The organism is Gallintestinimicrobium propionicum (assembly GCF_025567525.1).
Lineage (GTDB): Bacteria > Bacillota > Clostridia > Lachnospirales > Lachnospiraceae > Gallintestinimicrobium > Gallintestinimicrobium propionicum.
In genome coordinates, this window is the sequence record NZ_JAOQJY010000006.1 from 69,191 (window position 1) to 126,861 (window position 57,671).

General features: G+C 49.6%; 54 protein-coding genes, 1 tRNA gene and 1 other RNA gene (2 of these 56 running past the window's edge). 4 read left to right on the forward strand and 52 right to left on the reverse strand.

Going from position 1 to position 57,671, the window contains the following annotated elements; genetic code table 11:
* The 7 genes from OCV62_RS06230 to OCV62_RS06260 form a co-directional block, all read right to left on the reverse strand.
* Positions 1-864, reverse strand: the 5' portion of a protein-coding gene (locus OCV62_RS06230; protein WP_262585626.1) for a cobalt-precorrin 5A hydrolase. The gene continues 150 nt to the left of window position 1, outside the view; only the first 864 of its 1,014 coding nucleotides appear in the window; the start codon lies at positions 862-864; the stop codon falls past the left edge of the window.
* On the reverse strand, positions 857-1,633 hold the full coding sequence (gene cobM / locus OCV62_RS06235) for a precorrin-4 C(11)-methyltransferase (protein ID WP_262585627.1): 777 nt from the start codon (positions 1,631-1,633) through the stop codon (positions 857-859). The genes OCV62_RS06230 and cobM overlap by 8 nt, the downstream gene beginning before the upstream one ends.
* An 18-nt stretch (positions 1,634-1,651) precedes the next feature.
* Positions 1,652-1,885 (reverse strand): SAM-dependent methyltransferase, encoded by a 234-nt coding sequence (locus OCV62_RS06240; RefSeq protein ID WP_262585628.1) that lies wholly within the window; start codon positions 1,883-1,885, stop codon positions 1,652-1,654.
* A complete protein-coding gene (gene cbiD / locus OCV62_RS06245; RefSeq protein WP_262585629.1) occupies positions 1,870-2,982 on the reverse strand; it encodes a cobalt-precorrin-5B (C(1))-methyltransferase CbiD in 1,113 nt (370 codons plus the stop codon). The genes OCV62_RS06240 and cbiD overlap by 16 nt, the downstream gene beginning before the upstream one ends.
* A gap of 131 nt (positions 2,983-3,113) precedes the next feature.
* The gene (locus OCV62_RS06250; protein ID WP_262585630.1) at positions 3,114-3,791 is read right to left on the reverse strand and encodes a lysoplasmalogenase; all 678 of its coding nucleotides are present in this window, start codon (positions 3,789-3,791) and stop codon (positions 3,114-3,116) included.
* 13 nt (positions 3,792-3,804) lie between these two features.
* Positions 3,805-4,950: a glucose-1-phosphate adenylyltransferase subunit GlgD gene (glgD, locus tag OCV62_RS06255; RefSeq protein ID WP_262585631.1), complete on the reverse strand. Its 1,146-nt coding sequence runs from the start codon at positions 4,948-4,950 to the stop codon at positions 3,805-3,807.
* Positions 4,944-6,152: a glucose-1-phosphate adenylyltransferase gene (locus tag OCV62_RS06260; RefSeq protein WP_021916067.1), complete on the reverse strand. Its 1,209-nt coding sequence runs from the start codon at positions 6,150-6,152 to the stop codon at positions 4,944-4,946. Before OCV62_RS06260 ends, glgD begins: the two co-directional genes overlap by 7 nt.
* 219 nt (positions 6,153-6,371) lie before the next feature.
* Between OCV62_RS06260 and OCV62_RS06265 the strand changes: the two genes are divergently transcribed.
* Positions 6,372-6,749, forward strand: a complete 378-nt coding sequence (locus OCV62_RS06265; protein ID WP_021916068.1) for a metal-dependent transcriptional regulator — start codon at positions 6,372-6,374, stop codon at positions 6,747-6,749.
* A gap of 289 nt (positions 6,750-7,038) precedes the next feature.
* Here the strand turns inward: OCV62_RS06265 and OCV62_RS06270 are convergent, their stop codons facing one another.
* From OCV62_RS06270 to OCV62_RS06360, 19 genes are all read right to left on the reverse strand, one after another.
* Positions 7,039-7,473, reverse strand: coding sequence for a flavodoxin (locus OCV62_RS06270; protein ID WP_117959533.1), 435 nt, complete (start codon positions 7,471-7,473; stop codon positions 7,039-7,041).
* A 19-nt stretch (positions 7,474-7,492) separates the two neighbouring features.
* Positions 7,493-8,113: a DUF3793 family protein gene (locus OCV62_RS06275; RefSeq protein ID WP_021916070.1), complete on the reverse strand. Its 621-nt coding sequence runs from the start codon at positions 8,111-8,113 to the stop codon at positions 7,493-7,495.
* Positions 8,114-8,139: 26 nt separating this feature from the next.
* The gene (gene eno / locus OCV62_RS06280; protein ID WP_262585706.1) at positions 8,140-9,429 is read right to left on the reverse strand and encodes a phosphopyruvate hydratase; all 1,290 of its coding nucleotides are present in this window, start codon (positions 9,427-9,429) and stop codon (positions 8,140-8,142) included.
* A gap of 559 nt (positions 9,430-9,988) precedes the next feature.
* A complete protein-coding gene (locus OCV62_RS06285) occupies positions 9,989-10,516 on the reverse strand; it encodes a CarD family transcriptional regulator (RefSeq protein ID WP_021916072.1) in 528 nt (175 codons plus the stop codon).
* Positions 10,517-10,700: 184 nt separating this feature from the next.
* On the reverse strand, positions 10,701-11,963 hold the full coding sequence (locus OCV62_RS06290) for a cysteine desulfurase family protein (RefSeq protein WP_262585632.1): 1,263 nt from the start codon (positions 11,961-11,963) through the stop codon (positions 10,701-10,703).
* Positions 11,950-12,366 (reverse strand): RrF2 family transcriptional regulator, encoded by a 417-nt coding sequence (locus tag OCV62_RS06295; RefSeq protein WP_021916074.1) that lies wholly within the window; start codon positions 12,364-12,366, stop codon positions 11,950-11,952. Before OCV62_RS06295 ends, OCV62_RS06290 begins: the two co-directional genes overlap by 14 nt.
* Before the next feature lie 265 nt (positions 12,367-12,631).
* Positions 12,632-12,991, reverse strand: coding sequence for a heavy-metal-associated domain-containing protein (locus OCV62_RS06300; protein ID WP_262585633.1), 360 nt, complete (start codon positions 12,989-12,991; stop codon positions 12,632-12,634).
* On the reverse strand, positions 12,984-13,136 hold the full coding sequence (locus OCV62_RS06305) for a hypothetical protein (RefSeq protein WP_262585634.1): 153 nt from the start codon (positions 13,134-13,136) through the stop codon (positions 12,984-12,986). Before OCV62_RS06305 ends, OCV62_RS06300 begins: the two co-directional genes overlap by 8 nt.
* Positions 13,137-13,216: 80 nt before the next feature.
* On the reverse strand, positions 13,217-13,393 hold the full coding sequence (locus OCV62_RS06310) for a FeoB-associated Cys-rich membrane protein (protein ID WP_021916077.1): 177 nt from the start codon (positions 13,391-13,393) through the stop codon (positions 13,217-13,219).
* A gap of 81 nt (positions 13,394-13,474) precedes the next feature.
* Positions 13,475-15,661: a ferrous iron transport protein B gene (feoB, locus tag OCV62_RS06315; protein ID WP_262585635.1), complete on the reverse strand. Its 2,187-nt coding sequence runs from the start codon at positions 15,659-15,661 to the stop codon at positions 13,475-13,477.
* Positions 15,662-15,702: 41 nt separating this feature from the next.
* On the reverse strand, positions 15,703-15,921 hold the full coding sequence (locus OCV62_RS06320; RefSeq protein WP_021916079.1) for a FeoA family protein: 219 nt from the start codon (positions 15,919-15,921) through the stop codon (positions 15,703-15,705).
* Between the two features lie 50 nt (positions 15,922-15,971).
* Positions 15,972-16,181: a FeoA family protein gene (locus OCV62_RS06325; protein ID WP_021916080.1), complete on the reverse strand. Its 210-nt coding sequence runs from the start codon at positions 16,179-16,181 to the stop codon at positions 15,972-15,974.
* Positions 16,182-16,675: 494 nt separating this feature from the next.
* Positions 16,676-18,649, reverse strand: a complete 1,974-nt coding sequence (locus tag OCV62_RS06330) for a glutaminase domain-containing protein (protein WP_262585636.1) — start codon at positions 18,647-18,649, stop codon at positions 16,676-16,678.
* Positions 18,650-19,029: 380 nt separating this feature from the next.
* The gene (locus OCV62_RS06335) at positions 19,030-19,398 is read right to left on the reverse strand and encodes a DUF3783 domain-containing protein (RefSeq protein WP_262585637.1); all 369 of its coding nucleotides are present in this window, start codon (positions 19,396-19,398) and stop codon (positions 19,030-19,032) included.
* A gap of 9 nt (positions 19,399-19,407) precedes the next feature.
* Complete coding sequence (locus OCV62_RS06340) at positions 19,408-20,256, reverse strand: sugar phosphate isomerase/epimerase family protein (protein ID WP_262585638.1); 849 nt, start codon at positions 20,254-20,256, stop codon at positions 19,408-19,410.
* A gap of 102 nt (positions 20,257-20,358) precedes the next feature.
* Positions 20,359-21,996 carry a DEAD/DEAH box helicase gene (locus tag OCV62_RS06345; RefSeq protein ID WP_262585639.1) on the reverse strand — a complete coding sequence of 546 codons (1,638 nt, stop codon included), beginning with the start codon at positions 21,994-21,996 and terminating at the stop codon, positions 20,359-20,361.
* Positions 21,997-22,178: 182 nt separating this feature from the next.
* A complete protein-coding gene (locus tag OCV62_RS06350; RefSeq protein ID WP_262585640.1) occupies positions 22,179-22,619 on the reverse strand; it encodes a hypothetical protein in 441 nt (146 codons plus the stop codon).
* Positions 22,620-22,699: 80 nt separating this feature from the next.
* Positions 22,700-23,257 (reverse strand): DUF5662 family protein, encoded by a 558-nt coding sequence (locus tag OCV62_RS06355; RefSeq protein ID WP_117959522.1) that lies wholly within the window; start codon positions 23,255-23,257, stop codon positions 22,700-22,702.
* Positions 23,254-25,149: a hypothetical protein gene (locus OCV62_RS06360; protein ID WP_262585641.1), complete on the reverse strand. Its 1,896-nt coding sequence runs from the start codon at positions 25,147-25,149 to the stop codon at positions 23,254-23,256. The genes OCV62_RS06355 and OCV62_RS06360 overlap by 4 nt, the downstream gene beginning before the upstream one ends.
* A gap of 326 nt (positions 25,150-25,475) precedes the next feature.
* Between OCV62_RS06360 and OCV62_RS06365 the strand changes: the two genes are divergently transcribed.
* Positions 25,476-25,814, forward strand: coding sequence for a DUF1292 domain-containing protein (locus OCV62_RS06365; RefSeq protein ID WP_262585642.1), 339 nt, complete (start codon positions 25,476-25,478; stop codon positions 25,812-25,814).
* Between the two features lie 106 nt (positions 25,815-25,920).
* On the opposite strand, the gene OCV62_RS06370 is transcribed toward OCV62_RS06365, so the two are convergent.
* The 18 genes from OCV62_RS06370 to OCV62_RS06455 form a co-directional block, all read right to left on the reverse strand.
* Entirely contained in the window at positions 25,921-28,023 is a 2,103-nt protein-coding gene (locus tag OCV62_RS06370) for an ATP-dependent helicase (RefSeq protein WP_262585643.1), read from the reverse strand.
* Positions 28,024-28,036: 13 nt separating this feature from the next.
* Positions 28,037-29,491 (reverse strand): glutamate--tRNA ligase, encoded by a 1,455-nt coding sequence (gltX, locus tag OCV62_RS06375; protein ID WP_021916090.1) that lies wholly within the window; start codon positions 29,489-29,491, stop codon positions 28,037-28,039.
* A gap of 106 nt (positions 29,492-29,597) precedes the next feature.
* Positions 29,598-31,097, reverse strand: coding sequence for a 4Fe-4S dicluster domain-containing protein (locus OCV62_RS06380; protein ID WP_021916091.1), 1,500 nt, complete (start codon positions 31,095-31,097; stop codon positions 29,598-29,600).
* Positions 31,098-31,161: 64 nt separating this feature from the next.
* Complete coding sequence (locus OCV62_RS06385) at positions 31,162-32,874, reverse strand: extracellular solute-binding protein (RefSeq protein ID WP_021916092.1); 1,713 nt, start codon at positions 32,872-32,874, stop codon at positions 31,162-31,164.
* A 3-nt stretch (positions 32,875-32,877) separates the two neighbouring features.
* On the reverse strand, positions 32,878-34,467 hold the full coding sequence (locus tag OCV62_RS06390) for an alpha-amylase family glycosyl hydrolase (RefSeq protein WP_262585644.1): 1,590 nt from the start codon (positions 34,465-34,467) through the stop codon (positions 32,878-32,880).
* A 121-nt stretch (positions 34,468-34,588) separates the two neighbouring features.
* On the reverse strand, positions 34,589-35,461 hold the full coding sequence (locus OCV62_RS06395) for a sugar ABC transporter permease (RefSeq protein WP_021916094.1): 873 nt from the start codon (positions 35,459-35,461) through the stop codon (positions 34,589-34,591).
* The gene (locus tag OCV62_RS06400) at positions 35,458-36,846 is read right to left on the reverse strand and encodes a carbohydrate ABC transporter permease (RefSeq protein WP_021916095.1); all 1,389 of its coding nucleotides are present in this window, start codon (positions 36,844-36,846) and stop codon (positions 35,458-35,460) included. The genes OCV62_RS06395 and OCV62_RS06400 overlap by 4 nt, the downstream gene beginning before the upstream one ends.
* A gap of 119 nt (positions 36,847-36,965) precedes the next feature.
* Positions 36,966-38,306 (reverse strand): extracellular solute-binding protein, encoded by a 1,341-nt coding sequence (locus OCV62_RS06405; RefSeq protein WP_021916096.1) that lies wholly within the window; start codon positions 38,304-38,306, stop codon positions 36,966-36,968.
* A gap of 117 nt (positions 38,307-38,423) precedes the next feature.
* Complete coding sequence (locus OCV62_RS06410) at positions 38,424-40,157, reverse strand: cache domain-containing sensor histidine kinase (protein ID WP_021916097.1); 1,734 nt, start codon at positions 40,155-40,157, stop codon at positions 38,424-38,426.
* On the reverse strand, positions 40,132-41,685 hold the full coding sequence (locus tag OCV62_RS06415) for a response regulator (RefSeq protein WP_262585645.1): 1,554 nt from the start codon (positions 41,683-41,685) through the stop codon (positions 40,132-40,134). Before OCV62_RS06415 ends, OCV62_RS06410 begins: the two co-directional genes overlap by 26 nt.
* A gap of 168 nt (positions 41,686-41,853) precedes the next feature.
* The gene (locus OCV62_RS06420; RefSeq protein ID WP_262585646.1) at positions 41,854-42,870 is read right to left on the reverse strand and encodes a DNA/RNA non-specific endonuclease; all 1,017 of its coding nucleotides are present in this window, start codon (positions 42,868-42,870) and stop codon (positions 41,854-41,856) included.
* Positions 42,867-43,445, reverse strand: a complete 579-nt coding sequence (locus OCV62_RS06425; RefSeq protein ID WP_262585647.1) for a hypothetical protein — start codon at positions 43,443-43,445, stop codon at positions 42,867-42,869. Before OCV62_RS06425 ends, OCV62_RS06420 begins: the two co-directional genes overlap by 4 nt.
* Before the next feature lie 317 nt (positions 43,446-43,762).
* Positions 43,763-44,122: RNase P RNA component class A (gene rnpB / locus OCV62_RS06430), an RNA gene on the reverse strand.
* A gap of 107 nt (positions 44,123-44,229) precedes the next feature.
* Positions 44,230-45,852: a uridine kinase family protein gene (locus tag OCV62_RS06435; protein ID WP_262585648.1), complete on the reverse strand. Its 1,623-nt coding sequence runs from the start codon at positions 45,850-45,852 to the stop codon at positions 44,230-44,232.
* A 55-nt stretch (positions 45,853-45,907) separates the two neighbouring features.
* Positions 45,908-46,756, reverse strand: coding sequence for a class I SAM-dependent methyltransferase (locus OCV62_RS06440; RefSeq protein ID WP_262585649.1), 849 nt, complete (start codon positions 46,754-46,756; stop codon positions 45,908-45,910).
* 1 nt (position 46,757) lies between these two features.
* Positions 46,758-47,870, reverse strand: coding sequence for an RNA polymerase sigma factor RpoD (gene rpoD, locus OCV62_RS06445; RefSeq protein WP_117959666.1), 1,113 nt, complete (start codon positions 47,868-47,870; stop codon positions 46,758-46,760).
* A gap of 49 nt (positions 47,871-47,919) precedes the next feature.
* Positions 47,920-49,692 (reverse strand): DNA primase, encoded by a 1,773-nt coding sequence (dnaG, locus tag OCV62_RS06450; RefSeq protein WP_118496257.1) that lies wholly within the window; start codon positions 49,690-49,692, stop codon positions 47,920-47,922.
* A gap of 77 nt (positions 49,693-49,769) precedes the next feature.
* Entirely contained in the window at positions 49,770-50,666 is an 897-nt protein-coding gene (locus tag OCV62_RS06455; protein ID WP_021914120.1) for an alpha/beta hydrolase, read from the reverse strand.
* 399 nt (positions 50,667-51,065) lie between these two features.
* Between OCV62_RS06455 and OCV62_RS06460 the strand changes: the two genes are divergently transcribed.
* Positions 51,066-52,361, forward strand: a complete 1,296-nt coding sequence (locus tag OCV62_RS06460) for a condensation domain-containing protein (protein ID WP_262585650.1) — start codon at positions 51,066-51,068, stop codon at positions 52,359-52,361.
* Positions 52,362-52,411: 50 nt separating this feature from the next.
* Positions 52,412-53,116: a DUF6320 domain-containing protein gene (locus OCV62_RS06465; protein ID WP_262585651.1), complete on the forward strand. Its 705-nt coding sequence runs from the start codon at positions 52,412-52,414 to the stop codon at positions 53,114-53,116.
* A gap of 340 nt (positions 53,117-53,456) precedes the next feature.
* On the opposite strand, the gene OCV62_RS06470 is transcribed toward OCV62_RS06465, so the two are convergent.
* The 8 genes from OCV62_RS06470 to rlmD form a co-directional block, all read right to left on the reverse strand.
* Positions 53,457-54,122, reverse strand: a complete 666-nt coding sequence (locus OCV62_RS06470; RefSeq protein ID WP_262585652.1) for a histidine phosphatase family protein — start codon at positions 54,120-54,122, stop codon at positions 53,457-53,459.
* 93 nt (positions 54,123-54,215) lie between these two features.
* Positions 54,216-54,299 (reverse strand) — tRNA-Leu (locus OCV62_RS06475).
* A 155-nt stretch (positions 54,300-54,454) separates the two neighbouring features.
* Complete coding sequence (locus tag OCV62_RS06480; protein ID WP_262585653.1) at positions 54,455-55,156, reverse strand: 5'-methylthioadenosine/adenosylhomocysteine nucleosidase; 702 nt, start codon at positions 55,154-55,156, stop codon at positions 54,455-54,457.
* A gap of 20 nt (positions 55,157-55,176) precedes the next feature.
* Entirely contained in the window at positions 55,177-55,656 is a 480-nt protein-coding gene (locus OCV62_RS06485) for an S-ribosylhomocysteine lyase (RefSeq protein WP_021914717.1), read from the reverse strand.
* Positions 55,657-55,700: 44 nt separating this feature from the next.
* On the reverse strand, positions 55,701-56,297 hold the full coding sequence (locus OCV62_RS06490; protein ID WP_262585654.1) for an N-acetyltransferase: 597 nt from the start codon (positions 56,295-56,297) through the stop codon (positions 55,701-55,703).
* A 35-nt stretch (positions 56,298-56,332) separates the two neighbouring features.
* A complete protein-coding gene (locus tag OCV62_RS06495) occupies positions 56,333-57,028 on the reverse strand; it encodes a YjjG family noncanonical pyrimidine nucleotidase (protein WP_262585655.1) in 696 nt (231 codons plus the stop codon).
* Positions 57,025-57,426: a C-GCAxxG-C-C family protein gene (locus tag OCV62_RS06500; RefSeq protein WP_262585656.1), complete on the reverse strand. Its 402-nt coding sequence runs from the start codon at positions 57,424-57,426 to the stop codon at positions 57,025-57,027. Before OCV62_RS06500 ends, OCV62_RS06495 begins: the two co-directional genes overlap by 4 nt.
* On the reverse strand, positions 57,423-57,671 hold the 3' portion of the coding sequence (rlmD, locus tag OCV62_RS06505) for a 23S rRNA (uracil(1939)-C(5))-methyltransferase RlmD (protein WP_262585657.1). 1,176 nt of this gene lie beyond the right edge of the window; the window shows 249 of its 1,425 coding nt (coding positions 1,177-1,425); the start codon falls outside the window, past its right edge; it ends in the stop codon at positions 57,423-57,425. Before rlmD ends, OCV62_RS06500 begins: the two co-directional genes overlap by 4 nt.

Consider the following 57,671-nt stretch of genomic DNA (forward strand, 5'->3'; position numbering starts at 1 on the left):
CGATGCGGTAAACTCCCCGTCCAGGTTTCGGAGCGTTTCCGCATCGTAGGTTTCCAGCAAAATACCATGCTCTGCACAAAATAAAAGCAGCCCCGGTTCCTCTTTTTTTAAATCGATGCTGCATATTTTCTGAACCGCCTGCTGCCAGACATTGTTCTGCTCCAGCACTTCCTCAAACAGCGCATCCAGCTGTTCCCGCTGTGCACCTTTCCGGCATCCGATTCCTGCGATCAGCGCTGCAGGAATCAGATAAAGAGGCTCCTGCTTTCGGCCTGTCAGCCTGTGGATTCCGATATAAATATCGCAGGACGCTGCATCGGAAAAAACAAGCCCCTCCGGCAGCTTCCCGGAAATGGGAAATTCGCTGAACAGCTTTTTGGTCTGTCCCTGCAAAAGCCCCGCAGAAATTTCTTTAATTCCGGAAGGATTTACAACCGTCAGCCCTTCCTGTTTCGCCCAGCTGTCCACCGCCCAGACGCCCCGCACATCTGTTGCCGTCGTAATCGCCGCCTGCGCGCCTGTCATTTTCGCAAGTTTATTGGCAAGAAGATTTGCTCCGCCGAGATGCCCGGACAAAATCGGGATGCACCAGTTTGCCTTTTCATCCATCACGACCACAGCCGGATCGCTTTGTTTTTCCCGGACATAAGGCGCGATCGCACGTACGGCGATTCCTGCCGCACCGATAAAAAGCAGATTGTTGCCCGGCTGAAAAACCCGCTTTGTCCAGTCCGACAGACTTTCGTGATCTGCTCCGAAACACTGTGTAAGTTCCCAGTCTGTAGCAAAGACATCCTCTCCCGCCAGAATCCTCTGCCCGAGCGTTGCGCCGCTTGGGCTGAAACAGATGATATGATTACTCATTTGCGTTTCCTTCCGTATCCGTGCCCTGCCGGTACTTTGTCGTAAACGCCGGGTCATACAGACACGATCTGTCATAAACATCCCCGAGGAAATTTCCGACCATTACAAGCGCCGTTTGGGAAATGCCGGCTTCTTTCCCGCACCGGGCAAGATTTCCGAGCGGACAGCGCAGCGTGCGCTCTTCCGGCCAGCTTGCCTTGTATACAATTGCTGCCGGTGTCTGTTCCGTGTAAGCGCCCTTTAACAGCTCGCGCTGTAGTCCCTCTAACATCCCGGCGCTCAGGAAAATGACCATCGCGCAGCCGTGCGCCGCAAAGGAGGCAATCGACTCTGCTTCCGGCACCGGCGTCCGCCCCGCCATCCGGGTAATGATCACGCTCTGCGTAATGCCCGGCAGCGTGTATTCTGCATCCAGCGCTGCTGCCGCACCACAGAAGCTCGAAACGCCAGGCGTCACATCGTAAGCAATCTTCTGCTCTTTCAGGCGGTCGATCTGCTCTCGAATCGCCCCGTACAGGCTCGGGTCGCCCGTATGCAGCCGCACTGTCATCTGCTGTCTGCTTTCCGCCTCTTCCATGACGGCAATCACTTCTTCCAGCGTCATCTGCGCGCTGTTATAAATTCTGCAGTCTTTTTTTGCAAACCCGAGCAGTGCCGGATTGACCAAACTGCCCGCATAAACAATAACATCCGCTTCTTCCAGAAGTCTGCGTCCCCGCAATGTGATCAGATCCGGCGCGCCGCAGCCTGCCCCAACAAAATGAACCACTTCTTTACTCCTTTACAATCACAGTTGTGAAATATCCATAAGCCTCGTTTTCCAAAAGACCGTCCTTGACGACTTCTCCCGGCAGACCGCCTGCTTTGCAATTTCCAGCGCGGTTTCCTGTTTTCCCATCGCACGTGCCGCTACGATGACGTCTGCTTCCTTCAAAATGCGTACCGCCTTGACCGTCATCAGCTCCGGATCTCCCGGACCCGTGCTCACTCCGTAAAAAATCCCCTTTATGTTTCCTGACACTGAGTTTCTCCTAACACTCCAAACCGATTGCTGAACACCAGAACCGTAACTTCCACCGTACCGCCCAGCCGGTGCGCTGCATGCTGTCCGATCTTTTTCATCAGACTCTGCATGACCGCTTCTTTTTTCCCTTCCTCATCCAGAATTTCCAGACAGGCGTCCGTCGTCGCAGCCTCCATCAGTCTGCCGATCACATCCCGGCTTACGCCCGCCAGTGCGGCATGGGCGGCGAACAGCTCACACCGGCAGTCTGCAACCCTGGAATGCGTATTCATAATACCACCCGCCAGCTTGACAAGCTTGCCGATGTGCCCCACCAATATGACCTTTGAAAATCCGCTGCTGACTGCAAAATCGAAGGCTTCCCCGATATAATTGGAACACTGTACCGGCGTCATGGAGACAAATTCCGGTCGATCCTTTAAAAATTCCATGCCGTAATTGCCCGGTGTCAGTAAAAGTGCCTCCTCCCCCAATGCCCTTCGCTGACGTATTTCCAGACCGATGGTATCCACAAGCGCCTGCACGCTTTTCGGCTCAACAATCCCGGTCGTTCCGAGAATCGATATTCCGCCCTGGATGCCAAGCTGCGGATTGAAGGTCTTTTTGGCAAGCGCTTCCCCGTCCGGCACAAATACCGTCAGCAAAAGTCCGCCCTCATAGCCTGCGTCCAGGCACTCTGCCTCCGCCTCCTGCAAAATCATCCGCCGCGGGACAGAATTGATCGCCGCTGCGCCGACCGGCTGTTCCAGACCTGGCTTTGTCACCCTGCCGACGCCGACGCCTCCGTCGATAACGATCTTGGTTCCCGCCGTTTTTTTTGCTTTGACACAGATCAGAGACTGCGCGGTGACATCGATATCGTCTCCTGCGTCCTTGCGCACGCCACAGCTGACCCAGCCGTCGCCGCTTTGAATTTCTTCCACCGCCGTCGTGACCCAAAGCCCCTTCGGCGTCAGGACGGAAATTTCTTCTGTTTTTTGTCCGCCAAGCAGCATCCGGACGGCAGCCTTTCCCGCCAGCGCCGCACACGTTCCTGTGGTGTAGCCGCAGCGCAGCTTCTGCTGTCCCTGCTGGATATAATGTTCAAACTCCATTTTCGATCCTATCTGCTGCCTCTGTTTTTGCCAGCGCCCTTTCCACCATAGATGCCTCCTGCACAGAGGAATTTCTGCTTTCACGCTGTAACCTATCATACAAAAAAATACACGTAAAGTAAACGTTATTTTTATCCAACTACCTGCCCTGCCGCAATCAAAAAGACACCGCCGTAATAAAACAGCAGCAGCACCGCGCCTTGCAGGCGGCTTTCGTAGCCGCTTAGCAGCCGCCAGATCAGAATATTGTCTGAAATGAAAAATCCAACCGCGCCAAAAGCCGTGAGCATGCTGCCAAAACTTTGCTCCTGTAAGCAATAGGTAATCGCGCCCGCCGTCATCGCACTCAGAACCAGCCCATAGGCCACAACAGACAAAATCTCCCTGCCGCTTTTTCCGACGGTCTGTTTTCGGTGTATCAGGTACATCCCCGCCAGCAAAACGACAAGGCTGACCGCTGTAGCGATGCTAAAATGCGCTTCGGAAAAATACGCCGCCAGATAGCAGATATGTCCCAGTGCAAATACGCATGCGCCAAGATTAAAAATCCGTTCCAGCAAGACGTCCGCGACCGCACAGCAAAGCGTCGCTGCCAGCACAAAGCATGCTGCCAGGCTGTTCTGCTGCCATACCGCTGCGCCCGCGACAAGCGCTGCAATCAGCGTCGTCCCGCCTTTTAACATCAATGTCTGTGTTGTTTTATGTTCTCTCTGCCTCTCATAAAGGCTGCCGCTCATAAGCATCAGAGCCGCCGCTGCTCCTAAAAACAGCGCCGGCTCCTCCTGCAGCCATATCCGGAAAGCTTCCATAGGAATCCTCCATTTATACACTGCGATACTTTGCTACGTATACAGGGAAGCTGTCCGCTCCCTTGATTTCCTTTCCTGCTGAAATCGTTACGTTTTTGTCCGTAATGACATATTCTACATTAGCGCCCTCGCCAACGATTGTATCCTGCATCAGGACGCAGTTTTTCACCTTAGCACCTTTCGCAATTCTGACGCCACGGAACAGAATACTGTTCTCCACTTCGCCTTCGATGATGCAACCGTCTGCGGACATGATGTTCTTCGCTTTGGAGCCCTGGATGTAACGGGTCGGGTTGTCGTCACGAATCTTGGTGTAGATCGGGTTGCCGCCAAACAGACCGTCCAGATTTTCATCCTTTAACAGCTTCATATTCTCATTGAAATAGCTCTTGATATCACTGATGCGCGCCAGATAGCCATTAAATTCAAAGCCTCTGACATTCAGACGCTCCAGGTTCGGTGCCAGCAGATCACGGTCAAAATAAACCATGCCCTTACTATAGGCTTCGCTGATCATATGTACCAGAAATTCCCTTTCAATGATGTAAATGTTCATGGAAAGGTTCTGAACTCCCTCGTCCTCCGGATTGATCCGCAGCTGACGGATTCTGCCGTCATCGTCCAGCTCAAACGTGTAGTACAGATCCTTTGTAATATCAAACGGCTTTTTCATTCCGACGGGAATTTCCTGCTTCTTATATGCGATCGTCACATCCGCACCGCTTTCGATATGCTGCTCCAGCATCGCTGTAAAATCGAAGTTTACCGCAAGGTTAGCGTCAGACATCACGACATATTTTTCTCTCGCATCCTTTAACATATCCAGAATGCTCGCCAATGCTTCGATTCTTCCGTTGTATACTTTCACGGTATTGGAAGCAAACGGAGGCACGATATTGAGTCCGCCGTATTTACGGGTTAAATCCCATTCTCTGCCGGAGCCGAGATGATCCATCAGAGAGTGATAATTTTTACGGACGATCAAAGAAACATTGTCGATTCCGCAGTTCACCATGCTTGATAAAATAAAGTCTACCATACGGTAACGGCCTGCAAAGGGAATGGAAGCCATCAGACGCTCCGTGACAAGCTCCGGAACCAGACCATCATAGCTGTTGGGGAAAATAATTCCCAGCGCGTTCGCATTGGAGTTTACCATTGTTCTTCACCATCCTTTACATTTTGATCGATCATAGCTGCCGGGCCGACCTTTGCGCCGTCTCCGATATAAACACCGGAACCGATGGTTGCAACGCTGCCTGCGCCGTCTTTCGGCATCTCACCTACAACCGCGTTTTCGCCGATCACGACATTTTCTGCAACAATACAGTGTTTGACGGATGCGCCCTTTTTGATAACGGTACCTCCCATTACAACTGCATCTTCGATCTCAGCGCCCTCTTCTACCGATACACCGGAGAACAGGATCGAATGCTTGACATGTCCTGCGATCCTGCAGCCGTCCGTCACCATGGAGTTTTCCACAACGCCGGTATCCAAAATTCTGTGACCGGTTTTCCCACTGTTTCGACTGTAGATTTTCCAGTCATCCTCAAATAAGTCAATGCCGCTGTGCTCCGGATCAAGGACCTCCATGTTTGCTTCCCAGAGAGAGCTGATGGTTCCGACGTCTTTCCAGTAGCCGCTGAAATGATAAGCGTACATATCTCTGCCGTCACGCAGCAGGCTCGGAATGACGTTTTTGCCGAAATCGTTTTCAGATTCCGGATCCGCCTCATCCTCAATCAGATATTTCTTTAAAACATCCCAGTTGAAAATGTAGATTCCCATCGACGCAAGATTTGACTTAGGTTCCTTGGGTTTTTCCTGGAATGCGGTGATCTTGTCGTTTTCGTCCGTTACCATCAAACCGAAACGAGATGCCTCTTCCCACGGTACTTCCATAACAGCAACGGAGAATTCTGCGCCCTTTTCTTTATGGAAGCGTAAAAAATCGCTGTAGTCCTGTTTGCAAATCTGGTCGCCGGACAGGATGATGACGTATTTAGGATTATAGCGCTCGATAAACGGGATGTTCTGATAGATTGCGTTCGCTGTTCCCTTATACCAGTCGGATCCGGATGCCTTCTGATAAGGCGGCAGAACATGCACGCCTCCAATTAAGCGGTCCAAATCCCAAGGCTGTCCGTTTCCAATATATTCGTTCAGCACCATAGGCTGATACTGTGTCAGAATGCCTACTGTATCAATCCCGGAATTGACACAATTGGAAAGCGGGAAATCGATAATCCGGTACTTTCCACCAAACGGAACGGCAGGCTTTGCAAGTCTCTGGGTCAATGCATACAGACGCGAGCCCTGTCCGCCTGCAAGCAGCATTGCAATCATTTCTTTTGCCATGAAATCTTCCCCCTGTGTTTATTCTTGTAATATATTCAATATTACCATAAGAGACCATTTTTTCCCAGTCTATTTTTGTACTTTTGCAAAATTTTATTCTTTCCTCACAGATCTTTTTCGTCCTGTTTTCTTTTTTTTCAATTGAATACCGTACAAATCCATGCTATACTATTATAAATGCTGTTGCAGGCGCACAGCATCAGAAAGGAATGTGATCCCATGGCAGTAAATGAATCCGCGGAAAACTATCTGGAAACGATCCTTGTCCTGAGCAAGACCCATCCAGTTGTCCGCTCTGTAGATATCGCAGAAGAACTCGGCTTCAAAAAATCCAGCGTCAGTGTCGCTATGAAGAACCTACGCGAAAAGAACCATATTACCGTAACCAAAGAAGGGTTTATCTATCTGACCGATACCGGCCGCCAGATTGCTGAAATGATTTATGAACGTCATGAACTGATTTCCGGCTGGCTGATTCAGCTCGGCGTCGATCCCGAGACAGCCGTCAGTGATGCCTGCCGCATGGAGCATGTCATCAGCCCGGAAAGCTTCGCCGCAATCAAAAAACACGTTCTGGAAAACCGCGATAAACAATAATCTTTTTCCAAAGTGCATATTCTGTTGTTCGAAGCAGCGAACATCCATCGAAAAAGGCATTCCCGCAGGGTGATGTCTTTTTTTATTCCTGACAATAGGATGTGTACTCGGCGCATAGGCAGATGGTTGCCAAAGCAACCGCGCCTCGGCGCGAGAATCTGCCAAAGCACCTTCTTTATCTGTCATAGTGCAACAAAAGGACAGCTATCCTTCATGGTAACTGTCCTTTTGCTGTGTCAAAAATTATATCAAACAGGAAATTATGGAGAATCTTTTTGTTTTAAAGTTCTCAGGCGTTTGCTGCCAGCGCCTTGCCGAGATTTTTGCACTCCTCAATCATTGCATCGTCCGGTGTCTCCTGGCAGATTAAGCCCTCGCCGTTTACTACGGTTGCGCCTTCACCGGTCACGCGCTCTGCCCACTCGCGCATCCACTGCCCGTCGCCCCAGCCATAGGAACCAAACAGTGCGATGGTCTTGCCGGAGATGGAGCCGTCAATGCTCTCCATGAAAGGCTCGAACTCGCCCTCTTCCAGAACTTCTGCGCCCATTGCGGGGCAGCCCAATGCAAATGCTTTTTCTGCGGTTAAATCTGCAACGTTTACGTCTGAAACATAAACAACCTCTGCCTCTTTTCCTGCTTCTGTGATGCCGGCTGCAACAGCCTCTGCCATCGCCTGTGTGTTGCCGGACTGGGACCAGTATACTACGGATACCTTGCTCATTTTCCTACTCCTCTCGTATTCAGACAGCCAGCTTTTTCTCCCGACTGTCGACTTCAAAAACTTCTTTTAATTTTAAAATATTCTGTCTTTCATACGCCATAGAAAGGGCTAGATCCATCGCTCTGTCGTATTCTGAAAACAGTGCGATCTTTTCCTCCGCCTTCTCGTAGACCTTCCAATAGCCTGTATAAAGACACTTTTTATATCCGATCCCCATAAAGCCCCGGACGTCCTCTGCCGGATATCCCAGCAGCAGCCCCAGCTCATGAGGAAAAGGCATTTCACCGTTTCCGTGCCCGCCGATCCGCTGTTCCAGTTTTCTGAAAATCCGGTGCAGCTCCACGCTGTCGTAGCCGATCTCTTTTAAAAGGGCTTCGACCTGTAGCGTTTTTACCCATTGCTCCAGTTCTTCTCTGCGGTACAGCAACAGAGTAATTTTATCTCTGCAGCGATACAGCTTTCTGGCACACATTTCGGAATTGCGCAGCAGAAAACACAGTTCCTTCCAGTATCTTTCCTCGATGATCAGAAGATTGGAAACCTTGATTCCCGCCAGCACCGGTGCGCACTGAAGCGCCATCTGTACGAACAGATTCCGCTTATCCATTTTCAGAAACAGCCAAAATGCCTGTTGACTCATCGTAGTACCTCTCTGATGTCAGCTTTTTATCTGCCGAAAGCCGCCTTCCCAGGATAGCAGGCAGCCTTGCCAAGCTCTTCTTCGATTCGCAGCAGCTGGTTGTATTTTGCAACACGCTCACTTCTGCTGGGTGCGCCAGTCTTGATTTGGCAGGTATTCAATGCAACCGCCAGGTCTGCGATTGTGGTGTCCTCTGTCTCGCCGGAACGGTGGGAGGTGATTGCACAATAACCCGCCTCGTGTGCCAGCTTGATCGCTTCCAGGGTTTCGGATACGCTGCCGATCTGATTTAACTTGATCAGAATCGCATTGCCACAGCTAAGGTCAATCCCCTTCTGCAGACGCTTTGTATTGGTAACAAACAGGTCGTCACCGACTAACTGTACTTTGTCACCAAGTTCTGCTGTCATATGCTTCCAGCCTTCCCAGTCCTCTTCGTCCAGACCATCTTCAATCGAAGCGATCGGATATTTCTCACACAGCTTTTTCCAGTGTGCAACCAGTTCTTCGGAGGTGAACTTCGTGCCAGCCTTCGGAAGCACATATTCCCCCTTCCTGCTGCCTTTCCATTCGCTGGAAGCTGCATCCATTGCCAGAACGAAATCGGTTCCCGGCTCGTAACCTGCCTTCTTGATTGCTTCCAGAATAACTTCGATTGCTTCTTCGTCGCTGCTAAGGTTCGGTGCGAAACCGCCCTCATCGCCAACGGAGGTTGCAAGGCCTCTGGACTTTAACAGAGCCTGCAGTGCATGGAATACTTCTGTACACCAGCGAAGTCCTTCGGAAAAGCTCTTTGCGCCAACCGGCATAATCATGAACTCCTGTACATCTACGGTGTTTGCTGCATGTGCGCCGCCGTTTAAGATGTTCATCATCGGAACCGGAAGCCGATTTCCGTTTGCGCCGCCCAGGAAACGGTACAGCGGAATATTTAAGGACTGTGCTGCCGCTCTTGCAGCTGCGATGGATACTGCCAGAATCGCATTTGCACCAAGTTTGGATTTATCCTCTGTTCCGTCTGCTTCGATCATCGCAGCATCTACTTTATAAGTGTCAAATGCATCTACTCCACAGAGTACATCGTTGATTACAGTATTGATATTGTTGACGGCTTTTAAAACACCCTTGCCGCCAAATCGGGATTTATCCTGATCACGCAGCTCCAGCGCTTCGAACTCGCCGGTAGAAGCTCCGCTGGGTGCCATGCCTCTTCCTACGGTTCCGTCCGTTAAAACAACTTCTGCCTCAACAGTCGGATTGCCTCTGGAATCAATAATTTCTCTTCCGATTACTTTTTCAATGGTCAGATTTGCCATTTTAACCTCCATTCCGCAGGCGCTTTGCGCCGAAGGAACCGCGAGCAGAACTTCCAGTTCTGCTCTGCGATCCTAGCTACTTTGTGACGCCTGCGGCACAAATAGCTGTGTGAAAAATAAGCGATTACGCTTATTTTTCACACTAGTCTCCTTCCTTACAGTTTCCCAAAAGGGCCACCCGCCGTGTGTCAGCAGCGCACGGCGGATGGAGATAACCATGATTTATTCCTTTTTAGTTAGCCTTTCCTAACTACGCTTAGTCTACCAGAACTCTTTTCGAAAATCAAGTGCTTTTTTATAAAATTTCGAAAGAACCGGAGCGACGAAAAAAGAATGTGCCTTGGCGCATCCTCGTAGAGCTTTTTTATCGTATAGAAGCAATGTTTCCTATACGATAAAAAAAGACGATACCGGTTCTTCTGACCGAAATCGTCCTCTTTTGATTCGTAAGCACTGCTTACTTTCCTGTCCTTATCAGTATTTCCACAGACTGCAGCCGTTATACACTGTCAACCCGTAATTTCTGTTACGTTCCTGCAGCCGCATCTTCTTACATATTTCAAAGCGCCTGCAGCGCTCCGCTTAATTCTCCCATCCGTGCCGCCATATATTCTTTGAGGGCGCTGCGCGGTATCTCCATGGCAATCGACAGTTCTGCATAAAGATTGTCCTCCGCGGCTTTCAAATAGCGGCCGTCCATCGCGGGCATCCTGCGCCCCTCCAGCACCCGCTCCCTGCCGTAATCCGTAATTGTGCGGATCATACAGAGCATTCCTCTTGCATCGCTGTGATTGATAATCCTGCGGTAGGTCTCCTCTCGCCGTCTTTCATCCTTCTCCCAGCACAGTCTGCACTCCGGCAGCTGTCCCAAAAGCTCCTCTGCTTCTTCCTTTGTCAGCACCGCGCGCATCGCATTTTTTTCCTCCTGTCCGACGGGAGAAAAAATCCTGCTGCCGGCGTTGACCATGGACTGCATCTCATAATACAGACGGTCTTTGGGAATTCCCTCCAGGTTCAGCGTAGTAATGTTCTTGACTTCACAGACGCCCTTGCATCCGTAAGTAACCAGATCTCCTTTCTCAAACATAGATACCCTCAACTTTCTTTAAAAAACGACAGCTGCCATGGTTTCAGCCGCCCAAAACACTACACTTTTATTATACCCCCGATTTTTTTAAAAGGAAAATCAAAATCTGACAAAAAATGATTTTCGTCTGTTTTTACCATGAAAAGCGGGCAGATTTTTGTCGAATCTGCCCGTTCGAAAATCTTTATACCATGCTTCGCAGGCGCGCAACCGCGTCCGGGATGACCTCCATCAGGAATTCTGCGTCCGCCTGTGTGTTCGTCTCATCCAGGCTGATGCGGATCGTGCCTTTTGCAAGCTCCGGCGATATGCCCATCGCTGTCAGCACATGGCTCGGCTCCAGTGCGCCCGCCGAGCACGCCGCGCCCGCCGAAACGGAGACGCCCTTCATGTCGAGGTACAGAAGAAGAGCTTCTGCCTCGATGCCGTCGAAGCTGATATTTAAGTTGCCGCACAGCCGGTCGGCACGGGAGACAGCAGTACCTGCATGTCGTGCCGCAGCATCGGTGCCCGCTGCTGCACCTTCACCGTCCTCCATGACCCCACAGCCGTTTAAATGGCTCCCTTCGATGGAAAGCAGGCGCTCTGCGACCTGTCTGCGCAGCTCCAGCACGAAGGTATCTTTTTTGTCGCGGTTTATCAGACTCTCCTCCAGAGCCGCCGCCATGCCAACGATGCCGGGAACATTTTCGGTTCCGGCGCGCTTTCCTTTTTCCTGCGCGCCGCCCTCCAACAGACTCTCGGTCCGGAACCCGTTTTTCACATACAAAAATCCGCAGCCTTTCGGACCGTGGAATTTATGTGCCGAGACAGACAGAAAATCCGCCTGCAGCTTTGTCAGGTCGATTTCCACATGCCCTGCTGCCTGCACTGCATCCGTATGAAACCACACGCCGTGCATCCTGCAGATCTCCGCAAGCTCTTCTACCGGCTGAATCGTGCCGACTTCATTGTTGGCATACATCACGCTCACCAGCGCTGTATCCGGGCAGATCGCAGCTTCCAGCGTTTCGGGCAAAACCAACCCTTCTGATGTTACCGGCAGATAGGTCACCCGAAACCCCTGCCGTTCCAGCGACTTCGCCGGGTTTAACACCGCATGGTGCTCGATTGCCGATACGATAATATGCTTTTTGCCGATTCGTGCCCCGGCTGCTGCCGCCATCTGCAGCGCCCAGTTATCTGCCTCCGTACCGCCGGAGGTAAAATAAATTTCCTTCGCCTTCGCATGCAGCAGATGCGCGATTTTCTCCCGCGCTGTCTCGACTGCGTCCCGCGCTGTTCGCCCCTCTTCATATAGGGCGGACGGGTTGCCGAAGTTTTCTGTCATCCAGGGCAGCATCGCCTCCAGGGCTGTTTTACTCAGGCTGGTGGTTGCAGCCTGATCCGCATATACGCGCATGTCCGTCATCCTTTCCATTTCCGGCGCAGTGTTAACACCTCCCATCCAGCAGATCCTGGATCGATACGCTGGAAAGATATTCGTCTATAATTTCGTCCAGTCGATTCCACATCGGTCTGGTCAGGCAGTTCGCCAGAAGCTCGCACTCCGGGCCGCAGCCTTCCCCGTCCATGCAGGAAACCGGTGCGAGCGTCCCTTCTGTCAGCTTCAAAATCTCGCTGACCGGGTATTCCTCCGGTCTGCGTGCCATCCGGTAGCCTCCGTCTTTCCCTCTTCTGCTCTGCAGAAGTCCCGCCTTGTTGAGCATACCGACAATCGATTCCAGATATTTCATCGAAATCTTCTGCCGCTGTGCAATATCATTCAGGGAAACATACTCCTCCTGCTTCTGCATCGCCAAATCCAGCATGACCCGAAGCGCGTATCTTCCCTTTGTGGAAACCATCATAGGGCATAGCCCTCCTTACTTACCTCTTGTATTTCGAATCGGAGCTTTCCTCCCCTGAAAATCTGCAAATAGAAATCAGCGCTGCCTTCGTTGAAACAGTAGAATGCACGCTCTGCGAGCATTCTATTGTCATGAATGAAAAACAGCGCCGACCGCCAAATTTCTTTGCTGCCGACACTGTTATTATAGCAGATTTTCTCTTGGAATGCTATCAGGAATCCTGTTTCGTTTTTACACACGCTGCAATGCTGCAGCTTAACGTAACTCAGCCCTGAATGCTCTGTACGGTATAGCCTGCCTTTTCGACAGCTTCCCGGATCGCTGCATCTTCTACAACCTTTTCGTAGGAAACGACTGCTTCTTTCTTTTTCAGGTTGATCTTTGCAGAAGCCCCGTCGATTTTGTTGATTGCTTCGGTTACGGCTCTGACGCAGTGATCGCAGTGCATACCAGAAATTTTCACGGTCTTTTTGCCGATGACAGGACCATCCAGCTTTTTATCCTCGATGATAATCGTATCGCCGCCACCGCAGCAGGGGCTTTCCCCTTTCAAATGCTTCAGCGTCCCTTTCAGTGCAAATCCCAAAAGAACAATTACAACTGCTACAACAATTACATTAGCCATTTTCCTGTTCTCCGTCTTTCTTTTTCCTTTTCCATTTCTGAATCCAGAGCACGACCTGATAAATCAGGACACCTGCCAGATAGATCACCAGAAAAGCACCAAAGCCGTAAAGCATGGAGCCTGTGATGTTTCCAACATTTCCCATTTTTTCCTCTTTTCTTTGCGCAAAGGAAGGATCCCCTAGCTTCGGATCGGACAGTCTTTGTCACTGCTGCTTTACGCCTGTCAGTGTTTTTTCTTGTTTCCTTCTGTCCTGCACGCGCTGCAGCCGCTGCAACCGCCGCAGGAACCGCCACAGCCTGTACAGCCGAGATGTTTTCCGGCTTTTCTATTCTGAACCTGTTTGTAAATCAGGAACAGACAATATCCGATCACCAGAATCAGAATTACTGCATTTGCCATCGTGCATTCCTCCACATGTTTGGGAAAAGGCCGGACATCAGAAATGTCCAGCCTCCTCCGTTTCTATTCTTTACCCAGTCCTTAGTTTGCCGCCTGTACAGACCGTTTGGAGTAAACCTTCTGATCCTTGTAGGGATCGGGTCTGAATAACAGGAACAGAATGATTGCTGTGAATACAAATCCGAATACAGTGCCTACGCCGAAGCTGCCGCCGGTTACAAAGGAACCGATCTGGTAGATGCACAGGCAAACGATGTAAGCGAAGATGTTCTGGAACAGGATTGCAAACCAGAACCACTTTTTAGACTGCATCTGCTGTGCCATGGTTGCAATTGCAGCCAGACAAGGAGAATCCAGCAGGTTGAAGATCAGGAAGCTCAGTGCTGCCAGAGAAGTAGGGAACCATGTCTGTACAGCCTGTGCAACGGTTACTGCATCTTCTGTATCGCCAGTTACATTTGCAAGAACGCCCATGGTGGAAACGATCGCTTCCTTTGCGGTAAAGCCGGACAGAGAAGCTGCCACAGGCTGCCACTCGCCAAAGCCCAGAGGTGCAAACAGAGGTGCGATGAAACCACCGATTACAGCCAGTAAACTGTTTCCGCTCTCTTCTACCAGACCGAAGCCGCCGTTTTCGAAACCAAATCCGCCAAGGAACCACATTACTACGCAGGCAAGGAACAGGATCGTACCAGCCTTGATGATGAAGCCTTTCAGTCTTTCCCATACATGAAGCAGTACGGTCTTAGCCTGAGGAACATGGTACTGAGGAAGCTCCATAACGAACGGAGCAGGCTTTCCGGAGAAAGGTTTGGTTTTCTTTAAGATAATGGCCGCCACAAGGACTGCTACAATGCCCATGAAGTACATTGCGGGAGCCATAAATCCGCCTGCTTCATAGCTGCCGGTTGCCCAGCTTGCCATTACGCCGCCCATCAGTGCGATAACAGGAAGCTTCGCGCCGCAGGGGATAAAGGTTGCTGTCATGATCGTCAGTCTTCTGTCGTTATCCTGCTCAATCGTCTTGGATGCCATGATACCAGGGATACCGCAGCCAGAGGAGATCAGCAGCGGAATAAAGCTCTTACCGGACAGACCGAAATGACGGAACACCCGGTCCATGACAAAGGCAATACGAACCATGTAACCGCAGTCTTCCAGGATAGACAAAAACAGGAACAGGATTGCCATCTGAGGTACGAAACCAAGGACAGCGCCTACACCGCCGATTACGCCATCCACAACAAGGCTTGTTACTACATCGTTGGTGCCGATGCCTTCCAGGAATCCGCCTACGATTTCCTGAATGCCGCCAACGAAGGTATCATTTGTCCAGTCTGTTACAATCGTGCCGATCGTGGTAACAGAGATGTAATATACTACGAACATAACTGCGATAAAGATCGGGATACCGAGGATACGGTTTGTAACGATCTTATCGATTTTATCAGAAGTTGTCAACTTATCCTTGCCCTTTTTCACAGTCGTGCCGACAATCTTCTGAATGAATTTATAACGCTCATCGGTTACGATACTTTCCATATCGTCATCATGAGACTTTTCCAGACCAGCTCTTAACTCTTCGATCTTCTTTGCAGCGCTGTCTGTCAGCTTTACGCTTTCAGCAACCTTGGAGTCCTTCTCCAGGAATTTTACTGCATACCATCTCTTTTTATTTGCATCGATGGAAGAAGGAAGAACTTCTGCTGCAGCGCTGACTGCATCTTCCAGATCCTTGTTAAAGATCTCTTTCGGAAGGTCTGCTTCTTTCTTCTTTGCGGTCTTGATCGCTTCGTCGATCAGCTTGTCAAGTCCTTCGCCCTTTAATGCAGAAGTCTCAACGATTGGACAGTCAAGGAGCATGGAAAGGCGGGCAACGTCGATCTTGATGCCTCTCTTTTCCAGCAAATCCGCCATGTTCAGCGCGATAACAACCGGAACACCGGTTTCGATCAGCTGAGTGGTCAGATATAAGTTTCTTTCAATATTGGTTGCATCCACCAGATCTACGATGACATCCGGATTCTCTTTTAACAGATAGTCACGGCTGACAACTTCTTCCAGGGTATACGGTGAAAGGGAATAAATACCAGGAAGGTCGGTTACGACTACCTCTTCCTTCACCTTTTTGCTTTTTAATTTACCTTCTTTTTTCTCTACGGTAACACCAGGCCAGTTACCTACATACTGATTGGCGCCGGTCAGCGCGTTGAACATGGTTGTTTTACCACAGTTCGGGTTACCGGCAAGCGCAATTCTAATTGCCATCTTCTCTTACCTCCTTAATCCCTCTGTAAAAATGCGGCTGTTTATTTTACCTGTACGCACTGTGCATCGTCTTTTCTGACGGTCAGCTCATAGCCTCTGACAGTGATCTCTACCGGATCTCCCAGCGGAGCAACTTTTCTGATGTAAAGTTCGCTTCCTTTGGTGATTCCCATATCCATAATCCGACGCTTATACGCACTGTCACCTTCAATCTTGGTTACAACAACCGTGCTTCCAACCTGTGCATCACGCAGTGTCATGGTCTTATCTCCTTTCCCTTAGCTCCTTTAATATATAGTATCGGCGATCATCAGATCACGATGTGCCGTGCCATATCTTCATTTACTGCAATTCTGGAATCCTTGACATTTACAATCAGGTTTCCTCCGATCGAAGATACAACCGTGATTTCCGTTCCCGCTACAAATCCGAGATTTTCCAGAAAACGTCTTGTCTCTTCGTTTCCGCCAACCTTCACGATCTTGTTGACTTCTCCCATCGTCGCCATTGTTAAAGGCATCTGCTCAACCTTCTTTCTTTTGCCATACTTCCGCTCATTTTTGCGCATGTCGCGTTTGTATCAAGTACACGCAGACGCAAATCTCACGATTGAAAAATTTCCTTTTTCAATCTTTGTCTATCCTTCTTACTTCCAGACGCTAGTTAGTATATTCTAACGTTCGATAGATGTCAAGCACTTTTTTTATTTGTATCAAACTTATGATTCATATAGATAACTTATGTTACTTGATACTCTTTTTTGTTTTTCGATACCAACATTAGTCAGCGATGGAACGCAAAAAAAGAATGTGCCTTGGCACATTCTCGCGCCGAGGCGCGGTTGCTTTAGCAACCATCTACCCCTGCGCCGAGTGCGCATCCTCGCGGAGCATTTTGATCGTATAGAAGCGAAGTTTTCTATACGATCAAAATGGGCTGTCGCACTAACGTGCGACAGCCCTATAGGATTCAGAAATGATATGAATTTAAAACAGTCAGGGATGCTGCAGGGATTCACTGACCGAATTTCTTCATCAGAACCGGCATGAAGATACCGCCCTGTACGCTTCTCCCCATGAAGTGACAGTATTCGCCGGTTACGGTCTCGTACCAGTCAGAGAAAGGCACTCTGGTTGCGGTGGTTTCCAGATAGTGCGCAACCGGTGCGATCAGCGCCTGCGCTTCCTCGTCGGTCTTTGCCATCGATGCACACCATAAAATCCAGTCGCTCTTGGTGTAATCCTTTCTGCTGTCCAGAGGCGTACCGTACTCGTTGGTCTTCTTGACATAGTATTTCAGCTCTTTCTCGTAAACTTCATCCGAGAACAGCTTGCTGCCAAAGAATTTATCCCATACAAGGTTGTATTTTAAGCTCCAGGTATCCGCATTACCGAAGGCCAGCACATAGTGGTCGTCTGCAATTGCGCGCTTCTCCCAGTCTTTTGCCATTTCAGCAGCCTTTGCATGATATTCTTCCGCTTCTTCTGTCCTGCCGAGCTGAGCTGCCAGACGCGCATAGGCCTCTATGCCCATGATCGCTTTTGCAGACAGATTTACATTGTGGGACAGATGTCCTGCAAAGTCGTCGGTGCACAACTGTTCGCCAGGGTCTGCACCGAATTTGACCAGATACTGTGTCCACTGCTTTAAAACAGCCATGTGAGGCTCTGCAAATAAAGCGTTTCCATCCAGCTTGCAGACAGCTGCCGTCATCAGCAGCATATTACCACATTCCTCAACGGGCATCTGATATCTGAACTCGAAAATATCGGTTCCTGCAGGATACTGGTAGAACGGAGGGAAGATATCGTCGTTCCAGCCGGAGAACCACAGGTCGCCCTTCTTGCCGTTTAAGCCGTAAACCTGTCCCCATGCGTAAGGGTAACGTCCAACGTCGTGCGGTGCGAAGTCAAATTCCCAGGAATCGCAGGCAGCAAATTGAAATACCGGACGCAGCATGCCTTTGACATATTCGGTGTTGAACAGTAAGAACAGGGGAACAGAAGGATAACTTACATCAACCGTACCGATACAGCCGTTGGAGTCGTTTTCCTTGGACAGGAAAATGATATTGCCGTCTTCGTCGGTGATCAGCTTGTGCGCTGCGATGGCATGCCGGTAGCTCATGTTGCACAGGAATGCATATTTCTCGCCGCCAGCCGCATAAGCTTCTTTTTCTACCTTTTCATCGACTGCTGCCGCATGCTTTAACGTCTCGTCGTGATCCGCAAACGCTGCGCCGATTGCATCCAGAATGGTTGCATAGGTATTGGTCCAGTATGCCTTGCGCCACTGTCCGAAGTAGTTGATGGAAAGCAGATCATCATATGCCAAAATCATGCCGGCCTTGTCGTCATCCAGAGGCAGTCTGCAGATCAGCTTTTCATTTGCGGCATCGTAGGTGCATACTGCGCCTTTCTCTGCGGATGCCACATAAACATAACCCCAGTCAATCGTTACATGGTCGCCGCTGCCTCCCAGAGGCTTCTGTGCTGCTCTGCCCATCTGTGCGTAGTTATATGCGGGCGCGTCGTCTTTTTCCGGACGTCTTGCGTTGCAGCCGATCAGCTTCGCCTGCTTCTGACTTACCAGATCAGAGGCTACGACAAAGTCCACCCTTACGTCGCAGTTTTCTTTCTTTTCTACTGCGTAGTCGATATAGGTACAAGGTCTGGAAACCAGCGTCAGATCATCCAGAAGCAAAGGGGAAGTAAACTTCACATTCAGGATGATTTTTTCGTTTTCAAAGGTGTAGGTGGTGGAGGTCGCAGTTACGTCCACACCGGTCTGACCGATCGTCTCGTGGAACTCCTTGTCGCCAAGAAAACTGTAAACGACACCATCCACATTGACATAGCCTCTCAGCTGCTGGCGAATCTGGCTCCAGTGCACAGGATCCTTGTCATACAGATGATCCGCGCCGGACCAGATAGAAAAATAGGGGTCGTGTGTGACTAACGGAATGCTTGCTGCTCTTGTTACTTTCATACGAAACTCTCCTTTTGGGTTTTTGCTGTATTCCTATCGTACTGACCTTTATCTTACGCAAAATCTGGCAATCCCGCACTAAGTATTATCACAGCAGTTTTGATAGGAGGGTTTGATTTTGTGGATATCGTTGGGGTGAGCGTAAAAGAAAACAGATTTTGCAATGACGTCTCTGCGCCACGGCTGGACTCGCTCCGCCATTTCTGCCCCTGCAACTGATGAAAAAGAATGTGCCAAGGCACATTCTCGCGCCGAGGCGCGGTTGCTCCGGCAACCATCTACCACTGCGCCGAGTGTGCATCCTCGTAGCGCGTTTTATTTCATAGGACGCATTTTCCTATGAAATGAAAACGCGCCGCCCACAAGGGGCAGCGCCATGGTTATTTTATTTTTTCCCGCTCTTTTACAAGCTCCTGATACAGTTCCGAAAGCGTCCAGCCGACATTATAAGGCGTAACGATCGCCTTTAGACCTATCGAAATCCGGTTCTTTTTTAACAGCTCCAGCGCCGGGTCGATCATATCCGCCGTCGTCTGTGCGAACAAAAGCATATCTTCTCCAATTCGCGGCGGCAGGGATAACACGGACAAAGGCGTTTCCCGATATCCGGAAACGCCCGCCAGATAACCGATCTTTTGTCCGGTCTGCATGGCGGCAACGGGCACGAAATCGTAGCCCGCTGACTTTGCCAGCTGTTCCAGTTCTTTTTTCTTCAGTAGATTGCCCGCATCAAAATAAATCAGCTTCATAACTCACCCTTACAGATACTGTTGTAAAAAAGCAGCTGACTGCTCCATAAATGCCACCTGATCTGCGGCATTAAAATGCTCGATCGCAAGATAATCCTCATAACCGCTTTCTTTCAGACGATCCAGAATCTCTTTCATCGGCAGATAGCCCGATCCGACTGCTGCCGCAAGAAGTCCCCGATTGTATCTGTGCTCCCCGGTCAATGCAGGATCAACGTTTCGATCCTTGCAGTGCACATGGACAATATAATCCTTCAGCACTTCATACGCCTGCACGGCGTCCTCGTCGCTGTACGCGAAGTTGCCGGTATCCAGCGTAAATTTCAGCCCCGGAACATTTTCCATAAACCACAGCAGCTGATACATTCTTGCAAACGGCTGTACCGGACCGTCAAAATCCTCCAGCGTCACAAGGATGTTCTTTTCTTTTCCATAAGCAACCAGCTCTTTTAATGCCTGCGCCATGTTCTGGATCGAAGCATTTTCAGACATGTAGGAATCCGTCTGCTCTTTCGACGCAGAAAGTGCGTTGAGTGCAGACGCCTCGTTTTCCGACAGCTCGCCCGGAATAATCAGTACCTTGGACACGCCGAACTCTTCTGCGAGGTCGATCTGCTTTTTTCCCTGCGCTGCATCCGGGTTGTGCCCAAAATCATAGAACGCATTGCTGCAGCTGACCTGCATATGGTTTTTCTCCAGCAGATCTTTGATTTCTTCTTTGTTCTCGCGAAGCAGCGCATCTCCGATTTCAATCCCCCGAATGTTCCAGGATGCGCATTTCTCCATCAGTTCTGCCACACTTTTTCCAGACTGCTTTGCGCCCTCTAAAATGTGCTCATAAAATACAGCTGTTTTCATTTTTTGTTACCCCCTGCTTTTATTCATGACAATAGAATGCTCGCAGAGCGTGCATTCTATTGTTTATAACAACAGAACGTTCGCAGCGCATACATTCTGCTGTTATCTTTTCTCCCCTTTAAAGCCGCTTCCGGCTGCGCGATAGCTTCCCTCGCCGGAAGTTCTTCTTCTGCCGCCGTTTTCCGCCTGCCGTCTGTCCGATCTGCGGCTGTCATTGCCAAAGCGTCTCTGCCTGCCGTCGCGTTCCGAACGGTAGCTGCCGTTTTTCTCTCCGAAGCGTCCGCCATTTCTCTGGTCGCGGTCATTGAAACGTCCGCCTCTCTGATCACGGTCGCCGAAACGTCCACCGTTTCGGCTTCCAGATCCATCCCGGCGTCTATCCCCAAATCTCCGCTCTCCATCGCGTCTGACTACTTTAGGCTCTTCTACGATTTCTTCCGGCTCACCGCCAACCTGCTCATACAAAAATGCTGCTGCCAGCTCAATTGCGGAAATGCCGGTTTCTTTTTCAAAGCGCTCTACCGCACGATAGCAGTCCGCGGTATTTGCTTCCTCCATCACCTCGCGGATTTTCTGGAGCACAGATGCTTCCTTATGCTGACGCACTTCTTCTCCGGAGGGAAGATGCTTTTCTTCCAGTTTTGTCTTGCAGACCCGCTCAATTTCACGGATTCTGAAGGACTCTCTACGGCTTGCCAGCGTAAAGCTCATGCCCTCTTTTCCTGCTCTGCCGGTACGGCCGATACGGTGCACATAATATTCGATATCCTGCGGAACGTCATAATTGATAACGCCATCCACATCGTTTACATCGATTCCTCTCGCCGCAACATCCGTTGCGATCAGCATCTGGAGATTACCGCTTCTGAAACGGTTCATGACCGTATCTCTCTGTGCCTGGCTCAAATCGCCATGCAGCCCTTCTGCCGCGATGCCTCTGTTTTTCAGATTCTCTGCCAGCTCGTCCACCATACTCTTGGTGTTGCAGAAAATCAGTCCTCTTTTCAGGTTATAATATTCAATCAGCCTTGCAGCTGCAGCTTCCTTATCCGATCTGCGGATATAATAAAGATACTGCCGGATTCTTTCTACCGTCAATTCCTTTTTGACAACCTTTACCATTTCCGCATCGGTCTGGAACTGATCGGTGATCTGTAAAATCGGCTCCGGCATCGTTGCGGAAAACAGCGCCGTCTGGTGCTCGCACGGAATCTGTCCCAGAATCGCCTCCATATCTTCCCGAAAGCCCATGTTCAGCATTTCATCTGCTTCATCCAGAACGACCATTTTCAGGTTGTCTAAGCGGATCGTGTGGCGTCTCATATGATCCATCACGCGTCCCGGTGTGCCGACAATGATCTGCACGCCGCCCTTTAACGCCTTGATCTGTCTGTTGATATCCTGCCCTCCATATACGGCAAGCACGCGAATATTGTGCATATATTTTGCAAACTGTCTCAGCTGCTGAGCCGCCTGCATCGCAAGCTCTCTCGTCGGGCAAAGGATCATACCCTGCAGCGATCTGTCCTCTTCGTCAATCTTCTGAAGCATCGGGATTCCAAACGCGGCGGTCTTACCGGTTCCTGTCTGCGCCTGTCCGATCACATCTCTTCCTTCCAGAAAAACCGGAATCGCCTTTTCCTGGATCGGCGTCATATGGACGAAGCCCATCTCCTCCACTGCGCGCAAAATCCGCTCGTCAATTCCTGATTCTTCGTAACGTACCAATAATTCTCCCATTTAATCTCCTTTAATCTCTATCACTACAAAACTCTTCTGAGTTTACGCGCCTTATAGCTGTTTTGTCAATGAAAGATTGAAAAATAAACAGGAAAAAAGGATTCATCCCCAGCCTTTGAGAATGAATCCCCTGATTCATGACAATAGAATGCTCGCAGAGCGTGCATTCTATTGTTTTCTTTCTATCGAACTTCATCCGTTTCCCGGTACACCGGATACGGGTCTCCGTCTGTCATTTCCATTCCGGGTACGCTGTCAAACGCCGCAGATTCCTTTAGCTCCCGGTCGTAACGCTGCATACCGCCCTGCCGCGACATCTGCTGTCGGCAGTTGCAGTCCTGCGGTCCCGACATAGGTCCGGCAGTTTCGCCGCTTCGCTGCTGCATCCCTGCTGCGTTCTCCCGCTGGCAGTTGCAGCCTGACTGTCCGGTCCAGCCATCATTTTCGCAGCTGCAACCGTACTGCACCCTGTCGCCGTTTCTGCAGCCACAGTCCGTATCCCGCATACGCATATCCTGCTGTCGGTTATCTCCTGCGTCTCTTCTTTCGTTCCAGTTTGCGCAGTCCGCCCGATTCTGACAGCTGCAGCACATCAGCAATACCAGCAAGTAAAAACCGTTCATCGTTTTCCCCTGTTTCAAACAGATCTGATATCACTGTATGCAAACCTTTCTGGCTCTGTGTCTGTCCGCCCGGCTGTACATCAGGAACTATGTCTGTCTGCTCGACGGCCTTTTTTCAAAATCCTGCGAACATAAGCGAACGTCTTTTCCTCGCCCTCTTCTGCCAGCATCGTCAGAAGGTGCTCCAGCTGCCGTCTTGTCTGTATGTGCATAAACGGCGGCTCTTTTGCATTTTTGTAATACGCGAGAGGATCGCTGTCTTTATAGGCGCTTCCCCGGTAGGTTTTGGACGCTGCAATCCGGTCCATCAGCATTTCTGCCACATATTTGCGCGGCATCGGCACCGGAGCCATTCCGCCCTCAATGCTCTGCGTGCTGTAATCCACCCAGTATTCGTAATGATGCCTGTTGCGTCCTTTATGATGCAGCCATGCAGAAGAATACCCAATATCCTCCCGCTCCGCGTTGTTCGGGCTTCGATTTCCCTGATAATATTTTGCTCCGACCCTAAATTCCGTCCAGGAATATTTGGAAAGGTCATGACAGATGCCCTGCCGGTACAAGCCGACCGCAAAGCATCCTTTCATCACCAGATACTTATGATAGGTAATCGTCTTAAAATGCTGTAACGCTTTCACTTTTCTTTTCTTTTCTTTCCTTTCCTGACCGGATTTCCTGTGCTTTCCAGAACCTGGATGCAGCGTCCCGGAACGGTGATGGATTTTGTCAGCGGATCGGCCTGTGTTTCCACCACATCGCCCTGTGTATCCAACACCTTTTCCCAGCGCATGCCTGCCGGAAGATCAGGAAGCGCCAGCCGCTGGGGCTCCCAGTGCATGTTCATAGCGATATAGAAAAAGTCATCCTCCTGTGCACGGTCTTTTGGGGCATAACGACCGCAGTACATCAAACCTGCCTCCCGGTTTAACCGGTCGGCCATCAAGCGCCATGCATCCTTTCCATGATAAGATAAATCCGGATAGCCGCACGCCGCATAGTCCATCAGCGTCAGCTCTCTGCTCTGGTGGAGTACCGGATGCGCTTTCCTCAGCGCAATCAGCTCCTTTGTATAGTCCAGAAAATCCTTATTTTTCTCCGTAAGCTTCCAGTTCAGCCAGCTGATCTCGTTGTCCTGACAGTACGGATTGTTGTTGCCCTCCCGGCTCTGTCCAAACTCGTCCCCGGCTGTCAGCATCGGGGTCCCCTGCGACAACAGCAAAAGCGCCAGTGCGTTTTTCATCTGCCTTTTGCGCAGCTGCAAAATTGTCCGCTTGCGGGTAGGTCCTTCCACGCCGCAGTTCCAGCTCGCGTTGTAGGGATTTCCGTCCTGATTGTCCTCCCCGTTTGCCTCGTTATGCTTGCGGTCGTAGGAAACCAGATCCGCCAGGGAAAAGCCTTCATAGCTGGTGATATAATTGATCACGCCGTTCTGCACCGGATTACAGCGCATTCTCCGCAGCGCCTGATGCAGCGTATCCTCGTCTCCCTTTAAAAAGCGGCGCATGTCATACTGAAATTCATCCCGGCATTCCGCTAAATTGCGCACGTCCGGAACCTGCCCCACCGGATAAATCTCTTCATACGGAAATCCGTAATAAATCAGCTTCGTATCCGTAAGCATCGGGTCAGCTGCCAGAATTCCCACCGGAATCTGTTCTCCCATCAGATGCACGCCGTCGATATGGTACTCGCACACCCAATATCGGATCACTTCCAGGATCATCTCCCGATTGATTTCTTTCGGAAAATAGAACTGCAGAATTATCTCCATTCCCTCTGCGTGGAACGCACGCACCATTTCCTTGAATTCCAACACAGGATCCTTAACGCTGTATGACGCTTTCGGTGCGAAATAATAGCCTTTTTTAAAGCCCCAGTAATTGATCCGCGGCAGGGTTTCCTCCACAGGATTTCCTTCCTGATCTTTTGCCGGATAAGCCTTCTGCCGCAGCGGCTTTACCGCTTCCAGTTCTGTGAATTCATACACCGGCATCAGCTCCACTGCCGTTACCTGCAGCGATTTTAAATAGGGAATCTTCTCTGCCAGACCAGCGAACGTCCCTTTCGCCGTCACACCGGAAGACGTGTGCTTCGTGAACCCTCTGACATGCAGCTGATAAAAAATGCTGTTCTCATAAGGGATCTGCGGGCGTCTGTCATTCTTCCAGTCAAACGCATCCTCTGTGCTGTCGCTGCGAAGAGATGGGGAAATTTTTTTGCCCCATTTCTCATTGCCGCAGATTCTGCGCGCCTTCGGGTCTGTAATCACCTCTTCGCCACAGTAAAAATTATATTCATACTCCTGTGCATCCAGCCCGATCAGCTTCATGCAGCAGATTTTTCCGATTCGGTCTTCTTCCCGAAATGCCAGCCGTCTGGGCGCACCGCCTCTTCTGGGATACAGAAGGACCCCGCACTCTTTATTGCGTTCCAGCACTGCTGCGAGATTGACGCTGCCATCCGCATTTTCCGTCCACCCCAGCGGATACGGTTTTCCTTTTTCCATTCTGATCTCTTTTGTTTCTTTCACGTTCCTGTTCCCGCCTTCTGACCTTTTTTCAATCCTGTTTCAGTATAGCACAAATAATTCTTGCATGCCACCGCAAGTTACGGTATGATAAGCGTGACAGGCAGGTTCTTTACAGTTCACTCGCGCCATTCGCAAAAACGCGTCTGCGACGCTCTCCGCTGCTTCGCAGCTCATTTTTGCTCATAAAGTGGCGCTCCCTCCGTACCTTTTTGTAAGCAGATTTTCATGCGAGCATGAAATCTGCTTACAAAAAGGTACGAGTGAACTGTAACGCAGGTTCTGATTATCGCGCGCTCTGACGCGCCTTTTAAGAAAGGATATCATCCATGGGTAAGGAACAGTTTGAAGAAATGGACGAAGAAATGACCGTAGAACTGGAGCTGGATGACGGCACGAATGTAACCTGTGCCATCATTACCATTCTCGAAGTAGAGGGCAAGGACTACATCGTTTTGATGCCGCTTGACGAAAACGGACAGAACGATGACGGAGAGGTTTGGTTCTATCGTTACTCCGAGAACCCCAATGACCCCAACGAAGAGCCTCAGCTGGACTACATCGATGACGATGCAGAGTATGAAAAGGTAGAAGAAGCGTTCGACGAATACCTTGATAGCTGTGAATTCGATGAGCTGGTTACTCTCGACGGAGAAGCAAACGAATAAAAACGAAACCAAAAGAACTGCCGTACCGGAGCTTTTCCATACAGGAAATGTTCCGGACGGCAGTTCTTTTTCATTCCTGACATAGCAGTTCTCTGCTGTTTCATTTCTACTGTTTCGGCTCCTTCCACCCACACTCAGCAAGAAACCGGGACGCAAACCCCTGCGTTTCCTTTGTTCCTTTCGTATACGACAGATACAGCTCTTTTTTCGCCCGTGTCATTCCAACGTAGAACATCCTGCGCTCTTCCTCCAGTGCCGCCTGATTCTTGCTCTTTTTGTGTGGGACGACGCCCTCCATACAGCACGGAAGAAAAACGGCGTCGTATTCCAGTCCCTTCGAACCGTGCATAGTGACAAGCTCGGCAATTGGGAGTGTTGTGAATGCTGCACCCGTTGTGCCGCTGGCAGCCGTGTCTGCTGCGTCCGCCATGTTCTGATCCATCTGGTCTTCATATGCCGTCATTGCTTCCTCTAGCTCCGTCAGGCTTTGAAATTCCCGCGCCTGTTCCTGAAAAAAGTCGGCGGCTTCCAGATCCCGTTCCAGCTTTCCGGCTGCGTGTGCCCGGGTTCCTGCAGGTGCCCTCCCTTGTTCCTGCCGTGATTCTCCCGCCGACGGCGTCTGCCCGGCATTCTCTTTTAACCACGCATCATATCCCATTCCGCGGCGGATATAATGAACTGCCGCATATAAATCCATTTTCGCCAGCCGTGAGATATCCACTTCCAGACGGTGCAAAATCTCCTGCATATACGGCTTCTGTGCATACGCCCGGCGCAATGCTGAAAATGAAATTTCTGCATCCGGCAGCATCTGACGAGACAGATAGCGGCATGGGCGGTTCATAATTCTCAGGAAATCCTTCCGTTTCCGCCCCTCCATCGCAAACTGCAAATAAGCGAGTAAGTCCTGACAGACCTGGGTTTCATACGGATTTTTCGGCTTTTCTTTCCAGAGAAAGGGAATCTTTCTGCACTTTAGCGCTGTTGCCAGCCACACTGCATCCGCATTCGTCCGAAAAATCGCCGCACAGCTTTTTCCCTGCCGGAACGTCTTCCCGATTTCATCTGCGACTGTCTCTGCCTCCTGCCTCCGATCTTGAAAACCGCAGACCAAGACGCTGCGATCCGTGCTTAAGGGCAACCAGCTCGTGCCGAAAGCAGCGGCGGAAATGCCTGATGCGGTGCCGGTTGGAATGGGTAAAGTGCTTTTTTCTCCCTGCATCCGGCGCGCCCCCTGCGTCGCTTCTGGCACAAAGCACACGTCCTGCCTCTCATCCGACGTGCTCTGTCCAGCCACGATCTGCTTCGGAAATCTCTCCCGGTTTTGCCCGATCAGCTTTCCTGCCGTCTCCACAATTCCGGCGCGGCTACGATAATTGACCGACAGAAAAATCTGCTTTGCTTCCGGAAAATCCTTTAAAAACTGACGCATAATCGCCGGGTCAGAGCCCCGAAAGCCGTAGATCGCCTGATCATCATCTCCAACGACAAACAGATTTCTCTTTCCACCGCAAAGCAGCTTTACTGCTTCATACTGTGCTGCGTTGATATCCTGAAACTCATCCACCAGAAGATAGGAATATTCCCGCTGCCAGCGCGCAAGTTCTGCCGGATTTGTCCGGAATAAATGACAGACCGCCGCCGCAAAATCGTCCAGATCAAGCTTCTTTTCCTGTGCAAGCTGCTTTTGAAACGATACGAAAATCCGCATAAATTCCTGTCTGCTGACGTATTCACTTGTAAAATCAGCTGGAAGCTTCCCGATATTTTTGATAAATCCGATTTCTGAAAGAAGTCCCTGCTCCCATTCCTGGTCCATTTTCCCATCGTTTTGGGCATAAAATTTTTTCGGAAGCGTAAGCAGAGCCGCACGCAAATATTCTCTTTTCTCTTTTTCTTTCAAAATGCTCGACCCATTATAATGACAGGATGTTTTTAAAATGTGAAAAAAGACGGCATGAAATGTGCCGAAGGTGACCGGAAAGAACTGATTGTCCATCCGGGCAAAGAAACGGTCCCGCATCTGCCGGGCTGCCGCTTTTGTGAATGTAATAACTAAAATGTGGGACGGATCTGCATGATGGACTTCGATCAGATACCGTACCCGTTCGACCGTTGTAAAGGTCTTACCGGAACCCGGACCGGCAAGGATCAGTGCCGGTCCGGTATTGTGGGCAATCGCCCGTTGCTGCTGTTTGTTTGCCTGCAAAAAATACTCCTGTTTATGCCTGCTCCAAAAGTTCGATTCCCTTGCGGATTCTGGACAAAGATTCCTCTTTGCCAAGGATTTCCATGATTTCCGTTGCGCCTGCAGGAGTCATCTGCTTACCGGAAACCGCAGTACGAACCGGCCACAACACATAGCCGTTCTTGCAGCCCTTTTTCTCCACATAGGAAAGCAGAAGCGCATACAGTGCGTCGTTGGTATAGTCCTCCTGCTCTTCCAACAGCGGAAGCAGTTCTTTTAAAACCTCCAGAGCGCTTTCTTTGGTTGTCTTCATCTTCTTATGTACATACATGGCAGGATCATATTCCGGAAGGGTCTCGAAGAAATCTACCATCTCTTCGATTTCAGGAAATACCTCAATTCTTGTCTGAACCATGTCTGCGATCTTATCCAGATCCTGTCCCTTTGTCAGAGCCTTTTCCAGATAGGGCTTTGCATGCTCCATAAAGGTCTCATGATCCATCTTCTTGATATATTCGCCGTTCATCCATTTCAGCTTGGTATAATCAAATACTGCAGGGGATTTCGACATCCGGTGATAATCAAATTCCTTCACCAGCTCTTCCAGAGAAAAGATCTCATTCTCGCCCTCCGGGCTCCAGCCAAGCAGCGCCACAAAATTGACAACGGCCTCCGTCACAAAGCCCTGATCGATCAGATCCTCGTAGGAGGAATGACCGCAGCGTTTGGAAAGCTTGTGATGCTCCTCGTCTGTGATCAGCGGACAATGAATGTATACCGGCACCTTCCATCCAAAGGCATCATAAAGTCTGTTATACTTCGGAGAAGAGGAAAGGTATTCATTTCCGCGTACAACATGGGTAATGCCCATCAAATGGTCATCTACAACGTTTGCAAAGTTATAGGTCGGATAGCCGTCGGATTTGATCAGGATCATATCGTCCAGCTCGGAATTCTCTACCGTGATATCTCCGTAAATCTCATCATGGAAGGTTGTGGTTCCCTCCGTCGGATTGTTCTGACGGATTACATAAGGGACCCCTGCTGCCAGCTTTGCTTCTACCTCTTCTTTGGATAAATGCAGGCAATGCTTGTCGTATACATTGATTTCCTTGCCTGCGACAACCCGGTTTAAGGTTGCCAGACGCTCTTTATCACAGAAGCAGTAATAAGCTTCGCCTTTTGCGATCAGCTGCTTGGCATATTCCAGATAAATTCCGCTTGCCTGACGCTCGCTCTGAACGTAAGGGCCTACGCCGCCGTCTTTATCCGGACCTTCATCATGCACCAGACCGGTCTTTTCCATCGTACGATAAATGATATCTACTGCGCCTTCTACATAACGCTCCTGATCGGTATCCTCAATTCTAAGGATAAAGTCTCCACCTTCGTGTTTTGCCACCAGGTATGCGTACAGTGCCGTACGCAGATTTCCTACATGCATCCGTCCGGTCGGGCTGGGTGCAAAACGGGTTCTGATCTTTGTCACTTTTTCATCCTCCATGAACGAAACCGTCTCTTTTCCCCGAGACGGTTTCTCTTTTTTTGTTTGTTGATCTATGGCTTTCGGAAAAGCTCTGCTGCCTCCGCAAAATTTACTTTGCCTCGTCCATCGCGTTCTGTGGCGGAAGCTTTCTTTCTGCCTCATTCTGGAAGCTGCTCAGTGCTTTTTGTGCCTGCAAAATTGCAACATTGGTACCAGCACCTGCAATACAGCCGCCGGGACACGCCATTCCTTCAATCAGGCAGCCGTTTTTCTTACCCAGCTTTGCAAGCATCAGGATCTTTTTACAGTCTGCGAGACTTTCGACATGCTCAATATGAACGGTTGTATCCGGATAATACTCCTGTACACACTTCTCGATAGCACTTGCCACACCACCTGACGCAGCATACCCACGACCTGCTGAGGTCGCATCCATAATCGGTGTTTCTTCCTCTACCTTTGTAATATCAATTCCCTTTGCTTCAAACATACCGGTAAGCTCTTCAAAGGTAATGACAAAATCCACATCGGAACGAACGGATCTTCTGGAAGCCTCCAGTTTTTTTGCTACGCAGGGACCGATAAACACAACAGATGCATCGGGATGCTCTTTTTTGATGACACGTGCAGTCGCTACCATAGGTGTCAGGGCGTTGGAGATTTTATCGATGGTCTCCGGGAAGAATTTCTTTGCCAGCATTGACCAGGAGGGACAGCAGGACGTCAGCAGAAACGGCAGTTCGCCGGTTGCCACTTCTTTCACATAATGCTCCGCTTCTATTGCCGCTCCGATATCGGCTCCGATGGCGGTTTCATAAACATCTGCAAAGCCAAGCTGCTTTAACGCGGTCTTGATCTTCCCAGGCGTCGCTGCAGGACCAAACTGACCGACAAACGCAGGCGCTACCTGTGCAATGATCTCTCTGCCGGACTCAAGGGCATGGATCAGCTGAAAAATCTGGGATTTATCTGCAATTGCGCCAAAGGGACAGCTTACCATACACTGGCCACAGGTGACACACTTCTCGCTGTCGATAACCGCCCTGCCGGCCCCATCGCTGCCGATCGCACCCACACCGCAGGCTGCGCTGCAGGGTCTCTGCTGATGGGAAACTGCATCGTAGGGACACACTGATTTACATTTACCGCAGCGAATACATTTGCTCTGATCAATGACCGACTTGCCATTTACGGTGCTGATCGCCCCTCTCGGGCATACAACCTGACACGGATGTGCTACACACCCCATACAACGGTCTGTTACACAATATTCATTTTCAGGGCAGGCATTACATGCCGAGGGAATCACCTGGATCATCGGAGGCTCGTAATATTTTTCGTCAATATTGCTCTCCTCCAGCCCCTGTGTCACATGCACCGGTGCGTCTTCCGGGCGAAGCGACAGCCCCATCGCAAGCCGGATCTGCTCTCTTACTATTTCACGCTCCCGGTAAATGCTTTCCCGATAAATCGGAGTTTCAGGATTCACAATTTTATAGGGTAACGCTTCTACATCATCATTCAGATTGTCAGAATGATATGCAAGCTGCGCGATCTCTTTAAAAATCTCTCTCCGCATTTTTCTGACAGGTGTATCAATTCCTCTCATGACTACCTCCATTGGCACCTTTCCTTTTTACCGTATTTTATTTTTGCACAAACCCTCGGTAAAATCAAGCCCCTTTCGCTTCCCGCACCGCTTCTGTTACCTCCAGCGTAATCTGATCTCCGCCCGCTTCCATCCATTCTTCCACAAATCTGTCAAATTCATCCAGCTCCTTCACTCCTGTGATGATTTCCAGATATAGCTTCTTTTCCATTTCCTGAAGCTTCGACCATTTCGTCTTCATGGTTTCCGTCTCCCCGGAAAAGACAGTACTGCACACCTCCAGATCCTTATTATCCAGCAGAGCACAGGCACGGATCCTGGATTCATAAGCCGCCCAGGTTTCCGCGTCTGCAGACTGGGAATTTTCCAGATAATCTTTGCATTTTTCATAATAGGCATATTCGAGAACCTGCAGCTCATCCGGATCCTTTTTCCCGGTCAGTGCACCGTTAATATCCTCATAGCAGCGATGCAGCGCATCGCTGTAATCAATATTGATGGAGATCGGCCGCGCCGTGGAATCCACATTGGTCTGAAAATAATAAGCAAGTTCTTCGTTGTATCGTCCTTCTGTACGCATTTTATCGAACATCACGCTTGCCATTTTAAATACGATCTCCGGATGCTCAAAGTCTTTTCGCACCACAACGTATTTGTAGCTCGGATTCTGATCATAATACTGCAGCTTTCCATCCTCTGTCGTCCGGATCAGATAGGGCTCCCATACCGCATCCGGGTTTTTCTCCATCGCTTCCATCAGCGGATTGTTCGGCGCCCACCAGGGACCGAAAAACGAACCGCACTTTCCGTCTACGATCAGTTCCGCAATATTTGCCATCGTACGGAGCATAAAGCTATCATCCAGCAGCTTCTCTTCATACAATTTTCTCACTTCGGCAAGTGCCTCTTTTACCTGCGGCTGCACCGAGCCGTAAACCACTGTGCCGTCCTCCTGCAAAATCCACTGCTTTGGAAATGCACTATAGGATGCAAAAAGTGTATTCAGCTGAAATTCATAACGATATCCTGTTTCTCCGGTCAGATCGGAATGGCACACCAGGCCAATGGTGTTGCCTTCTCCGTTATTTCCGGGATCCTGTTCCACAAATGCCCGTACGATCTCCACAGCCTCCTCCATCGTATCCGGTGCTTCAAGTCCCAGCTCGTCCATCCAGTCCCTGCGCAGCCACAGCAGATTCGGACCGTCTACAAAACTCGGCTCCGGAAGCGCCATCAGCCTTCCGTCGATCATCGCTGAATCCAGCGCAGACACCTCGTAGCTGTCATACATTGCCTTTATCCCGTCGCTGGCGCAGTTTTCCAATGCCTCGCTCAGATCAGCAATCATTCCCCCCTCGGCAAGCCGGATCAGAGTCTCCCGATCTTCTATGACCATGACATCCGGAAGCTCTCCCGATGCGATCGCCATATCAACGTTTACCGTATACTGATCCTCCATTGCCTCGAATACATCCTTGTTCTGGATATTTAAGCACTCCCGGAGATATCTCGTATAAACGTTATCTTCATAGGTGTCCCGTTCCGGCATATTGGAACGATTGCCGCCGGTCATCTTTCCGAGGGTATAGGTGATCAGCTCCGGATATTTTCCGTAAGGCGTGTTTTTTGCCTCCTCCCATGCCTGCAACTCTTTCTCCGAGGATTCTCCTGGCCGTGCCATCTCAGTGCCTACGATCTGTCTGCTGCCGCATCCAAAAAGTGCTGTACAGGCTGTCCCTGCCGCCAAAATAGCAGCCAGCCAGCGTTTTCGTCTCATTCTTTAATCCACCCCGCTTTGTTTCAGGATCACAATTCCATAGGCGGGCAATTCCAGCTTGTTATTCTCCAGCTTTTCCTGCTGGTCTCCAACGTTTAAACTGCCCTTTAGAGTATAATTATAACCTTCCGGAAGGGCTTGCTGCAAGTCTATTTCCACAGATTCCGTTGCATTATTACATAAAATTACACTTACCTTTCCTTCCCATTCTGTCAAAAGCACACCGATATCTTCCGGAAGCTCTCCGTCCGGAACACTTATACTTCCCCTCGCGATTTCCGGATTGCTTCTGCGCAACTCGATGGCGTTCTTATAATACTGTAAAATGGACCCCGAATCCTTTTCCTGCTCCTCCGCAGACGGAAACTTCTGCTCCACTGCATCTGCTGTCTGAGGCGCATCCGGTGTCTTAGACAAATCCTGTGCAGACCAGTACATTGGAAGGCGCTTGTTTTCATCCTTTGTTCCGGAGCTCTTCATCCCCAGCTCTTCTCCGTAATAAACAAAGGGACTGCCCGGCATCATCATCATCAACCCTGCAGCAAATTTCATCTGCTCTTCGTTGTTGACGCACTGGGCGCTGATCCTGGTGGTATCGTGATTGCTGATAAACGGTGCATCAATATAATCCGGATTTGCCAGTCTGTCTGCAGTCTGCTGCTTTACCATCCAGGAGAAAAACTGCTGGGGCGTCACTCTTGCCTTGGCAGTCTTTATGATCGCGCCATCCTGCTGTGACGCCGGGAAATTAAATAAGCTGTCGATCCCGCTTTTGTAATATTCCTGCAGCACTCCCTGTCCTTCCCAGACCTCGGCTACCAGATATGCCTCCGGCTTTACACTTTTCACGTAGGTTTCAAACCAGTTTAAAACCTCTATATTCTTTTCTGCGTATCCTGTAAAATATTCCTTCGCCGCATCCAGTCTGAAGCCGTCTGCACCCTTCTCCAGCCAGAAGGAGGCAACCTGCTCCAGCTCTTCTCTGACCGCTTCACTATTCAGATTCAGATCCGGCATACCATCCCAGAAAACCCCCTCATAGTACCAGTCCGAGCTGCCTATCTGATACCAGTTTGGAGTTTGTGCCTGATCCTTTGCAAAATTATAATAGTTCACATACTTGCACTCGTTTTCGTCCGGTTCCTTTTCTCCAAGCTGCTCCAAATAATCACAGGCCTCCAAAAACCACGGATGGCTGCTGGAGGTATGATTGAACACCAGATCCATAATCAACCGGATATTGCGTTTGTGACATTCCTTAAGCAGTGTCTCAAAATCCTCCATCGTTCCAAAGGACGGATCGATCCCGTAATAATCTGTGGCATCATATTTGTGATAGGTCGGTGACGGCATGATCGGTGTAAGCCAGATCCCGGTAAAACCCATATCTTCGATGTAATCCAGCTTTTCTGTGATTCCGCTTAGATCGCCGCATTTGTCTCCGTCACTGTCGCAAAACGAACCGACAAAAATTTCATAATAGCAGCGGTATGCATCGTCCGGCTCCCTGACAGTCTCCGTCGTTTTCCCGCATCCTGAGAGCAGCTGACAAAGAAGCACTACGCATAGTATTAAACTCAGTCTCTTTTTCATCCCTATATCCGCCTTTCTGCAGATCTTTGTTTTCAGTAGCAAAACAGGCGAAAACGATATTCGTTTTCGCCTGCTGTAAAACTATTTTCGGCTGTCTGCTGTCAGTCCTTACAAACTGCCATCAGCCCTTAACTGCTCCGGACATACCTTCTGCATAGTATTTCTGCAAATTCAGGAACAGAATAGCGATCGGAATGGAAACGCAAACTGCGCCAGCTGCGAAGCAGGCATACCAATTTACGATATTTTCCTTGGTCAGCATCGTGTACAGACCGATCGCAACCGTATAATATCTCGGATCCGCACCTGCAATTACCTTTGCGAAGATGAAATCCAGCCAGGGAGCCATGAAGGAAGTCATGATCGTGCTTACAATGATCGGTTTCGACAACGGCATAATGATCTTGGAAAAGACATCCCATTTCGTTGCGCCGTCCACGATTGCAGCTTCATCCAGTGCCTTCGGAATCGTATCAAAGAAGCCCTTGGATACGTAAAAGCCCAACCCCGCACCGCCGGAATATACCATAATCAACGCCAGGAAGATCATGGGACCCTTGGTCAGTCCAAAGCCCTTTAAGATATAATAAACGGCGATCATGGACATAAAGCCGGGGAACATACCAAGAATCATGGCAACATTCATATAAGGCTTACGGATCTTAAACCGGAGTCTGGACAGACAATAGGAAATCGCCAAAACAAAGAATGTTGTCAGGATACAGGAACAAATTGCTACAAACAGCGTATTCAAAAACCACTTCGGGAAATTGAACAGTGCAGTATCTGTAAACAGCTTCACATAGTTTGCCATCGTAAACTTTTTAGGCCAGAACGATGTGATATACTGTCCTTTCTGTTCTCTGAAGGATAACAGGACTACCCAGAAAATCGGGAATACCCAGATCACGGAAAGGATCGTCAGAAACAAATGCACAAGCACATTGGTGACTTTCTTTTTAATGCCTGCTGAATTCTGTCTGGTGTTTTTCATGAGAATCCCTCCTCGTTTTTATAGGATCCGGTCCGTCTGTACGTTATCAGAGACAACGTCGCCATCAGGACAAAGGTCAGGATACCGATTACGGCACCCAGGTTATAGTCCTTATTATCAATTGTCAGCTTGTACAGCCAGGTAACGAGCAGATCCGTCTTACCCGCAGTACCGCGGTAATAGGTATCGCAGGCCGGCGCGCCGTTTGTCAACAGGTAAATAACGTTGAAGTTATTGATATTCCCTGTAAAGGTTGTAATCAGATTCGGCGTCATGACAAACATCATGTACGGCATGGTGATCTTAAAGAAGGTAACAAACGCATTTGCGCCGTCCACCCTTGCCGCTTCGTACAGCTCTGCAGGAATATTCTTCAAAATACCGGTTACTGCAAGCAGCGTATAAGGAATGCCGACCCAGAGGTTGATGACAATAACTGTCACTCTCGCCCAGGTCACATTGGTCAAGAACGGCAGCGGTCCTACACCGAACAGTTCCTTTAACAGCAGATTGATTACACCGTGCTCCTGGATCATGGTATTGACTACCAGCAGGGATACAAACTGAGGCACAGCGATGGTCAGTACGAAGATAAAACGCCAGAAGGCTTTGAACTTCGTCCCATCCCGGTTGATGATGATCGCCAGGATAATACCAAAGATATAGTTTAAGAAGGTTGCAAAAATAGCCCAGATGATCGTCCAGCCAAGCACCCTCCAGAAGGTCTCTCCAAGTGCTCCGCCTGCATTTAATACTCTGGCAAAGTTCTGGAAGCCTACCCAGTCAAACAACTTACCTGGCGGCAAATGATCACGGTCATAATTGGTAAATGCCATCAGGATCATGAATACCAGAGGCATTACCGTAAACAATATAATTCCCAGGAACGGGAAAAGCAGGAAGAGCTGATACATCCTGTTATCTTTCAAGTCTTTTAAAATCTGGCCGAAGGTAATCGGCTTCTTTCCTGCTTCCTGTGCTTTCTGCGCAATATAGGAGGAGCGAATTGCAGCTCGCCACAGCAGGATAAATCCAATTGTCACAAAGAACGTAACAACACCATAGAGCAGGCAGAGCTGGGAGTTATCTCCTGTCGCATACTCATAAACCTGTGTCGCTTCATTGAAAACCTTTTTCTGCGTTTCGGTACCCAGCGTAACGAAATTCTGCAGAGCCTTTGCCCCGTAGAAAACCATATAGAGAATATATGCAAGTTCTCCTGTCAGGAACAAAAGTCCCTGTATGATCTGTTTTCTCGCAAGATTGCCCGCGCCCATGATCAGACAGGTCAGTTTTGTAAAAATATCACCTTTTCGAATCGCTTCGGATACCGGTATCACATCCGGAAATTCAGAAGCTTTTTTCTTTTTTCCAAAAGCTGCCATCGTATTCTTCCTTTCCCTCATACAGTTTCAGGCAGACACTGTGTCATCCCCAAATGTCCGTTTCTGAAAGAAAGGCTTCACCGGAAGATCGGGTGAAGCCTTAAAATCAAGCCGGAATCTTACTCCAGAGAGCCGCCTGCATTTACGTTTGCAATGAAGTTGGTCAGCTTATCCTGTGCATTGTCGTGGTTAACCTCACCAGCTACGATTGCTTTGCCGAATGCTTCTGCGTTGCTCCACCAGCCGTTCATCTCAGAAACCAGAGGCTGAGCAACAGAAGTGTTGTTTACAGTGTCGGTAATAGCGTTTAACATTACATCGTCGATACCGGTGGAATCCAGCGGAACTACACCACGAACTTCATAACGGATCTTCTGGCAGTCAGCGTTGCCAAGATATACAGCCAGTGCAACTGCAACGTCCATGTTCTCGCAGGTAGGATTTACACCAATTGCCTTGGAACCTGCATAGGACTTCATTGTGCCTTCATAATCGCCAGCCTTGAAGGAAGGAAGCTGTGCACATGCGAAGTTGTCGCCCAGAGCAGTTTCAATTGCTTCACGATCCCAGGAGCCGCTAAAGAATGCACCCAGCTTACCTTCGGTGAACAGGTTGATTGCCTTACCTGCTTCTTCGTTTGCCTGGTTTGTGAATTTCGGATTTGCAGCAAGGTCAATGAGGTAATTGGTTACTGCAAGACCCTTTTCATCATCGAAATCACAGGGAACAGAGCCGTCTGTACCGTCAGGACCAAACATTGTGCCGCCAACGCCATAGAAGAAGGAAGGAATATACCAAGAGTTGCTCAGCTGGAAGCATACATTGGTCACATCATCTCCCAGATCCTTTGCCAACATAACATCCAGATCCTTAACTTCGTCTTCTGTAAATTTGCTGCTGTCATAGTACATGAACCAGCCGTTGTATGCATAAGGAACACCGTATACACCGCCCTCATAAGTAACAGTGTTTATCATAGATTCGGAGTTGGTCGCCTTAACCTCTTCCAGGTTTTTGCCGCCCAGCTCTGCGATGGCACCAGCCTCTACCAGAATCGGCAGCTGGTCGTTTGCAAACATGTAAACATCTGCTGCTGCATCAACGTCCTTGGTTACTTCGTCTTTTGCAACGTCTTCACCGCATACGCCATATTCATATGTAATGTTCCATTCCGGATGTGCTTCATTAAAAGCATCACACATTGCAGCCAGCATACCCTTGTCATAAGTATCTGTCGGGTTCTGGTCTTCCTGAGGTGCCCAAACCTTCAGGGTAACATCCTTTGTCTCAACAGGAGCTTCTTCTGCTGCATCTGCAGTGTCTGCAGTATCTGCTGCTGTGCTCTCTGCGGGAGCTGCTGTCTGGCTGTCTGTTGTAGCTGCTTTAGATCCGCAACCTGCAAGAGCTGTTGCAGACATTGCTACGCAAAGCGCCAGTGCTGTCACTTTTTTGAATTTCATAGCTTTTTCCTCCTATACACCACACCTTTTCGGTGTTTCGTGTTCATTTGATAACATCATTATAAAGTGCAAAAGAGCAACCGTCTATATCAAAGTTTTAAGAATAATATCATTTTTTTAAGAAATTTGTGATTTTTGTATATTCGTAAGCCGTCTTGCAGGGAAGTGAATTGTCATTTTTGTACCTTTGCCGACAACACTTTCTACCTTCATCGCATATTTTTCCCCATAACAGAGGCGGATTCGTTCATCAACATTACGAACTCCATAGCCCTTGGATTCCATTGTCAGGATTTTATCCGCAACCTCCTGCTCCATCCCGACACCGTTATCCTCTACCATAAACCATACACAATTGTCTTCTTTCCATCCCCGGACAGTAATTTTACCTCGTCCGTCTGTTTTTTCTTCGATTCCGTGATGGATCGCATTCTCAACAAGGGGCTGCAGGATCAGATTCAGAGACTCGCACTGCAGGATTTCCGTCTGTGCTTCGATTTCATAATCAAAATCCCCGTCATGCAGCATGCTTTGAATTTCCAGATAGGCACGGGTATTACTCAGCTCAGTCTCTACCTGTAGCACATTCCGCCCGCGGTTTAAGGCAGTGCGGTAAAAGGTAGACAGGGCCAGTGTCATCCTGCTGATATCCTCTTCTCCTGCCGCCAGTGCCTTCCAGTTGATCAAAGACAGCGTATTATACAGAAAATGCGGATTGATCTGTGCCTGCAGTGCCTTCAGCTCCGCCTCCTTCTGGGTGATCTTGCTGAGATAAACTTCATTGATCAGTGTCCGTATTCGCTTCATCATGCTGCCAAAGCCACGGTAAAGCATCCCAATTTCATCCCGATCATCGCTCTCCATCTGCATATCCATGCTGCCCTCCTGCACCTCCTGCATGAAGTGCGTCAGCCGTTCAATCCTGCTGCTCACCATGCCGGAGGTGATAAAATAAGCAAGCACTGCTGCGAAGATACAGATCAGGATCGTCACTCCCGCCATCACTCCGATCGGCCGCATCGCTTCTCCTGCAAGTCCAACCGGTTGATACAGCCACACCGTCCATCCTGTTGTATTTGACTGCTCACAGAGAATGATATAATCTGTACTGCCCCTATCCCGCTGCTCCAGAAATTCGGAATACGTCAGATCATAGTTCTGATTCTTTCCGGAAAATCTGCTTTCCTCAAAGACCAGCTTACCATCCTGATCTGTAATATAAAGCCCGCATTCTGAGATCAGCGTTTCTGCATACGGCGTAAAAAGCTTCTGATAATCCACATCCATATACAGGATGTTCACGCCCTCTCTGGCACCGGAAAAGGCAAGCTTCCGGGCGGAAAACAGTGTCTCTTCCTGATAATTTGCAAACCAGTTAAGACCCGGGTGCTCCAATGTCTTCTGATACCAATCCGTCTCCTCAATCTCTGACACCGGCGCAACCGTCGTGTCATGCTTGACCATTCCATTATCCGTATAGATCGTGATCTGCTGCATCCCGCCATGAAAATAGCTCGCTGTCCGCAGGATCGGATCCACCTTCTGTGTCAGCTGCTCATACTGCTCGTAGGGTGTCCCATATTCCATGGAAAATACCTCTGCCAGCGTCCGGTCAAAGGCAATATAATCCGACAGGCTGTTATAGCCGTCCAGAGTTCGGTCCATCGACGACACCGACTGCTGCAGATAGGACTGCAGGTTCATTTTTCCCTTATCGTCAATAATACTTCGCATCTGCAGAAAGCTCAGCCAAAACAAAAGCATCACCGGCAAAAAGCAAAACAGGGAATAAAAGATCGCCAGCTTATACCGCAGCTTGATTCCGTTAAACCAATGCAACAGCTTCTTCATCTTGTTCTGCATTCTCTCCTTGATCGCGATATTTCTGCGGCGTCATCCCATAATACTCCCGAAAGCTCTGACAAAAATAGGAAACATTCGGATATCCTACCTTTTCGCTGATGCTCACGATTTTGTCCTTCGTGCCCTCCAGCATCTCGCGTGCTTTTTCCATTCGGCAGATCTTGATAAATTTGCTTAAATTCTGGCCGGTTTCCTTTTTAAAAATCGTACTCAGATAACTGGGAGCCAAAAAAACGCGCTCTGCCAACATTTCGATGCTTATCTCTTCCCCGTAATGCGTATTGATATAGCGCTTGACCTCTTCTACCTCCCGATGAATATTGCCACTGTCCGTCTGGGTCTCCTGCTCCAGAAGCTGAATGTTTTTTTCTATGATCCGCCGGATCTCATCGATATCCGCTGTCCGGTAAAGCATTTCCATTTCTTCATTTAAGTCCCTGTCGTTTTTACCCGGAATCGCTTCATATAAAACCTTCAACAGGCTGGAAAAGACGAATTTCACATAAATCTGGGAAAATCCGACGTTCTGTCGGTAATTGTGGAACAGTCTGTCCACATGCTCGGAAAGGCTTAACATATCCTTCGTTCGAACATCCTGCTGGATCTGCTTGATCAGTGTGTTGTCGTCCAGCTGCACGTCGTCCGCGCATTCCACATCGTATTCCGCCATGAAAATATGGCTGTCCAGACCGTAAAAACGGTTTTCCATCAAAAGCTCCGTCTCCCTGCAGCGCTCCGCCAGCTGACTTCTGTTCTTGAGGCCGGAGGAAACCGCAACGTAACATTTTGCGTCCTTGCCGCTCAGCTCCTCCAAAATTCCAAGCACCCGGCGCGCCGTCTCCTTCCAGTCGTCGCTTTCCGATTTAAATAAAAGGATTCCCTGCTGAGGGCTCACATTCAGATAGTCTGCATTTAAGCCGGCAAGCTTAAGTCCCCCCAGAAGCTGACTGCTCTTATTTTCAAAGAAATCCCCGCTAACCTCCAGAAGCATCAGACGTTTGTAGCTGTTCAGAAAATCCATCGGATAAATTCCGGCTGCGCGTTTTTCAAGCTCTGCCGCGTCCGTCCCGTTAAAAATCGCATTCAGAATATATTCCTTAAACAGGCTGCCTTCTGTCTGCCTGCGGCTCTTTTCCTGTTTGCTCTCTTCCAATACACGTATAATCTTTTTTATCGCGTTCTGAAATTCTGTCGGATTTACCGGCTTCAAAATATATTCCTCTACTCCAAAGCGCATCGCCCTGCGCGCATATTCAAATTCTCCGTAGCCGGAAAAAACCATGGCTTTCATATCCGGATAAAGCCGCGCTGCCTGCTCCACCAGCTCCAGTCCATCCACAAACGGCATACGGATATCCGTCACCAGAATATCGGCGCGGTTACAGGAAAGCCATTCCAGCGCTTCTTTTCCGTTTACGGCCTCTGTAATTTCAAATTTCTGATCCATTTTACCAAGCAGAAGCCGAAGTCCCGTCCGCTCGATTTTTTCATCATCTACTATTAAAATACGATACACGATCCCACTCTCCCCTGCGCAGTTTATGCGCATTTCTGATACATATATCCTTATTGTAACACTATTTTGACAATTTTTACAACTACAAAAAGAAATCCTGTACGATTCGCCCAATTCGACGCACCTGTACAGGAATCTTTTTTCCTCATATTGCTTTGTATTCTGTGTTTAGCGTACCGCTTTCCGGTAGCCCGCTGCCTGTGCCTGCTCCTCGCTGTCGAAAATTACGAGGTTCGGGGAATCCTTCATCTCCTCATACGCCGCCTGTCCGGGACAATGGTAAATTTTCGAGCGCCTGTTCCCATAAATTTTCTGCGCCGAAGGATCTGTGGTCTCTTCCTGCGCAATCCTGCTGCTCGTACCGTCCGCGTAACAGATGGAAATTCCGGGCTGTACATTGTATACAAACACGTTGAAGCATACGCCTTCCCCGTTATCCTCTACCGACCAGCCCTCCATTTTGACGCCGCGCGCAACCAGCTCATCCTGATAAAACACCGGCGTTACCCGGTACAGGACATGTCCCTTTGTTTCATTTACATAATCCGCCACCATATTTTCAAACGGCAGCATCCCGGTGACATTCAAATAACGTGTCCCGGTAATCAGATTTTTCTCGTTTGCATTTTCCGCCGTCAGCTGGTAACCGATCAGATGACAACGATTATACAGAAATTTTCCATCGATTCCGTCATATTCCGACTTCTGCCAGCCGGTCGGCTTCACCTGGCTGATGCTCTCCCGCTCTTTGGTCGGCATCAAATCCTGCCCGACGTTTGCATAAGCGGTCGTACATCTGCCAAGGCTGTCCAGCTCGCCGTAGGTTTCAAACGATTTCGTCGAGTAGTCCTTTTTCGTAAAAAGCGGAACGTTGTTGTTTAATTCGATCCAGGCCTTTCCCTGATAGACGGGGATTTCAGTGCCCCAGAAGCCGTCCTCTGGCGTTTCTGCAGCGGATGTGCCGCCGCATTTCTTATCTGACGCTACATCACCGTCATCTCCTGCCTCGTCCCGCGCCCCATCGATTCCTTCCTCCATCCATGCCTTCGCCTGATCCAGCAGCACGTCCCCAGTCTCTTTCAGAACGCTGTAGCCGGTCATCAGCACGGATATCGCCAGCAACACTGTTATGAGCCATTTTCGAAAACCGCTGGAATGCCGTTTGCTCCATTTTTCTTTTTTCATAATCTCTCTTCCTGCTCTTGCCTGAAATTTTCTGTCCTGTCCGCAGGTTCCTCTGTTTCGCAGAAAAATTTCGCCCTGTCTTTTTTCCGATAACGTTCCAGATCGATCTCCTCATGTGAATAGCCTGCAAAGGTTTCGATCAGCTCCTTCTCCCAGTCATCCGCCGGAAATTTCAAAAAAACGTCCGCCGGATAAACGCGTTTCCATCGGAAAACGATCCATTCATCGATCATTTCGTTTTCCAAATTAACTGCTTCTTCGATCAGGCAAAAGGCCGCTTCGCCCGGCTGCTGCCAAGGCTCCTTCTGTGCAGCTTCCTCCCGTTCCAGTTCCTCCTGCGCAGACTCCACCTGTTCCGCATCTTTCCTTGCAGGCTCTGCCAGCTTTCCCACAAGATCCTCTGCCACGCAAACTGGCGCATCCTCCGGGAAAATACGCCTGCTGTAAGCGCTCATCCAAAGGGGCTTTCCTTCCGTCATCAAAAGGATTTTCTCTGTCACCACGCGGTCACGGCTCTGTCTTCTGCCGTTAAACAGCAGACCGTCCTCCTGATCCAGACATACAATTCCTGTCATCCTTCTTCCTCCCTTTTGTCTCTCCACCTGCAATCCCTCTGTCTTACCCTGCCCTTTTCATTCTCAGGCAGAAAATCTCCTGTATTTTTCCAATCCATACTGATTTCTTACAAATGCCCCTTCGGGCAGAAAGCGTTTTTGCCATTTTGAAAAAGAATGTGCCGTGGCACATTCTCGCGCCGAGGCGCGGTTGCTTCGGCACCCATCTACCCTTGCGCCGAGTGCGCATCCTCGCGGAGCGTTTTTGTGTCATAGGACGAAGTTTCCTATGACAGAACAAAAACACTGCCCAGGAAAACTCCTGCGCAGTGCTTTTGCCGGCAAGCAAAACGATAAGCCGGGTTATGTCGTGAATGGTCATCTATCTAGTCCTGCCGTCGCCGGCAGGCTCAAGCGACCTACCTGAAAGCAGATCGGGCAAATCTGTTGCTTTCTATTCGGTCTTGCTTCGGATGGGGTTTACATATGCCCCGTCCGTTACCGGACGGGCGGTAGTCTCTTACACTGCCCTTCCACCCTTACCAGGCAAAGCCTGGCGGTTCATTTCTGTTGCACTATCCTTGGAGTCACCTCCACCGGACGTTATCCGGCATCCTGCCCTGTGAAGCCCGGACTTTCCTCACCTGTCCCCTTTCGGGTGCCTTACGGCTGACAGCCGCGACCATTTATCTTACTTGCCATGTGCCATTTTAACAGCATTTTCCCTGCTTGGCAAGGAGAAATTCTGTCTGTAGCTTCAATGTCAGCCACAGCTTTCATGCGTTTCCGCACGCTTGTCCCATTTTCAGACGCGGAAGCAGCTGCCTCCGACAAACTCCCGCACAATCGAATTTTTCGGCAAATTCTCGCTGCTGACGCCCAGGAAATAGTCCAGGAACTTGAGCAGCCGCTTTGCCTCAAAATATTCCGGATCGCCCTTCTGAATACCGTAAAGCAGCGGTTCCGCATAGGTTTTTAAGACGCAGAGCTCGTAAATTAACGCAGAATTAAACGTCGCATCCGCACTTTCCTGGAAGGGAAAAATATTCTCTTCCTCACCGCGCCGCACAGACGGCCACTGGGCAATTGTCTGTCCTGCGCTCGTTCCTCTCGTCCGGGCATCCCGCACCAGCCGACGCAGCAGTCTTCCGTCTGCCGTGGAAATCCGATTATGTTCATCCACATTCAGGCTCGTCAGCGCGCTGATGTAAATTTTGTATTTACTCTCGTTTGGCAGCGCATAAGACATCTTATCGTTTAAGCCGTGAATGCCCTCGATCACCAAAATATCGTCTGCCCCGAGCTGTAAAAAGTTTCCTTTATATTCCCGTTTGCCGGTCTTGAAATTAAACGTCGGCAGCTCGATACGCTTTCCTTCCAGCAGCTCGCACATATCCCTGTTGAACCGCTCTGTATCGATCGCATCCAGGCTCTCGAAGTTGTAATTGCCGTCCGCGTCCCGCGGCGTTTTTTCTCTGTTGACAAAATAATTGTCCACCTCGATCGGATGCGGCGTCAGTCCAAACGTCTTTAGCTGAATGGAAAGTCGATGAGAAAATGTCGTTTTCCCGGAAGAAGAAGGTCCCGCAATCATGACGAATTTGACACCTTTGCGTCCTGCGATGTCCTCTGCAATCCGTCCAATTCGGCTCTCCTGCATCGCCTCCTGCACCAGAATCAGCTCTGCCAGATCGCCGCCGCAGATCTTGTCATTCAGATCTCCAACCGTCGTAATGCCGAGCTTCTCGCCCCAGCGCGTCGAATCCTCCAGCGCTTTAAAAAGCTTTTTCCGCTCTTCAAAAACAGGCAGCTGCTCCGGATCGCGCCGTTCCGGAAGCAGAAGCATCAATCCGTCCTGGTAAGGAAACAGGTCAAAACAGTCGATATAGCCCGTATCCGGCACCATGTAGCCATAATTATAATCATAATAACCGTCCAGCTCATACACATTGATACAAGAAGCTCTCCGGTAGCGGAACAGCTGCACCTTATCCGCCATTCCCTGTGATTCAAACAAGGCGATCGCATCGTCCGTCGTTTTCGTCATTTTTACAAACGGAATTTTTTGCGCCGCCAGCTCTCTCATCCGCTCCCGCACCTGATCGATGAACGTACTGTCCACCTTCTGTCCATCCCGTGGAGAGCAATACAGCCCTCTTCCAATGGAAAATTCTACTTTCAGCTTTCCCTTCTGTAGGCTGCCTGCCACATCGGATGCCGCTTTCATCAAAAGCATGACTGCGCTGCGCACCCAGGTATCATGACCGATCCGGTCAGCCGTCGTCAAAAAGGAAATCTCCTCTCCCTCTTTCGCTGTCTGGAACAACTCCCGGATTTTGCCGTCTGCAATTGCAAGTACAATCTGATGCTTTTCTGTTTTCTGTGCCTGTCCGGCAAGTTCCTGATATGTCACCGTTTTTTCCTGCATCTGTACGATCTCCTTTCCGCTTTCGCCAACGGAAACTGCTCCCGGAGCGTGCGCTCTATTGCTTTTCCATTTTCAAAACTTCCAGCACTTTTTCAGAAAGCTGTATGCGCGCCTCCAGCTCAGTTCGGCGCTTTAAAATACGCTCTGCAGCGTCGTCGCCAGGCATCCGCTGATCGCTGCAGTCTGCCGCCCGATCACCATCCGGCTTCGGCAGCGCCAAAATCAGTGCCTCGTCTGTTTTGATTGTATGTTCCAAAAATGAAAATAGTACCTTGCTACGGCTGTCCATCAGCTGCCAGCCAAGCCAGTCTCCGGCAAACCGGCACGTCTCATCGGTCAGCCCCGACTGCAGAAGTTTTTCTGCCAGCCGATGTTTTTTGCGCTGCGCATTTTCCACTTCGACATCCCAGTCTGCGCCCGCCCGGACTGCCAGCATCATTGGGTAATACTTGCCCTCTTCCAGCACCATGTTTTCTTCGATGATAAAAAAACGAAGCTCTCTCAGCGCCTGCCGCACCAGCCAGATTTCTGACTGAGGGGAAAGGACGCACCAGGAAAGCTGCGCTGTTTTTTTCGGTACCGCCGTCAGAATCGAAACGATCAGCTTGCCGCCCATCCCGGCAGCGATGAAGCCGTCCGCGCCGCTGCCACAAACCGGCACCTCTTTCAATCCGTCCGACAGCACCGCCGTAATCTTATCTTTCAGGCCACAGGCTGCGATATGCTCTTTTGCGCGATCCAGCGGTCCTTTGCGGACGTCCGCCGCATAGACGTGCGGACAAATGCTGCGCTGCACCAGATCAATCGAAACAAATCCGTGGTCGCAGCCGATGTCCGCAGCGACATGGCCTTTCGGGACGAGTGCCGAAACCGCCTGCATTCTTTCCGATAATTCTATTTTCATCTTAGTCCAGATAATCCTTTAACTTGCGGCTGCGGCTGGGATGGCGCAGCTTTCTGAGCGCTTTTGCCTCAATCTGACGGATACGCTCTCTGGTAACGTTAAATTCCTTGCCAACCTCTTCCAGTGTTCTCGCACGACCATCGTCCAGACCAAACCGCAGGCGCAGAACCTTCTGCTCCCTCTCTGTCAGCGTGCCCAGAACCTCAACGAGCTGTTCCCGAAGCAGCGTAAAGGATGCCGCTTCCGCCGGTACCGGAACGTTGTCGTCCTGAATGAAGTCGCCCAGATGGCTGTCTTCCTCTTCGCCGATGGGAGTTTCCAGAGATACCGGCTCCTGAGAAATCTTTAAGATCTCTCTGACACGATCCACCGGCATGCCCATCTCCTCGGAAATTTCTTCCGGGGTAGGTTCACGACCTAACTCCTGAAGCAGCTGACGGCTCACGCGGATCAGCTTGTTGATGGTCTCTACCATATGGACAGGGATTCGGATCGTTCTCGCCTGATCCGCAATCGCTCTCGTAATCGCCTGACGAATCCACCAGGTCGCGTAGGTAGAAAACTTGTAGCCTTTGCGGTAATCAAATTTTTCAACCGCTTTGATCAGACCCAGGTTACCTTCCTGAATCAGATCCAGGAACAGCATACCACGGCCCACATAACGCTTTGCAATGCTGACAACCAGACGCAGGTTGGCCTCCGCCAGACGCTTTTTGGCTTCCTGATCGCCGTTTTCCATTCTTTTTGCAAGCTCGATTTCCTCTTCTGCGGACAGAAGCGGAACCTTACCGATTTCCTTTAAGTACATGCGCACCGGATCCTCTATGCTGATGCCGTCCGGAATACTTAAATCAAGGTTTTCCATGTCCACTTCGTCTTCATCCGACAAAAGCAGTTCTTCATCCGGGATATCATCATCATCGGTAATGCGCAGCACGTCGATACCGCTCTTTTCCAGCGCATCCAGAATCTCATCCATCTGTTCTTCTTCCAGATGTAAATCTGCGAAATGGTCGCTGATCTCCTGGTATTCCAGCACATTCTTTTTCTTTTTTGCCATAGCGAGAAGCGTTTTTATTTTCTCCTCATACTTTGCCCGTGTGTTTTCATCCATTGTCATGTCTGTCTACATCCTTCCTGTATCTGTATTACCTGTTGTTGCCTTATTCGAGGGAAATATGCGTTTTTGCAAGCTCTTCCAGCTGTTTTTTGCCCGCGATCACGCGGTTTAATGCAGCTACGTCCGTCCCGAGCTGCGCGCTGTCTCTTTCATAACTGTTTCGCTTGACCGCACAGACGATGTCGTGCAGCGCCTTTTCCTGTTCTGCGGTGCTTTCCAGACGCTCCAGCTTCGTATGGAATAAAGAAGCCGCCTCGCGCTGATCCTCTTCCTCCTCAAACATGCTGATAATGGAAGCCGGATTGATGTTGCCCTGCTCCAGCTCCTCAAACAGCCTGTCCGCCACCTTTTCATATAAGCCTTCCGTAAAATCCTTCGGAGAAATATATTTTGAAATCTGGCGATAAAGCTGCGGCTGTTCGACCAGCCAGGTCAATAATAATTTCTGGCTGTTTTTGATGCCCTCCGCCGCTGTGTTCTTTTTCTGAACACCGGATTTGGGGCGGATCACAGGCTGTGCAAGCCCGGTCTGGGCGGCATAGGTTCCCACCAGCCTGCGGAGGTTTTCAAAGCCGATGTGGTACTTCTGCGCCACCGCTTCGATGTAATTTTCCCGCTCCACCTCTTCCGAAAAAGTGCAGAGCTTTCTGGCGATTTCCCGATGAAATGCAGTTTTCTGTTCCGGGTCTGATAAATCATAATTTTTCTGCAGCTGGCGCAGCTCAAAGAAAAAGCTGTTCTCCGCATGATCCAGCCGTTTCTGGAACTCTTCTCCGCCCAGCGCCTTAATGAATTCATCCGGGTCCTTGTAAGGCTCCAGGTTGATGACCCGTCCGGTCATTCCCGCTTCCTTCAAAATTCCGATCGCCCGAAGTGCCGCGTTGACGCCTGCGCCATCGCTGTCATAGGACAGCAGGATTTCATTTGCGTAACGCCGAAGCAGACTCGCCTGCCCCGATGTAAACGCAGTTCCCAGTGACGCAACCGCCTGGGTAAAGCCCGCCTGGTGCATCGCGATAACGTCCATATATCCTTCACAGAGAATCACATTTCCTTTCCGGCTCGTCCGGGCAAAATTTAACCCGTACAGGTTCCGGCTCTTATCAAAAATCTCTGTTTCCGGTGAGTTTAAGTACTTGGGCTTCCCATCGCCCATCACACGTCCACCAAACCCGATGACGCGATGGTTGATATCCTGGATCGGAAACATGACGCGGTTCCAGAACTTGTCATACATACCATGTTTTTCATCCACGTTGCAAAGTCCTGCATCCCGGATCAGGTCTTCGGAATAGCCCTTTGATTTCAGATACTGAATCAGGTCGTTGCTGTATTTGTTCGCATAACCCAGCCCGAAATGATTCATCGTCTCGTCGCTTAATTCTCTTTTGCGCAGATATTCCATCCCGACACTGCCCCGTTCGGTGCGCAGCTGGTAATAGAAATATTTCGCCGCTTCCTTATTGATTTCCAAAAGCTTTGCGCGGCGGCTGTCCGCCTGCCTCGCTTCTTTGGAGTCGTCTGCCTCCGGCAGGGCGATTCCGGCACGCTGCGCCAGCGTCCTGACCGCTTCCGGGAACGTCTGGTTTTCGTACTCCATCAAAAAGGTGATCACATTGCCGCCCGCACCGCAGCCGAAGCAATAATACATCTGCTTTCCGGGGGATACGGAAAAGGAAGGCGACTTTTCGTTATGGAACGGACACAGCCCGAAATAGTTGCTTCCTTTTTTCTGCAGCCGCACATAACCGGAGATCACCTCTACTATATCGTTTCTGGTTCTGACCTCTTCGATCAGCTCTTCCGGATAATACATGCTTTTTGCTCCTTTGGTTCTGCTCTTTTGCAGTCCTACTTTTTATTTATTCTGTAAAAATTTCGGATTTCCTTTTTTTATCGGCAGATATCGAAAATAAATTCGGCAATTTTGTTCATCGCGTCATAGGCGTTCTTGAGGGGCGACATCTGGAACACATGCCACATGCCCTTATAAATGTCGATTCGGGCAGAAACGTCTGCCTTGACGAGATTTTTGTGCAGCTGCGTCGAATCCGAAAGTAAAAGCTCGTTGTCCCCGACCTGAATGTATACAGGCGGCAGCCCTTCCAGCTTTCCAAACAGCGGGGAAATATACGGATTCGTCAGCTCCATCCCGCCCGCATAATTTTCGATCATCCGATCCAGGTATTCGTGATCCAGAACCGGATCTACGCTGCTTCTTGTCTGATAACTTTTCCCTGATTTGGTCAGGTCTGTCCACGGAGACATCAGTGCAAGTCCTCTTGGCAGCATTCTTCCTTCGTCTTTTAATTTCAGCGTCAGCGACAACGCAAGATTTCCGCCTGCGGAATCTCCCGCTACAATCACATCCCGCGCACCGTATCCCAAATACATCAGATAGTTCCAGGCCTTCATGGCATCTTCCGCAGCCGCCGGGAATTTACATTCCGGCGCGAGCCGGTAATTAAAGCAAAACACATCCATCCCTGTGGATTCTGCCAGCTTTGTCGTCAGCGTCCTGGCATATACCGTACTGCCGGTTGAATAGCCACCGCCATGACAATACAAAATCACATATCGCTTTAGATGCGCGCGTTCCACCTTCACCCATTCGCAGCTCATGCCGTCTACCTCTGTCTCTTCATAGGCAATTCCCTTTTCCGTACCGAGGATCGCCCCGATCCTGTCCTGGGACTGCCTGTGTTTCGTCAGATCCGGCCGTTCCACCAGTCCGTGCACCTTCCGAATCAGATTCATCATATTCTGGTTCTGCCTGCTGCTTACCGCCATATCTCCTCCGTATCTGCCGCAGCCGCGGCATGCTTTATAAAAATAGGTTTTTCCGCCATTTCCGTTCTTTTTTACAGCTTCTATTTCTTCCTCACAAAAAAGAAGATATCATTTTAATTATAGCATATTTTCCTCTATTCTTACAAGATTGAACTTTTTCCTGTTCCTTTTGCCCGTGCTGGTGTATACTGTTCTTACAGTTCACTCATGCGTTTCTGGAAGCAGATTTGTGCTCGCACAAAAATCTGCTTCCAGAAATGCACGAAGGAAGCGCCACTCCATGCGCAAAAATGAGCTGCGAAGCAGCGGAAAGCAGCGTTTTTGCAAATGGCACGGTGAACTGCAATATGCTGTGTGTTGACGAACTCATGCCAACAGCAGCGAAAGGATGAATCCGATATGTCAAAATCAAACCCAAAACATACTCCGAAAACCTGGTATCGGCTGGATCTGTCCGCGATTGTATATCCGACGCTGCAGCGTCGGGACTTTTCCTCCGTGTACAGGCTTTCCGTCCTGTTAAAAGACCCGGTGCAGCCGGATATTTTGCAGCAGGCTGTCGATATTGCCATGAAACGCTTTCCTACCTATCATTCCGCAATGCGGAAAGGATTTTTCTGGCGCTATCTCGAGCCGAATACCCGTCCCGGTCCGTTTGTAAAACCCGATATCCGCAATTTCTGCATGCCGATGCCGTTTAAATCCAACAACCGCTATCTTGTACGTTTTTACTGGTATGACCGGCGGATTTCCCTGGAAGCGCATCACAGCCTCGGGGACGGTACCGGCGGCATGTATCTGCTCCAGACAGTTACTGCCGTTTATCTGCGGCTCCTGGGACACGAAATTTCCAACGGCGGCTTCGTTTTAGATGTCAACGAAACACCGGATCCGGAAGAATTTGAAGACGCCTATATGCGCTATGCAAACGCCCGCGTCTGCCCGCCCAGACCCGCCGAAAAAACTTACCGTGTGCGCGGCACGAAAGAACCTTTCTATACCCTCAACGTGATTGACGGCATCATGAGCGTCAGCGCTGTCCAGAAGGTTGCCAAACAATATCAGGCTTCGATTACGGAATACCTAAACGCCGTGCTTTTATATTCTCTTTTACAAAAGCAGGAGCACGATTTTCATCTGCGCCTGCGCCCTGTGCGGATCGCCATGCCCGTCAACCTGCGCCGTTTTTTTCCATCCAAAACGCTGCGCAACTTTATCACGATGGTTTATCCGTCTATCGATCCAAGACTTGGTGACTACACCTTTGAAGAAATTGTCACTCAGGTGCACCACTATATGCGCTACTATATCAACAGCAAGTTCCTGCGCGGCGATATCACAACGAATGCTTCCACGCAGCGTAATCCCCTGATCCGTATTGTCCCGCTGTTTTTAAAGGATTTCGTCGTCCGGCAGTTTTACCAGCGGGTGCAGGACAAAAATTCCTCTGCCGGTCTGACCAACATGGGCGCAATCCGCGTTCCTGACGATATGAAGCCCTATCTGGAACGCTTCGATATTTATATGGGAATCCCGTATTCCCAGCGCACCAACTGCGCCATTGTCAGTTTTGAGGACACGCTGACCGTCAATTTCGCCAGCTGTATCATCGAAGCGGATGTGGAACGGCGATTTTTCCAAAAGCTCGTCGAGGACGGCATCCCCGTCACGATCGAAAGTAACCGGGAACTATAATAGAACGCGCGCCCATTTTATTGTCATGATTCAAAAAGGAGTGAAATCATATGTCATACTGTGTCAACTGTGGAGTAAAGCTGGACCCGTCCTTAAAATACTGTCCGCTCTGCAATACCCCTGTTATCAATCCACATGATCTTTCCAAAATGCAGCCTATCTCCCCGTTTCCGAAAGAAAAGGGACAGGTTGAGGTTGTACGCCGAAAAGACCTCGCCATTTTGCTTTCCGTCTCTCTCACTGCGGCCGGTCTGTGCAGTCTTTTGTTAAATCTGCTGGTATTCAGGCAGCATCTTTGGTCGCTTTACGTAATTGGAGCCTGTGTCCTGATCTGGGTAATGTCAATCCCTGCAGTAATATATACCAAGCTTCCTATCTACCTTTCCCTGCTCTTCGATGGTCTTGCCGTAATGCTATATCAGTTTCTGATCAGCTTTAATACCACGGATCACAGCTGGTTCTTCGGACTGTCCCTGCCGATCACCGCGCTCTGCACGCTGGCCACGATCCTCTTTGCTTTCTGTCTGCGCAAAATTTCTTCTGCCTTTTTGATGAAAGCGCTTTATTTTTTCGCAGAAGCTGCGCTGCTGTGCGCCGGTATCGAGTTGCTTATCCGCCGGTATCTTTTACTTCCGCTGCGGCTGACCTGGTCGGCGGTCGTCTGCTCCGTCTGCGGCGTTATCGTAATCTCGCTGATTACGATTCTCTCCCGTGCAAGGCTCAGGAACGCAGTACGAAGGCGCATGCACTTTTAAGTCTATTTCTTCTTTTCTGTATAATAAAAAAGAATGTGCCTTGGCACATTCTCGCGCCGAGGCGCGGTTGCCTCGGCAACCATCTACCCTTGCGCCGAGTGCGCATCCGCGTAGAGCGTTTATTATCGTATGGAAACGAAGTTTCCCATACGATAAAAATGAATCCTGCGAAGCAGGATTCTCCGCCTGCGGCGGGTCGCGCAAGCGACATTCTTCCATTCCGCTGCAGTGCGATCCACGCGGAGCGTTTATTATCGTATGGAAACGAAGTTTCCATACGATAATAAAGCCTGAGACTTTTTCCATCATCTCAGGCTTTTTCCATATTTCTGTCTGATTTTTATTCTTCGAACATCTTTTTCACATTGAAGTGATTCACAACTTCCTTTGCATTATAATAAATTCTGTCATCCCCGACCAGTTTTGCATTTCCGTCTTTGACTTCTACGACACTGACCGCACAGTTGACCGGTACAAATCCATGCCAGAAATCCGCTTTATCTTCATAAATATTGTGCAGAATTGCTCTCAACGCACAGCCGTGCGTTGCAATCAGAATCGTTTTATCTTCATATTCCGGCTTTGCCGTTACTTCATCCCAGAACTCTTTTGTACGCTTACAGAGCTGCAGAATCGTCTCCCCGCCTTCTCCCGGCACAAACGCAAACGGCTCGGTATAAAACTTCTGAAATTCCTCAATCGGCGTCGGAACCGCATAATTTTCCGGACGGCATCCGATTCCCTCCCAGTTTCCAAAAGACAATTCTTCAATTCTGGCATCCTCAATTATCGGAACCTTTCTGCCGCCAAGCACGATCTCTGCCGTCTGTCTCGCCCGTGAAAGCGGACTCGTGATACATAAATCAAAGGGAATCTCTTTCATTCCTTCCGCCGTTTCTTCTGCCAGCCGGATTCCATTTTCATTTAACGGAATATCGGTCTGTCCCTGCATTTTTCCTTCTACGTTCCATGACGTCTCACCGTGTCTGATAAAATATAAAACCATGTGCTGTAATCCTCTCTGCCTATACGGCTTATCTGTACTGCTGCGCATCCTGACAGAAAAAGCGCTCCGATTTCTCGAAGCGCTTTTTGTTCCTGCAGGAAAAGAGACTTGAACTCTCATGGTATTGCTACCATACGGACCTGAACCGTACGCGTCTGCCAATTCCGCCATTCCTGCATTTGTCTTTCAGTGTTCAGCACTGTATCAGTGTTGTTCGCTGCTGACAAAGGATATATTATCACAACTTTGACAGCAGCGCAAGTCTTTTTTTTATTTTTTTACAGTTCTCTCGTGGCTGCTTCTTTGCAACTGGCGTAGGCGGACTGTAACGCTTACTGAATCTTCTGTACCAGATCTTCTACCAGACGCGCAGAATGCTTTGCCGCCTCATGCTCGAAGGCTGTGTAATCCATCTCTGCAGAGCCATCTGCCTTATCGGAAATCGCCCGGATTACGATAAACGGAATTTTATTTAAGTATGCGCCATGTGCGATAGACGCGCCTTCCATTTCCGCGCAATCGCCGTGGAACACTTCGATCAGGCGTTTTTTCACATCATCAGAGGAAATAAACTGATCGCCGCTCACAACGCGTCCGGTGCGGACTGTCAGGTCGGGATTGACTTTTTTACAGGATTCCACTGCCAGATTTACCAGCTTTTCATCTGCGATAAATTCCCGGATTCCCATCTGTGGAAGCTCTCCCAGAGGATACCCGAATACGGTAGCATCCACATCATGATGAACCGCATCTTTGGAAATCAGGATATCCCCAATATCCAGATCTGCATTCAGGGAACCTGCCACACCGGTGTTAATCACATGGGTGATCTGAAATAAATCCACCAGAATCTGTACACAGAGCGCAGCATTTACCTTTCCGATTCCGGAGCGCACAACAACGACGTCAGCGCCGTTTAAAGTTCCTTCTTTAAACTCCATTCCCGCTCTTGTTACGGTGTTTTTTACCTCCATGGCTGCCTTTAACGCATCAACTTCCAGCTCCATGGCGCCGATAATACCAATTTTTGCCATTTTCTTTTTCCTTTCTTATCTTACTCCGGATAAACCAGACGGTCTTCTTTAATATTGTATAAAACCTGCTCCAGATATCTCTTTCCAAGATAATTTGCCATCGGCAGGTTCATATCCAGATAGTTTCCGCAGTCTTTTGCAGCAGCCCCGGGGACTTCTCCTTTAAAGTCGCGTACGAACTCAAACAGCTCGGTTACCAGCCCTACGACATCCTTCGATGTATAATCACCTGCCAACAGCATATAAAAGCCGGTTCTGCAGCCCATCGGTCCAAAATAGATCGTCTTATCCTTATACACCGGATGATTTCTTAAAAAGGTCGCGCCAAGATGCTCGATCGTGTGCATCTCCGCTGTATTCATGACAGGCTCCTCGTTCGGACTTGTCATCCGCAGATCGAAGGTCGTGATCACTTCCTGTCCTACGGTATCTTTTCTGGAAACATAAATTCCAGGCTGTAATTTAATATGATCAACGGTAAAGCTTGCTATTTTTTCCATCTGTCTTACCCATCCTTTCCTGATGAATTATACAATATCGTTTTTTAAGATGCAACCGAAACCACCTTTTCATAGGCAATCCGTTCCGAACCGTCCGCGATATGGATGATTCCGCACTGTTCGAACCCGTTTTTCAGGATCAGATGCTGCATAATGTGATTGTCCGCGTGTGTATCAATCCGCAGATGTCCAATTTTTTCTTCTGAAAAAAGGACGATTCTCCGAAACAGACCATGCACCGTTCCGTCGCCTGCAACCCGATGCAGTGTTCCATATTCACTCTCTGAAACCCAAGTGCCCTGCTCAATTTGCGCATAGGTCGGATCTTTTCCCATCACAAGGGCGAATACGCCAGTCATTCGATTTTTCTGTCGGACGACATATAGCTGTCCTGCCCGGATATCCGCTTCCAGCACCTCTTTTTGCGGCGCGTTCTCTTTCCACTGATTCGGATTGCCCGTTCGCTTCATAAATTCCCGCGCGTAAGCATAGATTTCCAGAATCCGCGGCAAGTCGCCTGCCTGCGCCTTTTTGATCACCACTTCCGACATCTGACTATCCTGCAGCGCTTCTGCACTGGTTCCTTGCCCATGACAGCTTCGTAGCTGTTCCATTCCGACTTTCTGCACGCTTTTTTTCATCCTTCCGATTCCCGTTTTCTATCTGCTTCTGTTCTTTACCAGGACTGTGACAGCAGTGGAATCACCTCCTGCAGATCCTGTATTTGGGCATCTATCCGATATATGCTGTCCGCCTTCTGTCCGTTCGGATTATACCAACACGTCACAATTTGCGCAAGGTTGCCGCCGCGAATATCGCTCGTCAAAGAATCCCCGACAATCAAAATCTTTTTCCGGTCGGTTTCTTCAATTGCTTCAAATACCTGGTCAAAAAACGCTGCATTCGGCTTTTCCGCACCAAGCTCTTCGGACAGAAAAATCCCGTCCATCAGCTCCCCCAGCCCGGAAAGGCGGAGCTTTTTCGTCTGTGCCAGCACTGTTCCGTTGGAAACGACATACTGTTTTACCCTGCCGCGCAAAGATTTTACGATTTCATAGCTGTCATCCCGAAACACAATTGTATCCCCAAGGCACACCTGGTAACGCTCATTAAATGCCGGTGCCGCCGTTACATCCAGCCCTTCCGTTTCAAAAAATTCCCGGAATCTGCCGACCAGGACTTCCGGCTTTGTCAGCTCGCCGTTTTCCAGCTTTTCCCAGTATCTGCGGTTGATTTTGGAATACCGGGCGATCGCCTCATCCGTGCATTCCCCGAACCCGAATTCTGCAAAAAGTGTCCGGATCGCCGCTTTTTCCGCCGCCAGAAAATCTAACAGCGTGCCATCCACATCCCAAAGAATTGTTGTAATCACACTTTCTCCTCCAGCTTTAATACCTCTCCGAGTGTGAGCACAGCATTGCGTACACATTCCGGGCAGGAACAGAGCACCCGTCCGGTCTCGATGCCTTTCAAATCCTTACAGATTGTCGCACCGCATTTTTCCTGAAAACCCGCCACCAGCTGTCTGGAAACCGCCGGCGTCCCTTTTCCGTCCGTCAAAATACCGGCAGCCATGACTGCGCCGATCAACGCGCCGCAAGTAGCCTCCATACAGCCCATGCCCGCCGCATAACCCGCGCCAAGCTTTTTTAGCGTCTCAGCCTCCACCGGAATCTGATCTGCAAATGCCTGCGTTACCGCCTGCGCGCAGTTGTAAATCCCCGTTGCTTTCCATTGTGCTGCCTGATTTGCACGTTCTTCTATCGTCATTCATGTATCCTCGCTTTTTTGTTTTTTTCCAACAGACACACCGCTTCTACCGCCCCCGACCAGGGGAACATGTCCACCGGCCATACTTCTTTTGCACGGTAGCCCTGTTTTTCCAGATAGGTACAGTCGCGCTCCAGCGTCGTCGGATTGCAGGATACATATACGACGCGCTTTGGACCGATTTTTGCAACCGCATCCAGAAATTCTTCACTGCTTCCGGCGCGCGGCGGATCCATCAAAACAAC

Bases quoted from the DNA above. Each gene is read 5' to 3' on its own strand.
- OCV62_RS06260 (WP_021916067.1), bottom strand. From the start codon at position 6,152: ATGGCAAAAGAAATGATTGCAATGCTGCTTGCAGGCGGACAGGGCTCG.
- OCV62_RS06470 (WP_262585652.1), bottom strand. From the start codon at position 54,122: ATGGTTTTATATTTTATCAGACACGGTGAGACGTCATGGAACGTAGAA.
- OCV62_RS06405 (WP_021916096.1), bottom strand. From the start codon at position 38,306: ATGAAATTCAAAAAAGTGACAGCACTGGCGCTTTGCGTAGCAATGTCT.
- OCV62_RS06345 (WP_262585639.1), bottom strand. From the start codon at position 21,996: ATGGGAGAATTATTGGTACGTTACGAAGAATCAGGAATTGACGAGCGG.
- OCV62_RS06265 (WP_021916068.1), top strand. From the start codon at position 6,372: ATGGCAGTAAATGAATCCGCGGAAAACTATCTGGAAACGATCCTTGTC.
- OCV62_RS06335 (WP_262585637.1), bottom strand. From the start codon at position 19,398: ATGAAGCTGATTTATTTTGATGCGGGCAATCTACTGAAGAAAAAAGAA.
- OCV62_RS06490 (WP_262585654.1), bottom strand. From the start codon at position 56,297: ATGAAAAAAAGCGTGCAGAAAGTCGGAATGGAACAGCTACGAAGCTGT.
- OCV62_RS06395 (WP_021916094.1), bottom strand. From the start codon at position 35,461: ATGAAAAACACCAGACAGAATTCAGCAGGCATTAAAAAGAAAGTCACC.
- OCV62_RS06485 (WP_021914717.1), bottom strand. From the start codon at position 55,656: ATGGAAAAAATAGCAAGCTTTACCGTTGATCATATTAAATTACAGCCT.
- OCV62_RS06350 (WP_262585640.1), bottom strand. From the start codon at position 22,619: ATGAACGGTTTTTACTTGCTGGTATTGCTGATGTGCTGCAGCTGTCAG.
- OCV62_RS06480 (WP_262585653.1), bottom strand. From the start codon at position 55,156: ATGGCAAAAATTGGTATTATCGGCGCCATGGAGCTGGAAGTTGATGCG.
- OCV62_RS06300 (WP_262585633.1), bottom strand. From the start codon at position 12,991: ATGGCTAATGTAATTGTTGTAGCAGTTGTAATTGTTCTTTTGGGATTT.
- OCV62_RS06250 (WP_262585630.1), bottom strand. From the start codon at position 3,791: ATGGAAGCTTTCCGGATATGGCTGCAGGAGGAGCCGGCGCTGTTTTTA.
- OCV62_RS06465 (WP_262585651.1), top strand. From the start codon at position 52,412: ATGTCATACTGTGTCAACTGTGGAGTAAAGCTGGACCCGTCCTTAAAA.
- OCV62_RS06325 (WP_021916080.1), bottom strand. From the start codon at position 16,181: ATGCCTTTAACAATGGCGACGATGGGAGAAGTCAACAAGATCGTGAAG.
- cbiD (WP_262585629.1), bottom strand. From the start codon at position 2,982: ATGGAGTTTGAACATTATATCCAGCAGGGACAGCAGAAGCTGCGCTGC.
- glgD (WP_262585631.1), bottom strand. From the start codon at position 4,950: ATGGTAAACTCCAATGCGAACGCGCTGGGAATTATTTTCCCCAACAGC.
- OCV62_RS06390 (WP_262585644.1), bottom strand. From the start codon at position 34,467: ATGAAAAAGAGACTGAGTTTAATACTATGCGTAGTGCTTCTTTGTCAG.
- OCV62_RS06340 (WP_262585638.1), bottom strand. From the start codon at position 20,256: ATGAAAACAGCTGTATTTTATGAGCACATTTTAGAGGGCGCAAAGCAG.
- OCV62_RS06420 (WP_262585646.1), bottom strand. From the start codon at position 42,870: ATGAAAAAAGAAAAATGGAGCAAACGGCATTCCAGCGGTTTTCGAAAA.
- OCV62_RS06410 (WP_021916097.1), bottom strand. From the start codon at position 40,157: ATGAAGAAGCTGTTGCATTGGTTTAACGGAATCAAGCTGCGGTATAAG.
- rpoD (WP_117959666.1), bottom strand. From the start codon at position 47,870: ATGGATGAAAACACACGGGCAAAGTATGAGGAGAAAATAAAAACGCTT.
- OCV62_RS06400 (WP_021916095.1), bottom strand. From the start codon at position 36,846: ATGGCAGCTTTTGGAAAAAAGAAAAAAGCTTCTGAATTTCCGGATGTG.
- OCV62_RS06460 (WP_262585650.1), top strand. From the start codon at position 51,066: ATGTCAAAATCAAACCCAAAACATACTCCGAAAACCTGGTATCGGCTG.
- OCV62_RS06380 (WP_021916091.1), bottom strand. From the start codon at position 31,097: ATGAGAGGAATTGATACACCTGTCAGAAAAATGCGGAGAGAGATTTTT.
- dnaG (WP_118496257.1), bottom strand. From the start codon at position 49,692: ATGTATTATCCGGAAGAGCTGATCGAAGAGGTCAGAACCAGAAACGAT.
- OCV62_RS06425 (WP_262585647.1), bottom strand. From the start codon at position 43,445: ATGACAGGAATTGTATGTCTGGATCAGGAGGACGGTCTGCTGTTTAAC.
- OCV62_RS06310 (WP_021916077.1), bottom strand. From the start codon at position 13,393: ATGGCAAATGCAGTAATTCTGATTCTGGTGATCGGATATTGTCTGTTC.
- OCV62_RS06435 (WP_262585648.1), bottom strand. From the start codon at position 45,852: ATGCAGGAAAAAACGGTGACATATCAGGAACTTGCCGGACAGGCACAG.
- OCV62_RS06305 (WP_262585634.1), bottom strand. From the start codon at position 13,136: ATGGGAAATGTTGGAAACATCACAGGCTCCATGCTTTACGGCTTTGGT.
- OCV62_RS06365 (WP_262585642.1), top strand. From the start codon at position 25,476: ATGGGTAAGGAACAGTTTGAAGAAATGGACGAAGAAATGACCGTAGAA.
- OCV62_RS06320 (WP_021916079.1), bottom strand. From the start codon at position 15,921: ATGACACTGCGTGATGCACAGGTTGGAAGCACGGTTGTTGTAACCAAG.
- OCV62_RS06330 (WP_262585636.1), bottom strand. From the start codon at position 18,649: ATGAAAGTAACAAGAGCAGCAAGCATTCCGTTAGTCACACACGACCCC.
- OCV62_RS06270 (WP_117959533.1), bottom strand. From the start codon at position 7,473: ATGAGCAAGGTATCCGTAGTATACTGGTCCCAGTCCGGCAACACACAG.
- OCV62_RS06440 (WP_262585649.1), bottom strand. From the start codon at position 46,756: ATGAAAATAGAATTATCGGAAAGAATGCAGGCGGTTTCGGCACTCGTC.
- OCV62_RS06285 (WP_021916072.1), bottom strand. From the start codon at position 10,516: ATGTTTGAGAAAGGAGATCTGGTTACTTACGGATGCAAGGGCGTCTGT.
- OCV62_RS06455 (WP_021914120.1), bottom strand. From the start codon at position 50,666: ATGGCGGTAAGCAGCAGGCAGAACCAGAATATGATGAATCTGATTCGG.
- OCV62_RS06385 (WP_021916092.1), bottom strand. From the start codon at position 32,874: ATGAGACGAAAACGCTGGCTGGCTGCTATTTTGGCGGCAGGGACAGCC.
- OCV62_RS06295 (WP_021916074.1), bottom strand. From the start codon at position 12,366: ATGATGGTTTCCACAAAGGGAAGATACGCGCTTCGGGTCATGCTGGAT.
- OCV62_RS06275 (WP_021916070.1), bottom strand. From the start codon at position 8,113: ATGAGTCAACAGGCATTTTGGCTGTTTCTGAAAATGGATAAGCGGAAT.
- eno (WP_262585706.1), bottom strand. From the start codon at position 9,429: ATGGCAAATCTGACCATTGAAAAAGTAATCGGAAGAGAAATTATTGAT.
- OCV62_RS06500 (WP_262585656.1), bottom strand. From the start codon at position 57,426: ATGACGATAGAAGAACGTGCAAATCAGGCAGCACAATGGAAAGCAACG.
- OCV62_RS06290 (WP_262585632.1), bottom strand. From the start codon at position 11,963: ATGGGAGGTGTTAACACTGCGCCGGAAATGGAAAGGATGACGGACATG.
- feoB (WP_262585635.1), bottom strand. From the start codon at position 15,661: ATGGCAATTAGAATTGCGCTTGCCGGTAACCCGAACTGTGGTAAAACA.